This is a genomic window from Exiguobacterium sp. GL_137, from assembly GCF_057834585.1.
This window is the reverse complement of sequence record NZ_CM174406.1, coordinates 956,970-1,014,640: the sequence shown is the minus strand read 5'-3', so window position 1 is coordinate 1,014,640 and position 57,671 is coordinate 956,970. Positions and strand designations below refer to the sequence as shown.

Genomic DNA, 57,671 nt, shown 5'->3' with positions numbered 1-57,671 from the left:
GTGGAAGAATCGCTTCTTTCTGCCGATAACTAGTCAGAAGTGCAGTGCAGGATGGAAAGGGGCTCAATTACGTGTACAATCAACACGATATTTTATTAGAAGCTGGAACAAATGAATTGGAAATCGTTATTTTTCATTGCGGACCGTATACGTTCGGCATCAATGTCATGAAAGTCCGGGAAATCATCGTTCCGTTACCGATGACACCATTACCCGGAACACCGGACGCCGTCAAAGGGTTGATCGAGCTTCGGGGTGAAGTCATGACGGTCATCGATTTACCGACTGTCATTGGTGTGGCCCACGAAGAAACAACGGATGATCGCTTGATCATCTGTGAGTTTAACGGCGAGAAGAGTGTCCTCCGTGTCGATTCCGTAACGGAAATCCGTCGTATTTCATGGGAACAGATTGATACACCAAACGAACTTGCCCGCGGCATCGAAGGATTGACGAATGGTGTCGTCAAGACGGGAGACAAGATGATTATCTTGCTTGATTATGAGAAAATTGCGCTGGAACTTTCCCGCAAAGACATCTTTGCCCGCGAAGAAGGCCGCCGTGTTTCACCCCGCAACCGGTCGAACAAAACGATTTGGATTGCGGAAGATTCGGAAATGCTCCGGACTCTCATTATTGAAACGCTGGAGGAAGCCGGTTATCATGGCTTGAAATGGTTCATCAATGGTAAAGATGCATTGGACGCGTTTGAGGCAGGCAGCGACTGCGATCTCTTGATTACCGACATCGAGATGCCGAAGATGGATGGACTGCATTTGACGAAACGATTGCGCGAAGATGATCGTTATGCGGAGTTACCAATCGTCGTCTTCTCATCCTTGATTTCGGATGACCTCCGTCATAAAGGCGAATCTGTCGGTGTGAACGCACAGATTACAAAACCAGAAATCGGTCGACTGATTGAAACCGTCGATACATACGTGCTCTGACTAATAGTTTCCTAAACAAATAACCGTCTCCTGACTAATCAGGAAACGGTTATTTGTTTAGACGTATTTTATTAAACGAAATCACTGTTTTTTCCGAGAAATACATTCAGCCAAATTTTTCTGAAATCTACCATGCAGTCTTCAATCCGGGTCAAAACACCGGCCGCATTCTCGACTGAGCCTGTCTCCGCCTCTTTTTCCAGCAATTCAAAGTCATCCGCTAAGTCATCCGCCGCAACGGAATAGGAGGCACCCTTAAGTAAATGAGCTAATTTTTCCGTCTGTTCGGCATCGTTTGCTTCGACCGCATCCTTCAATTCCGGAAACTTCCGATCAAACTGGGCAATATACGTCTCACCGATTTTTTGCAAGAATACATCATCACCGCCTGCAATCAGACGTAGTTCTTCTAACTTCTTTTCATTAAAAAAAGGCATCTTTTCCCCTCCTCTTTTCTATATTATCACTATTCGTTTTAAAAAAAAATCTGAGAATCATTTACACGGTCGATATAGTATTCCTATAATAAAAAAGTGAAGAGCAGGAGGGATAGACAATGTTGACGATTTATCGAAGTGATGTGACGGGGGCAGTCAACGAAATTCAGGAGTTTACGAAAGGTTCCTGGATTCATCTTGTCAATCCGACAAAAGACGAAGCCGATCAAGTCATCGCTGCTACGAAAATTCCTGAGGATTTTATTTATGACCCACTTGATGTCGAGGAAAAACCTCGTTTCGAGAAAGATGATGAAGGTTTGTTGATGATTGTCGACGTTCCTTACATTGAAGAAGAATCATCCGGACGCCGTTACAATACGATTCCACTCGGTATCATCGTGACGTCAAGACACTTCATCACCGTCTGTTCGCAACAGTTGGATGTCCTGACGTTATTCTCAAGCGGAAAACTCCGCGCGTTCCGGACGAATTACCGTTCCCGATTCGTCTTTCAAATCTTATATAAAGTCAGTTCTTCGTATCTCCGGTTCCTGCGGCAAATCGACCGCCGGATGGATGAGCTCGAGGAAGAATTACAACGTTCGATGCGAAATCAAGAAATTTTCCAATTAATGAATTTACAAAAATCACTTGTGTATTTCATGACTTCTTTGAAGTCAAACGACGGAGTACTCGACCGGATCATCAAAACACCGAGTCTTGAAAAACACGAAGACGATGAAGACCTGCTCGAAGATGTGTTCGTTGAACACCGCCAGGCCATGGAAATGGCCCAAATCTATAAAGATATTATCAGCTCAACGATGGATACGTTTGGTTCCGTCATCTCAAACAATGTCAACTTCGTCATGAAGTTTCTCGCGTCGATCACGATTGTCATCTCGATCCCGACCATGATTTCCGGAATGTTCGGGATGAACGTTCATGTGCCGTGGGAAGGCGAAGTCATGGGCTTTTGGATTGTCTTCGGCATGATGATTTTCTTCTCTGGCTTAGCCGCCTTTATTTTATGGCGCCGCCGTTTCTTTTAGTGCGTATGAATGGATGGACAAAAAACCACTTACTTTTTGAATGCCTTAGCCTAGAAACGCGTGTTGAGACGACTGTCTCTTCGGCCCTCTACCTAAGTCCATCAAAAGGAAAGTGGTTTTTTTGCAGATTAGTTGATTTCGATGGTCACGAGACATAAATCGTCCGCATCATCACTTTGATCCGGTTGAATCAATTGATGAATCGCCGGTCCCTGTTCCTGAATCAATTCACGAATCGCACTGATTCCTTCATCGATTCCCTTACTGTACAATTCCATGAAGCCATCTGTATACAAGTAGACACAACCTGGCGAAACGAGGTCAATCGTCTGGCTCGTATACTCAGAATCTTCGAACATCCCGACTGGTAATCCCGTATTTTCAAGCGGAATGATTTGATTCCCCATCCGCAGCAAGCCCGGTGGATGCCCGGCATTTGCATAACTGAGTTTCATCTCATCCAGTTCGATGTACAAGTACACGGCCGTAAAGTAAATTTCTGTTTCATCACCCGGGAACAGGCGGCTCATCTGTTTGTTTAATTCCTCGAGAACTTTCGCCGGATCTCCGATGCGGTGCACGAGTTCAAATAAAATCGAACTCATTCCCATCGTAATCAACGCAGACGATACACCGTGTCCCATGACATCAAATAAAATGATTCCGTATTTTTTCGGCGAAATCCGGTACCAGGCATACATATCGCCTGCCAGCTTTTTCGACGGAATGTATGTCGCCATGATCCGGATGTCTTCGTCCTCGATGTTTGCACTTAACACGCTTTGCTGAAGCTTTTGTGCTAAATCAAAGTCTTCCTGCAAGACTTTTTCGTAGCGCTTTCGGGCGTCAATCGCCTGTTTGAGCGACATCGCATTTCGGACACGGGCGAGCAGTTCCGTTTTCCGAATTGGTTTCGTCGTGTAATCGGAAGCACCGGCATCAAGTCCGTCTGCAATATCTTCCTCATTCGATCGACCTGATACGATGACGATCGGTAACTCATCCAGGCCAAACCGTTTACGAATCAGACGTGTCGCATCAATGCCACTGATTCCAGGCATTTCGACGTCAAGTAATACAACGTCCAGTGTTTCAATGAACAACGGATCTTCCATCAGCTCTAGCGCTTCTTCCCCGCTCATCGCCTTGACCACATCGTATCCTTCATTTTCAAGCAATCGTTCTAAAATCATCAAATTCGTAAACTCATCATCTACGACCAGTATACTCATGTCGTCACCTCGCTCTATCCACATATTCATTGAAAATAGTTTAGCATACAATTTACATTTTCGTTTAGACGAAAGCTGCTTTTTCCGTCATACTATAGAAGAATGAAAGGGGGAATGGATCATGTGGCTTTATGTCGTCTCCATTCTAATCATTGTCTTCGTCTTAGTCGCTTCAATCCTCGTGATTTCAAAGGGTTACGGCTATAAAGGCAACAAGGATGACATCGAAATCGATTACGATGAAATCAACCGTAAATTAACTGAAAAGCACGATGACAAGCACCGGCCGTAACACCATCAAATCGTCTCAGACCATCATATCATTGGATGGTCTTTTTGTTGTATTACAAATGCATGTTTTTAGTTGTGAGATAAGGGTATATTCCTATCATGGTGTCAAATCATACTTTAAGGGAGTGTCAATCATGCAACCAAACTTACCAAACGATCCTCATGCTGTACATGCCGAAAATCCGAATCGCCAGTTCGATCAGGAAACTTCATCTGGTCGTCAAGTCAGTTTACTTACAGGAATGCTGCTAGGTGCAGTCGTCGGCGGTCTTCTGACGTTACTCAGCTCATCTAGCCGTCAAAATACGAAACAAAGCCTGCGCGGTGCTAAAGACTCTGTCTCAACGCTCGCTTCATCGATTAAAGAAGATCCGTCAGGCAAAGCATCACAAGTCATCAACCAAGTGAAAAGCGCTTCAAGCATCATCCAGGAAGTCGCATCCGACGTCCAAAACGTGTATGACAAAGTCAACACGGAGCTTGATACCGTCAAGACTGATGCGTCGTCCGTCAAAGATACGGTCACTGAAGCTAAAGGAGATCTCAACTCGATTAGCAGTAAAGTCGTTGAAGCGAAAGATGTGGCACTCGGAAAAGAGGAGGCGCCTCCTGAGCACCAACCGAACAACACGCAACACGATGATTCGAAACAAGATCAGTCACAGCAAAATAAATAATTTAATGAAACCTTTCCGGGACAATCCGGGAAGGTTTTTTTTTCATTGGAAGTATTTTACGACAATCGCAACACGTTCCCGCATTCCGTAACGCAAGACGCCAGACAGTGGTGTCTCAGCCGGAACAGCGTCGGTCTTTAAGTCCATCTGTTCCGCCTCTTTTCGGGCACGGTACAAATGGAAGTCCGACGTCACGATCGAGACACGGTTTTCCGATTCCGGTAACAGTCGTTTTGAAAACGTCAGATTTTCAGTCGTCGATGTCGATTGATCTTCCAGCAACAACCGTTCTTCACTGATTCCACCTTGAAGCATTCCCCGTCGCATCGCTTCCGCTTCCGAAATCGCTTCTCCGTCCCCTTGTCCTCCGCTTAAGATGAATGTTGTATCCGGAAATTGTTTTCCGTACCGGACAGCTGCCTCAATCCGGTTGCTTAAAATCAACGAGGGTTTCTCCCCTTTGACACCGGCTCCAAGCACGATGACGTAAGGATGTTTTCCGTTCGCAAGCGGTCGTTCCCCCTTTGCGACGAACCAACCGATACTGAACCAGAATACGGTGAGCAATAAGAGTAATCCAAGACCGGTTTTATAAAAACGGCGTATGATATGTTTAACTGTATTCTTCATAATTATGTCCCCTCAGTGGTAAGATCCTGCTGTCTTTTTATCACCTCTTTCTATACGCCTCACCACTCAAAAGGTTTCAACTCGTTTTCTCAGCAAAAAGAGCGACACTTCCGCAAAAAATCGGTGTGTCGCTCTTCCTTATCTGCCTGACATTAATTTCCCCAAATTGATGTCACGTATTCCGGGTGATCGATAAACGGATTCCGGTTTTTCTGCCACTTCTCAAAGATGATATCGTTTCGTCTGATTTCCGTCGCATCGACCGGATCAAGTTTGTTCCATGCTTTTAGCGTCGACAATTTGCCATGAAGTGGATTCGTGCCGTTGCTGACGTTTTCTGATGCTTCTAAATCAATTTCACCGCCGCCTTCATAGCGTACTGCCATGTAGAAGATCATGCGTGCGATATCGCCTTTGACACGTGTCGGTGGTTCCCATGAATCGCTGTCGCGGTAGCAGTCACACCCGGCATACTTCGTTCCGCCGTTATCAAAATCAAGATTCCCCCGTGCGCTGTTGACGACGACGTCTTCTGCCCGAAGATGATGCAAATCTGTTCCCGGTCCGTTGCTTGTTCCAAAATCACCGTGCGACTTTGCCCAGACATGCTCCCGGTTCCATTGACCGACGTTCCCACCATTACTGCTCTTGGCAATCGATTTACCCGTGTAAAGTTCGATGACATTATTTGCATTGTTCGGATCTTGATCCGTTTCCTTCAGAGCAGTCCAAACCGTATCGTATGATACTTGCGTATGGTTATCGATGATATCGTGCAGTGAGGCTTTTAATGCTGCTCCTGTCTTACTCGACGCTGGTAGGTAGTACGCGTCGATTGTCGATTGTGACGTGACCATCTGAGGTCCGGCAACGATTTTCGTTGGTTCTGTTTTAGCGATGACTGGTGTAAACGAAATTGACCCGAGTGCAAGTGCAGCGACAAGCGCCCCGCTGATTTTCGACTTCCAATTCATACTGTGTTTCCCCCTTGGTTACATATGTATGTGCTCGTCTTACCTCCTCATTTTTACACCTCCTTTCGCATCTGAGAAGCTGGACAAAAGACCTTAAAATCCCTCGAACTAAACTGAATCAAAATTCATTCAGTTATTCAAGAGTCCGATGGTCCTGTTTTTTTCTTGAGAACAGGTCAACCGGCTGATTATTCTTCTCCACAAAAAATATTCCAGGTTCAAAAGTCACGAAAACAAGATGTTCAGAAATAAACGCCACGGTTGATACAGCAACTTTCAAGACTTGATATACTATAAATGCAAACGCTTTCATAAAATTATAGGAGGTCTTTTCATGAAACAAAAACGCTTGATTGTCGCTACACTCGCGACCGCTACTTTTTTAGCGCCACTTGTGCAACCGATTGCAGTAGGGGCGACGGCAGATAACGGAACGATGATGCAATATTTTGAATGGTATGTTCCGAATGACGGCAACCACTGGAACCGCCTCGGCAGTGATTCAACAAAACTCGATCAACTCGGGATCACCTCCGTCTGGATACCCCCCGCTTACAAAGGAACGACCCAAAACGATGTCGGATACGGCGCTTATGATTTATACGATCTCGGGGAATTTAATCAAAAAGGAACCGTCCGGACGAAATATGGAACGAAAGCTCAACTGAAAACAGCAATCAGCCAACTACATACAGCCGGCATCGATGTATATGGCGATGTCGTCATGAATCATAAAGGCGGCGCCGATTTCACAGAAGCCGTGACAGCGGTCGAAGTGAGTGGCAGCAACCGCAATCAGGAAATCTCGGGGGATTACCAGATTCAAGCCTGGACCGGTTTTGATTTCGCGGCGCGAAACAATACGTATTCGAACTTTAAGTGGAAATGGTATCACTTTGACGGAACGGACTGGGATCAATCCCGTTCGAAAAGTGCCATCTACAAATTCCGCGGGACCGGAAAAGCATGGGATACTGACGTCTCGACCGAAAATGGAAACTATGACTACTTGATGTATGCGGATATCGATTTCGATCATCCGGAAGTTCAGCAGGAAATGAAGAACTGGGGCAAATGGTACGTCAATGAACTGGGTCTCGACGGATTCCGCCTTGATGCCGTCAAACACATCAAACACGGTTATCTCGCAGACTGGCTCGCGAACGTCCGTCAGACGACCGGAAAGCCGTTATTCACGGTTGCTGAATACTGGCAAAATGATCTCGGCACTTTGCAAAACTATTTGAGCCGAACGAACTATCAGCAATCGGTCTTTGATGCTCCGCTCCACTATAAGTTCGAGCAGGCGAGTAAAGGCGGCGGCTACTATGACATGCGGACAATTTTCGACGGCACACTCGTCAAGACGAATCCGGTTCAAGCCGTCACACTTGTTGAGAATCATGATTCCCAGCCGGGGCAATCACTTGAGTCGACCGTACAATCGTGGTTCAAACCGCTTGCTTACGCCATGATTTTGACGCGTGAACAAGGATATCCGTCGGTCTTCTACGGCGATTACTACGGAACAAAGGGCACGTCGAACCGTGAAATCCCGGCGCTTGCCTCAAAAATCGATCCGCTGTTAAAAGCGCGAAAAGACTTTGCCTTCGGAAAACAAAACGATTATCTCGATAACGCCGACGTCATCGGCTGGACCCGTGAAGGTGTGACGGATCGTACAAAATCAGGTCTTGCGACGATTTTGTCGGACGGTCCGGGCGGCAGTAAATGGATGTACGTCGGGACACAAAACAAAGGCGAAGTCTGGACGGACATCACCGGCAACAACACGGCTTCCGTCACGATCAATCAGGACGGTTACGGTCAATTCTTCGTGAACGGCGGCTCGGTTTCTGTCTACCGCCAGCAATAAGTTCAAAAAAAAACCGGTTGTTCACAGGACGTTTCCGTCCACTGAACAACCGGTTTCTTTTTATTCGGCGAGTCCGATGCTGCTGCGGACATGTTCGTCCTGTTCGATTGCTTCCAGTAAAAAGTGAGCGACATCTGCCCGGTTGATTTGTTTTGCCTGCTCCGGGACCCCGCTCTCTGTTTGGCGATACAAGCCGGTCAACGGACCGTTCATCAGACGAAGCGGCCGGGCGACCGTATAGGCGACGTCCGCCTGTTTCAACAGTTCAATCGCCTGCCGGTGATCCTTTAAAGGATTTTTTAGAATCTGTTGAGCAAGTAACCCCTGAGCACCGGGCAGTTCCTGGTCGACTCCCGCAGAAGCGACGTATCCGATCCGTTCGACCCCGTTCACCTTCATCGCATTCACGATTCGCAAGAGGCTCCGTTCTAAAAATCCACTGTATGCGAGACTCTCGGTCCCTAAGGCCGTCAATACTGCCTCTTGTCCCTGCATCGCTTGATTCACTGCGTCCTGGTTAAGTACGTCTCCTTCCATGACACGCAGTTTCTCGTCCGTCAACTCGAGTTTGTTTGCATTACGGACGAATGCCGTCACCGTATGTCCATGGGCAATCGCCTGTTTGACCAACTCCTGCCCGGTTTGTCCGGTTGCTCCGAAAATAATCAGTTTCATAAAAATGGCCTCCCTTTATCTGTTCTTTTACTCATGTACCCTTCCCTTTCAGTCAGTAATCGTCTGGCATTTTATAGTGAATCAGAAATAGTTTCTTCTTGTTTTCGATTTGTGCTAAAATTCAGTTAATATTATTGGGTATTTTTTCCTTAAGTTGCTTTATTTCTTAAATCCTTTTCAAAACGGCTGTTTGAAGTTCATTCCACTAGACGGAGGCGTACATATTGAAATTACAACAATTAAAAGACCAGCTCAATACGATCTATCTCGGAAAGTCTGATGTCATCGATTTGTGTTTAACGGCATTGATCGCCGAAGGTCATATCCTCCTTGAAGATGTACCGGGTACCGGAAAAACGATGCTCGCTAAAGCCCTGGCCAACAGTTTCGACAGTGCCTTCTCCCGGATTCAGTTCACGGCCGACCTGCTGCCGTCTGACGTCATCGGTTCCGACTTCTTCAACATGAAAACCCAGGAGTTTGAGAATAAGCGCGGTCCTCTGTTTGCGAACATCGTTTTGATTGACGAAATCAACCGGGCTGTTCCGCGGACCCAGTCTGCTTTGCTCGAAGCGATGGAAGAGCGTCAAGTCTCAATCGGCGGGACAACGTACCAGATGCCGGCTCCGTTTTTTGTCATCGCCACGCAAAATCCAATTGAATCCGCCGGAACCTTCCCGCTTCCGGATGCCCAGCTCGACCGCTTCATGGTGGCGATTGAAGTCGGATATCCTGATCTGGAACATGAACGCCAACTGTTGAACGAAGTATTGGCGAACGTCCGGAAACAAGCCATCGGTATCGCGACAGGCGGCGACTTGATTACATGGCAGGAAGAAGCACGGCGCGTTCATGCGTCTCAGGATGTACTCGATTATCTATTGTCGATCGTCCAGGCAACCCGTCACCATGCTCTCGTCGAAGTCGGCGTCAGTCCCCGTGGTGCGATTGCTTTACTTCGGGCATCACAAAGTTATGCCTTCCTCAACGGACGCGATTTTATCATTCCGGAAGACATCAAATACTTGGCGAAACATGTCTTGTCCCATCGTTTAATGTTAACGCTTGAAGGCGGCATCAAAACGACGAAAGCCGATTTATTACTGCATCTGCTTGATGACATTCCGGTCCCGGTTGAAATGGGGTGATGTCATGCACATCGAACGTTCGGTTCCATTTTGGCTGGAACGCCGGCTCTTTTCCGTTTATGTCATTTTAACGTTCGTTTTCTTATTCATCCCGGGATTGTCCTTACTCGGTTTTTTATTCGCAGCAATCGCCACCGTTCACTACGTTGTCGGGCAGACTGAAAAACAATTGAAGCGCGACATTGCCTTGGAATGGAAACATTACGAACCGCTGATGTTTAATCAGGAGTCGACTGCGTTGCGTTTGCAGCTGTTCGGTCTTGAAGCCCTTGAAAAATTAGGACTGAAGACCACCCTTCGGCTGCACACGGATAACGGTCTCATTTTCCCTGACATGGATCCGCTCCACCCGCATACGTATCATGCCGTCATCGGATCGGACGAACAAATTGAAATCCCGATTCAGGCGATGCGGCGGGGACCGGCGCATTTTGACGAACTCACCCTGACAATCCGGCTGCCGTGGCGGATGGGCGTGTATCTGTTTACCTTTGATGCATTTCCTCATTTCACGGTCTTACCTTCGCTGACGGCACAGGCGACACCACTCCTGTTGCATCGGCTTCGGATCGGGGATCGTGCCGACCGGTACTCTCCACTGAAAAATAAGCTCGTTCAACTGGGGGCAAAACCGTATACGGCTGAGCCGTCGAAAGAAATCGACTGGTATGCGACAGCCAAGACCGGCCGTCTGCAGACCAAGGTCTTTGAGACGAGCAATCAGGATACGTTCAGCCTCGCCTTGAATCTGTCCGGACCAAGCGGTTACGGACTGCATACGAACTTTGAGACGTTCATTGATCAGACAGCGTTTCTCGCAAGTGAGCTGATTAAAGAAGGCTGTAAAGTTGAACTGTTTTTAAACCATCTCGACGCAAACAACCGGATGACCCATTTAAAGCTTCAGGAAGGGCAGCCTCAACTGAAACAAATCCTGTTGACGTTATCGACCCTGTCGACGCGGGACACCTATATTCCAACCGGTCAATTCGAACGGTACGTCACACGTCGAAAACACCGAAATAGCCAATTGATTCAAATTGGTAATGATCATATTCAAGCTATCGGTTAAACCGTACTTGCAGGAGGGACAATATGCCGTCATTTCTCATCCGTAAAACCACTCAACTCGTGTTCGCCTTCTTTGTTCTGGTCGTCATCAGTGCTTTACCGCATCTGATTGTTCAGATGCGACCGGATTTCCCGAAGTATTTCAACGCAGTGCAACAACAGCTCAGTCTGTTGACGTCTTCACATCCATTAACGTATTACAATGCAACGGCTGGAGAAAACAGACTGTTATTTCCGGATCTTCAGCCGTTCATTCAGGAGACGCTCGTCATCTTCAGCAGCGCTCTGCTTTGTTCATCGATTGCGGCTTTACTTTATGCGTTTTTATTTTACCGGGCCGGAGCAAAAATCCGTTCCGTCTTGACGCAAACTGCCCGACTCCTGGAAATGATTCCTGATTTATTTTGGATCATTTTTTCACAATTCATCATCGTCATTTTATTCAAGACGACCGGATTTGATCAAATCGAGGTTGCCGGCGGATTTAGCGATTCAATCCGGTTCCTGCCGATTTTGACATTATCCTTAACGACCGTTTTTTTCTTCATCAAATGGCTGACCGGTCGGATTCAGGAAGAACAGCATGCAAGCTACCTGGAGTTGGCCCGCGCAAAAGGTATCCAATCGTCCCGGCTGTTTTGGCAACATTTGATGCCAAATCTGTTTTATCGTTTTTATCTGTTTTTCCGGACGAACATCATTACGATTCTTTCGAGTCTGGTCGTCATCGAGTATACTTTTAACGTCCAGGGACTGTTTCGTTTTATCTTAATCAATCAGGATTTTTCGATACTGCTTGTTTTATTGCTTTTAATCTATCTGCCCTTTTTCATATTAGATACGGTGGCAGAACTTTGTATCCCCCGCTCGTGGAAAGGAGAGATTTCATGAGACGTGTTTTGAGATATGACTTCATCTTTTGGATGTGCCTGTTGTTCTTTGGAACATTGTTGTTACTCAGTTTCGGTAATGCCGTGTTTCGTGACGGACAGGTCGATCAAATTCAAAATCTCTATTCGAAAGACGGAACATTTATCGCCACCTCACCACTCGAACCCTCCACGGATCGTTGGTTTGGGACGGACCGTTCCGGAAACGATTTGTTTCAGGTGATGATTGAAGGGGCCAAGTGGACGATTGGTGTTTGTGTCAGCGTCGCCTTCGCCCGAATCGTTCTCGCCTTGCTGATCGGTGTCCCGCTCGCTTTCCGGGGAAAACGGCTGTATACGGCATTACGTCTCCTGCTGGACGGTTTCTTGATCATTCCGATTTCGTTGCTCGCCTTGTTTATTTTATTGCCGGCTTTCCTATTTATAGATCCCGCCTCGGTTCCGTCCGCGTTCTCGCGTGTCTTCCTCGAAGTCAGTGTCTTAACGGTACTCGGTTTACCGGCATTGGTGCTGTATTTAATCGGTGAGACCCGGCAACTGCTTGCACAAGAATTCATGCTTGTCGCCCGCACACTCGGCGGACGTCCTGGACATCAGTTTCGGGTACATATTTGGCCGCATCTGTTGCCGACGCTAACGATTGTCTTCATGCAACAGTTCGTTCAGACATTAATGGTCCTGATCCATCTCTCATTGTTCGGCTTGTTTTTTGGCGGAACACTCGTCTTATTCGAAGGTGGCGCGGCCCCGATCATTTTTGAATGGGCATCCCAGTTCGGCTACTATTTCCTGCAATTCTCAGCCGTTTCGTGGATCAACCATCTGTTTTTAGTTCCGGCGATTGCTTTAGCTTTGCTCGTGTTCTTTGCCAACTTACTGACCAGCCGCCTCGAGCGTGCTTACCTCTTGCGCCGCCAACAAATAAGTAGTTCAACTCAATCCCTTTCTGAAGCGGAAGCAGCGACAGCCCATTTGTCTCACCCGTTTGATCCGGTCGACATTTCAATCAAATCCTAGGAGGATGTATGAAGCGAATAATCATTGGTGCCGTCATTGTAATTTATGTGACGGTTTTTAGTTTTTCCATTTGGACTTATCAACACCCGGTCCTGAACAGTTCCGATCAGTCAAACTTACTCCCGACCCGTGTCAAACAGATTCGGTCGGCAACTTCGACGGATGACCTGAAGTCCTGGATTGAGCAAGCAAAACAACGCCAGGAGACGGTGTCGATTGCCGGTATGCAACACAGTCAAGGCGGGCAGACATACCTGCCGGACACGACAGTCCTTGATATGACCAAGTACGATCAGATTCTAGATTATACTCCCAGAACGAAACGGATTACCGTCCAAAGCGGCGCCACCTGGGGTGAAATTCAAGACCGGATTCAGCCGGACGGTCTAGCAATTCAAGTCATGCAGTCGCAGAATATCTTTACAGTAGGCGGCGCACTCAGCGTCAATGTCCACGGCCGGGATATCCGTTACGGTTCCCTGTTTGATACGGTCGATTCGTTTCGGCTGTTGCAAGCGGACGGTTCCGTCGTCAACGTCAGCCGGACGGAACATGCGGATTTATTCCGCCTGGTCCCCGGCGGATATGGTCTCTTCGGTATCATTTTGGACGTTACTTTGAAACTGACAAACGATGAATGGTACGCCGAGCAGACTGTCGCCTTGAATTATCAGGATTATCCGGCTTATTTCCGGCAACATGTCCTCGGTGACGATGACGTCCGTATGCACATCGGACGTATTTCTGTCGCGCCGGACGGATTTTTCAAAGACATGTATGTCACGAACTATCGTAAAACAGAGCGGACAACTCCGATTGAAGAGGAACCGCTCAAGCAAGAAACCATCATCGCTTTGCCGAAAGCATTACTCGGCATCTCCCGGTACAGCGACTTCGGAAAAAATCAGCTTTGGTCATTTCAGAAATCGTATTTCCTGAAGCAGAGTGGAACGTTCGAATCCCGTAACAATGTCATGCGTTCCGACAGTGCGTTTATGGAATATACGAGTCCCGGTCGAACCGAATTACTCCAGGAATACTTCGTGCCGGTTGATTCGTTTGTTTCCTACATCGATCAATTGCGGTCGATTTTGACAGCCGAGGAACTGAATGTCTTGAATATCACGATCCGGTATGTCGAGCAGGATGAAACAGCTGCCTTGTCCTATGCGAAACAGGATATGTTTGCCCTCGTCTGGCTGATCAATACGGAAACGGATCCGATATCAATCAACGAAACGAAACGGATTGTCCAAAAGTTGATTGATGCGACACTCGCACATCAGGGCAGTTACTACCTGCCGTACTATCCGTTCGCAACACGCAAGCAGTTCCATGACGCCTATCCGAATGCTGCTACTTTTAAAGAAGCCAAACAAAAGCAGGATCCCGATGGCCTTTTCATGAACCAATTTTATCTCGACTATTTTAAGTAAGGAGACGATGATGAACTATTCACTTTTTGTTCGTATTCAAAGCATGATTTTAATGAGCAGCAGTATCATTTTCCCGTTTTATTTATTGCTTGTCCGGCAAATTGGAGATTCCTATGCCCAGTTCGGTCTTGCCTACGGTCTTTTCACGCTGACTTCAGCGTTCGCTTACCTCGGAATCGGTCGTCTGAGTGACCGGTTCGGCGACCGCTCATTGCTTGTCACCCACACGTTTGGCATGGCACTGGTTTTATTGTACGTACCGATTGTGACGTCCATTAGCCACGTCTACCTGATTCAAATCATCATGGGGATACTTGGTGCGTTGCAAAAGAACACGGAAAAAACAATCCTTGCCCGGCAGGAACTTGCCTTAACGACGGTTGGCCGGACAATCGGCCGCTATCATTTCAATACGTCCTTATGGTCGGCACTTGGAATCATAGCTGCCGGTTATCTGATTGATTTTTTAACGATCGGCAGTCTGTTTTACATCATCTCTGCCGTCTATTTTTATGTAACGTTGCGTTTACTGTGGGACCGTCCACGTTCAGGAAAAAAACATACGGAAGATTCATCATCGGGTGTCGAAGCGGGTATAAAGAAGTAGAAGGGATGTGATCGTATGATTGACGTAACCCATTACTCCCAAACGTTCGGGAAACGCACGGTCTTGACCGATGTCCAGTTTTCAATTGGTCAAGGTGAAATTGTCGGTTTAATTGGTCCGAGCGGTTCCGGAAAAACGACTTTAATCAAGTCGTTGATTGGTCTGCAACAACCAACGACCGGGACGATCATGGTTCTCGGCACCAAACAACCCTCGCTCGCCCAAGCGGAGAACATCGGCTACATGGCACAGTCGGATGCGCTTTATGAAGACTTAACGGCGCGCGGAAATCTGCGATATTTCGGAAAACTATACGGTTTAAAAAAAGCACGTCTTCGAGCGCGTATCGAAACCGTCCTTGAATTCGTCGATTTGAAGAAAGATGCCGATCGTCCGATCCATCAATTTTCCGGTGGAATGAAACGACGACTCAGTCTGGCCATCGCCTTGATCCACGAACCGAGTCTTCTGTTGCTCGATGAACCGACGGTCGGGATTGATCCCGCGCTTAAGAAAACATTTTGGCATGAGTTTGAACAACTACGCCAGTCCGGTGTAACGGTACTCGTCACGACACATGTCATGGATGAAGCTGAGCGGTGCGACCGGTTATTGTTGATCCAACATGGTCGTCTAATCGAAGCCGGTACCCCCAATGATTTGATTCAACGTTTTGGTTCCATCGATGAAGCTTTCATTCAAAAGGAGCGAGTATAATGCAAATTCTGACGGTAGCGGAACGTGTCATTTCACAAATTTTTCGGGATAAACGGACGATTGCCATGATGTTTCTCGCTCCCTTATTTGTTCTGTTCTTACTGTCGACGATTCTCGGTTCGAGCTCGGACGATGTGACAATCGGTACGGTCGATTTACCGGTGACCTTTCAAGATACACTGAAAACCAAAACAGACATCCGCACCTTTTCAAGCAAAGCGGCTGGTATCACTGCCATGAAGGATCGACAGATTGATGCCTTGATCACCTTTCAAAAGAATCAGCCGAAAATTTTAATTGAAGGCGGCGACATTTCAAAAAACGCAGCAGCGCTCCAACTCATTCAAGAAACCTTGATCACGATTCAAGGAAAACAAGCACTCACAGCCAACACGAAACTCTCGGCAACCGTTCAACAGTTGCAACAACAATTGACGCAATTAACGAATCAAACATTCGATACGCCGCAGCATGCATCACCCACTCTTACCAAACCCGACATCCAATTTTTATACGGCAATCCGGATGCTGAATTATTTGATCAAATCGCTCCTGCCTTGATGGGCTTTTTCATCTTCCTATTTGTCTTCATCATTGCCGGTGTCAGCTTTTTACGGGAGCGGTCGAGCGGTACACTCGAACGGACGCTTGCGACGCCGCTCAAACGCTCGAGTATCGTCTTCGGTTATTTTGTCGGTTTCTTTTTATTCGTCACGATCCAGACGATTCTTATTCAGTTATTCATCGTCAACGTGCTTGACGTGACGCAACAGGGAAACTACTTCTTACTTTTGTTCGTCAATCTCCTGACGGCAAGTGTCGCCTTGTCGCTTGGTTTACTGCTGTCGAGTTTTTCCCGGACTGAATTTCAACTGATCCAGTTCATTCCGTTAGCAATCGTGCCCCAGATTTTCTTCAGCGGGTTGTTTGATTTGGGTGATGCGCCCGTATGGGTCGAAATCATTAACCGGTTGATGCCATTGACTTATGCCGCGCATGCTCTGCAAAATATCATGACTCGGGGCTACGGGCTTCAAGACATTTGGCTCGATCTTGTCGTATTGGCAGGTTTTGTCCTCCTGTTCGTCGCACTCAATATGCGGGCTCTCAAAAAACAACGCCCGGTCTAAGAACATCGACTTCATTTCCCGGACTCCATTGACAATCCATTTTTTTCCTTATACAATCAAAAAAAAGCGAAATGAGGCCGACCAATGTAAATCCATCTAGATTACCTACCCACTAACTAAATACGAACGATGTGGAGGTTTTATAGATGAACCGATTTACAACTTTACTGGTCAGCCAGTGGGTAGCAAATGCGGGAGACGCGCTCTACATCGTCGCTCTCATTGCTACCCTGTACGCTCAGACCGGACAAGCAAGTACTGCCGCCCTATTCCCGGTTGCCGTGACGGCAGGCATGACGCTCAGTGGATTTTTCTTTGCCGATGTCGCAAGACGGTTTCGTCATGCTTCGCTCTTGTTATACAGTCAGCTTTTAAAAACGATCAGCCTCGGTCTGATTGTGTTTCTTGATTTACCGTTCGGTTATCTGTTAGGATGCGTCGTCTGGATTGCCTTTCTCGACGGGTTTGCCCGGCCGCTTGAGAGTGCTTTCCTGCCGCGGATCACAGACAACCTTCAAAAAGCTAACAGTCTGGTCCAGGGAACAAATCAAGTCGTCCAACTCGTCATGTGGCCGCTTGGCGCGATTTTTGTCAGTCTCGGTTCTGCCGATCTGGTCCTGACGATTTCGTTTTTCCTGTTTGTCCTAGCGAGCATCTGGACTGCTCTGTTTCGTCATCAAGTCCGTGAACTCGCGGATCCTGTCCAAGAAACGCAGGAAACACCGTCGTTCCGCTCTAGCTTCCGCTATACGTGGACGACTGAGCCGGCCCGCTTGAATACAACGTTGCTCGGCATCGATGCCTTTGCCAGTACGGCTTGGATTTCAGCGTTGTTCCTCGTCTATATCGACACGCATCTTCATGTGTCTGACAGCTGGTGGGGCATCTTAAATGCGTTTTATCTGCTCAGCATGATCGGTGGTAGTTATTACATGCTCCGCCGGACCAAGTCCGCCTCCCTGTTAACGCTTAGTGTCGCATTATCGGTCGGAGCAACCGTCTTGTTTGCGTTCGCACCGCATGTGGTCTTTGCGATTGTCGCCTGTGTGTTGCAAGGGGCCTCGAGCCAACTACGGGCAATCGAGCTCAATACACGTTTACAGGAAGCGACGCCTTCCGCCCGTTTGCCGTATGTCTACAGCATGCAACAAACAGTATATACGCTCAGCTTTTGTCTCGGCAGTTTGTTATTCGGACTGCTTGCAGACCGGTTAAGCATCGAGACGGTCTACTGGATTGCGGCCGCGGTCGCCCTGCTGATGTTCTCTTCCGCCCGACGTTTGCGCCATACTGTTTCAGTGCAGGATAAACAGCATGTTTCATAAGACAAGACATAACCAAAAAGAAGTATTTCCGGACTTCATACCGGAAATACTTCTTTTTCCTTACACATTTCGACTTTTTCGATATCGTATCAAGAGTCCTGCCCCGATTGCTCCACAGACGAGTCCGAGATAGAAATAGGCTCCGTCGAGACCGGCGTCTTGACTAATTTGTCCGAAACCCAGTCCAACGCCGATTGTCACAAGGCTCTCAAGCATCGAGACCATCGAGCTCCCTGTCGCCCGCGAGTCATCTGTCAAATTGCCCTGCAACCACGTTGTCAGGACCGGTTCGGACCAGCCATAAATTAGAAACAAACCAAATAAGACAAGCACCGACCATGGACTATCGATCAGGGAAAGTAATATGAATCCGCCAGCATACACGAGCAAGAGAACGCTGAGAGGAACAAACGGACGGTTCGGTTTCGGCAAAAGATTACCGAGTGCTTGGGCAACCATCAGTCCAATCAAAATCGTGCCAAACCAGGAGACCGCAATTTCTCGATCCCGGACATACAATTGCCAAAACTCATCCAAGAAAGTGATCGTCGTACCAAATGAAATGCTGAGCAACGTAATCCGGGCAAAAGAAGGAAATACCTGCCACCGACACCGGTCGCGACGCGTAACAGGAACCACTGTTCGTCCGGACGTGTCCGGTTCAATCAACAGGCAACTGGCGAAGAAAGCCAGCATCAAACAGCCAAGAGAGAGTTCATAATGCACTGTCAGCTCATACGATGTCGCAAGCCAAGCTCCAATCAGCGCTGCAACACCGGCTGCTGCAAGACTTGTCGCATTCAGACGGCTAATCGTTTTCTCAAAACGTTCCTTTTGTAAAAGTTGCTTCATCGTTTCGTAAATCAAGGCCTCTTCCGCTCCGCTGACAGCAGCACTTCCGATTCCGGCCAGCACCATGGCAAGTAAAAAGGACGACAGTTCATATGCCTGAAGCAATATCCAAAACGATAATGTTTCAAACAGCACACCCGTTACGAAGCTGATTTTTCGTCCCAACCGGTCAGCGACCAGACCAAACGGTACTTCGAGAACAACCATCGTCAACGCAAATACGATTTCAGCATACACGACGTCCTCCACCGTCATTCCACGTTGTTCCCAAAACAAGCGCTCGATGACATACGCGGGCAGACAGGCTGTCAAAAAGCGAATCAGGTACAGCAGACGGATATTCCGGCGAAGTCGAACTTAACAAGGCGGCCGTATATTTTTCATGGTGAATTCCTCCTTTTTGAATGATATCATGCACCCTGTTTTTTACTTTTCCCGTTTCTCTTTCTTCCGAATCGGATTACACAAAAAAGCAGACGACGGATAGTCCGTTGTCTGCTTCTGTTTCAGTCTGCTTATCTTTTATGGTCTTTCGCATGTTCCATTCCAGTAATTGTTTCAAGTGAACTCACCTGCACGAACGGCAATTCGATCGTAAAGATCGAGCCGCGTCCTTCTGTTGATTCCACATGAATCAAACCCTCGTGGGCACGGACGATTTCCTGACAAATCGCGAGGCCGAGACCGGTACCGCCAATTTTCCGACTGTCTGAATTATCGACCCGGTAAAATTTACTAAACAGTTCAGGCAATGCGTGTTGCGGAATCCCGATTCCTTCATCGATAACCTGAATCCGTAACCGGTCATCCAATGCTTCGAGCTTAAGCTCAATCTCCCCGCCATCCGGTGAATACTTGATGGCATTATTAATTAAATTCCCAAACAACTGCCGCATTTTCGGTTCGTCCGCTTCAATCCAACGAAGCGGCTGATCCCCGGTTTCAAGCGTCAGTTGATGGTTGCTCGTTGAACCGGCATGAAATTCCGCGACTTCCTGAATCAAGTTTCCAAGATCGAGTTTTTCGAACTGATAGTGTTGCTGACTCGATTCCATCCGCTGAACATCCAGGAAGTCGTTGACGAGACTCGTCAGACGCTGTGTCTCCGAATGAATCGTCGTCAAATACCGCTGTTGACGATCGACCGGTAAGTCTTTCGCCAGCATCAGCTCGGTATACCCGAAGATTGACGCAAGCGGCGTCCGCAACTCATGAGACACCGTCGAGACGAACTCCGACTTCATCCGGTCGATACCGGTCTCAATCGTCACATCCCGCAGTACGAGCATCGTTCCGCGGAAACGGCCGCCGTACTGAATTCCTTCCGCGTACACTTGAACGAACCGTTCCTCTTTGTTTAAGGATAAGGACAAGCCTTCAGTCGGAATCTCATGACGACAGACCCGACTCATATATTCGAGGAACGCTTCATGTTGATCGACCTGGACGGCCAATTCTTCAATCTTGACATCGAGCGTCATCAATCCCTCATCAAATTGATCGTGAGACGGATGATGGAACAAAGCAAGCAATGGTTTATTGGCAAAAATCTTGTCGCCTTCGATATAAATGACAGCTTCACGGATCGAATGCAACAGTTTCGATGTTTTCTCGCGTTCCCGCTCAATCTCATCAAAGACCCGCATCCGAAGCAATGACAAGGCCAGTTGACGCGAGAACGACCAGATTTCTTCCGTTTGATCTTCATTGAACTGATCCCGATAACGGACTAGATAAATGCTGGCAATCATCGTGTTAGTTGACGGATCCATGACAGGAACCACCGTTTCATACATGCTGTACGGGTAAGGCAGCGGATGATCACTCGTCACTTGTTTCGTCGAACGAACGGCATGTTTGTGCATCCGTGCCCGTTCAAGTAACGAAATCGAAGAGTGTAACAACTGATGTTCCTGATCCGGTGTCATCCCATACGACACGATATCCGTATAACGGTCGTCGTCAAGGAAGACGATGGCACCAAGCTCGGCATCGGTGATCGTAATTAATTTTTCAATGATTGCGGGGTAAGCCGTCAATGTTTCACGGGAAGCGAGTGTTTCCGTCAATTCATTGCGGTATCGCAGATGGGTTTCGTTCCGCAATGTAATATCAAGTGCTTCCTCGAGTTCTTCTTGCTGCATCTGTAATTCTTCTTGCTGCGCGACGAGTTCTTCCTGCTGACTTTGCAACTCATCGTTACTTGAAACGAGTTGCATCTTTTGGGAAGAAATCGATGCTGCCATCTGATTGAAAGTTGTCGTTAATTCACCGACTTCATCCTGTGGATTCACAACTTTGATTGGTGTCGCATCCTCGCCTTGTGCGAGACGGCTGCTTTCCCGATTCAACTGACGCAATTGTCCGGTCAAACGCGAGACAAATGGACGGACAAGCAACGCAATGATCAGCAGGAGAACAGCCAAATTAATGAACCCCAGCACCTGTGAAGCGTTAACCTGTTTTCCCAGCTTTTCTTGCGCCGCGAGCTCTTGTTTGTTTAATGAGTTGCGGTACTTCGTGAATACTGTTTCCATATCGACGATGCTTGAACTCATATCCGCTGCACTTTTCGTTTTGATATTGAACTTCCGTTTTGGATCGAGTGTCGGTGCTTTCGTGACTTTTCCGAGCGTTGCCATCTGCAAGAACGGTTCGGTTACGTCCCCGTCTTTTTTAGCAGCGACGTAGTTCGTCAGACTCGGCATGACGCGTTGCGTATACGCCGTATAAAGCGATCGGGCATCTTTTGCATACTGTTTTTCTTCTTTAAAACGGGCATTTTTCTCAAACCACGTTGTTTGTTGATTGATGTTCGTTTTTTTACGTTCAATTTCTTCCAGCATTGCTTCATCGCCTAATAAGACGAATCCGCGCATTTCATACTGAAGACTTTGCCATGATTCATATAAGTTCGTCGCGCGTGTCCGATGATCGTTTAATGTCAGCAGTTCCTGACGTGATGTCTGAACCTGACTTTTCGTATAAAAATAAACGCCGGCTGAGGTCAGCACGAGTGTCAATATAATCATATAGAAGGCAGACATAATTTGGCGTCCAATCGTTCGATTAAGCCATGACTTCATCTATTCATCCCCCTCTACTGTAAAAACTTAAATTAATCGTTTCTAAACCTCATTCTAAAGCTTTTTTAAGCAAAACCACTAAATATGCTCAAAAAAGACCACTTTTCATCTAACTTTAATCTAAACGGTTGTATGTTACAAACAGATGTCACAAAACAGGAGAAAATTTCGTTCATTTGGAGATTTTTACAAAAAAAGCCCGCTCCGATAGACGGAACGGACAGCCATTTAAAAATTAGAATGGTTCGTAATCTCTGTATTTTGTTGATTGACATGCATCTGATGATGATCATGATGATGATGCGTACTCGAATGACGCCGGACAGGTTCTTCATCTGCAAGTGGATCCCCGTCCAAAATGCCAAGCCGCGCATATTGGACCGAAACAGCCTGTTTCGTCGTCGCCTGCACTTGATCCGTCTGATGAATCAACGATGCAATTCCTTTCGCCAATCGAAACGGTTCGAGATTCGTCTTTTCGACCGGAAACGTTGGCAACGAACGGAGATAGTCGAGATACTGTCGTGCTCCGTCTTCCGACGGTGTTACGAGTTCCGAAGCGTGGTGACGAAGCGATTGTGTCAAGTTATTCGTCGAGACCCCTTGCGTAATCATCGTAAACAATCCAATCACGAAAACACATACGATGATTCCAAAAAAAATCATCATGAAAACCGGCATCCCGGAAAAAAAGCCATCGCCTTCGATATACAGCAACAGTCGGTTGCCGTTAAGCAATGAAGCGATTCCTGATAACGACATACAAACCCTCCTCGTTTCGTGTGATAGTTACTCTTACGCAACACGAACAAGGAGGGTTTCCGTTTTTTATTAAGTTTCTAAGGAAACTTCCGCATTAAACCAATCTTCGACGAATAAAAAGCCATCCGGGCGGTCAATCCGGTAAGAATACAGGACAGCAAAGTCACCGTCCGCCATCATCGGTAAGGTGATTTCCCGCAAGATTGCCTTCACTTCTTCCGTCATGACCGTTTCATAGCGGACGAAATCGTCTTCCCGGGTTTCCCGCTCCGTTAGATACGGTAACAATAATGATTTCCCAAACGATTGGGGATCATCGATGACTTCTGCCGTCACTCCGAATAATTCCTCCGCTTCCTCGATCAAGGCATCCGCTTGTCCAATCGTCACTTCGTTCGGAAACCAGACCGTCAGTTTGGTCCCTTCTTTCAAAAATTGTTCGAACATCGGTATAAAGGTCTTATTTTCCATCAAATCGTAATGCATCAAGCTTCTCCCTTCACAAACTCGAATTTCAATTGGTGTTGTTCCAAATACAGCATCGCCTGGAAGGTCCGACCGTTTTTTTTCATCTCAAGCGGCTTTGTTTTTCCGTTCGCGAGCATTTTTTTCAGTTCGGTTTGTGTCAGACGTGCCCCGAGAATCGTCTTCGGCAGGGTAAACCCGCAATTGTTCTTCTGATAGGCACTACACCCGTAAAACTTGCCCCGATCGAGCAACTCTGCCTGACAGACCGGACAGATGCCAACCGGCCGGTTCGTTGCGCCCCGCGCCCGTTTTGCCGGTACCTGGGTCGGATCGACTTCCAATTGTTCAACCCGTGTTTTCGCATCCTGGACTAAATGTTGCGACAGCTTCTTCGCTTGATCAACGAACTGGGCCGCTGAAGCCTCACCCTTCCCGATTTGGTCGAGCCGGCTTTCCCATTTCGCCGTCATCTCCGGCGAGGCGAGAATACTTCCGCTGACAGCTTCAATCAGAATCCGGCCTTTCGCTGTCGGATGCAGTTCTTTTTTCTTCACTTGAATGTATTCACGTCGTTTCAACCCGTCAATGATACCGGCTCGGGTCGCCTCCGTTCCCAGTCCCTCAATTTCCTTCATGATGGCTTGAAGTTCATTTTCAAGCACTTTTCCGGCCGTTTTCATCCCGAGAATCAAAGTTCCTTCCGTGTAGCGTTTTGGCGGTTCCGTTTGTTTCTCGAGTAACTTCGCGCTTTTAATCGGCATCTTTTGTCCGATTTCAAGTGCCGGCAGTTCCTGCTCTTTCGCTTCAACCTTCAAGACTTTCTTGAATCCTAACTCAAGCGACCGGCTGCCTTTTGTGATGAAGCGGTCCTGTTCCCGTTCCGTGATGATTTCCGTTTTTTCCGACCGGGCATCCGGGGCAAACGCCGCCAGGAAACGACGGACGATCAAATCGTAGACTTGTGCATCACGTCCTGTCAGTTTCGCAACAGCTCCCGCTTCTTCCGTCGGGATGATCGCATAATGATCGCTGACCTTCGCTGAATTGACGTACCGTTTATTGTTCGTAATGTTGTTCGTCACGATATCCGTCAGTTCGGTATACTCCGGCTGTTTCAGAAGTCGTTTTAAAATCGTCGGGAACTGACCGGCTTCATCTTTTGAGACAAAGGATGAATCCGTCCGCGGATAACTGATCCAGCCCCGGATATACAGTTTTTGCGCAATATCGAGCGTTTCCTTTGCGCCGAGTCCGAAACGCCGGCTCGCTTCCGTTTGCAACAATGACAAACTGAACCAAAACGGCGGTTTTTCGACTTGTTCCGTCTTTTCGACCGCTGCTACGGTACCGTTTCCTGTTGTTCGGGCGACAATTGCTTCTGCGAGGCTCCGTTCTGTAAGCTTCGTTTGTTTTTTAGCATTGATGTACTTCCCTTTATACCGGGTAAAGTCCGCCTCGACTTCAAAAAACGTTTCCGGACGGAAATTCTCAATCTGCTTTTCCCGTTCGACGATCAAGGATAATGTCGGCGTCTGGACCCGCCCCAGTGAAAAGACGTCAACGATGCCTTTTTTCTTGAGCAGCGTCGTATAGGCACGGGAAGCATTCATCCCGATCAACCAATCGGCACAGGCACGGCTCATCGCTTCATGAAACAGATTTTCGGTTTCCTTACCATCCAGTAGATGAGCAAAACCGTGATCGACGGCCTGCGGTGTCAGACTGGAAATCCAAAGACGTTGAATCGGTTTCGCATTGTTCGCCAGCCGGAGAATCAATCGGACGATTGCCTCTCCCTCTCGCTCGGCATCCGATGCTATAATGATGGAAGTCGTCGTCCGTTCGTTCAGTAATTTCTTGATGACTTGGAACGCTTTGCTTTTTCCGCGGGATAACCGGTAGTCAAACCGTTCCGGAATAATCGGGAGATGATCATAGTTCCATCGTTTCCATTTGGCGTCATAATGCGCCGGTTCCTGCAGCTCACATAAATGTCCGACGGCATACGCCAGTTTCGCTCCTGCCGGAAACCGGTCACATGGTTTGATTTCAATATATCCGTCCCGTTTGACCGATGGATACGGTGCTGCCAGTTTTTCAGCTTGTTTCGGTTTTTCCGCAATGATTAATTGCATTGATTCACCCTCTTTTCCTTACTTCAGACACGCGGAGGTTAACATGCCCTATTTCACTTTATTCATGGCTCTCTTTTTTATCTCGACATCTGCAATTTTTGTTAAATGGGCCGAAACCCCGATCGAAGCCGTCGCTTTTTTCCGGATGTTGTTTTCGACGCTCTTGCTGTTACCGTTGATTCATCTGAAAGAATTACTTAGTCTCAGTTCAACGACAATCCGACATATGATTTTAAGCGGAATTCTCTTAGCCGGTCATTTTTGGCTGTGGTTCCTGTCCCTTGATTATACGACAGTTGCCAGCTCGACGCTCTTCGTAACCGCGAGTCCGATTTTCGTTTTGATCGGGAACGCTGTCTTCTTTAAACAACACCCGTCACGAAAAGCCCTCTTTTTCGTCGGTGTCGCGTTGCTCGGCGGCGGACTTGTCGCTTATGGTGATATCGCGGTCGGTCCAAGAGCGCTGATCGGAGACGGACTGGCCCTGCTCGCGACGATCCTTGTCGCCGGTTACTGGCTGCTCGGTCAGCACGTCCGGACGAGTGTCTCGACGAATACGTATTCGTTCGGTGTCTATGCCGTGTCTTCCGTCGTCTTGTTACTGTTCTCGCTCATTCAGTCCGTCAATCTGGTCGCTTCTTTCCAAATCGATTGGCGCATCTATATTTTACTCGCTGTCTTCCCGACGCTGCTTGGTCACAACCTGTTTAACTGGGCCCTGTCGCGTGTCAGTGCCAGTATCGTCAGCATTACGATTCTCGGTGAAGCTGTCTGGGGCATGATTTTCGGTTATTTCCTGTTCCAGGAATCGTTGACTTGGATTCAAATTACCGGTGCCGCCTTACTTCTCGTCGGAATCGGTCTGTTCCTCCGGCGGAATGAACGGGATATCCGGGAACAATTCGCCAAACAAAATGCCGCGACGACGGCGGAATAAAAAATAAATACCAGTCAGCAGTCTTCTGTTAGAAGATTGTCTGACTGGTATTTTTTAATTCGTCGGATCTTCCGGACGGACTTTCGGCAGACGGAATGTCATGAAAAAGGCGAGAATGGCGCAGATAAGTCCGCCAATGAAGACGAGATGCAACCCATTTGCCAGTGCCTGCTCCGCTGCTGTCTGAACATCCGTTCCATAACGCGATGCGGTACCGGATTGAAAAAACGGATCAATCGAATAGCCGTTCAATAGTTTTGAGTCGGAAAAGGCCTGGATGATCGAGACGTTAAATAACGTCCCGAAGATCGCCACACCAAGCGTTTGACCGGTCGTACTCAAAAATGAGTTGACGGCAGTCGCCGATCCACGGAGTGACCAGTCGACCGATGTCTGCAAGACAACCATGAAGACCGGTTGCGCCAGTCCAAAACCGATTCCAATCAACGAAACAGCCAAATAAATGAAAACGTCACTTGATTCCCGTCCGATTCCGATTAAAATTGCCATTCCGATGACGAGTAATCCCATTCCGGTCATCGTCCGGTAGCGTGGTGAGGCGATGCCAATCGTACGTCCGCCAACGATTGCCGTCAGTGTCCAAAACAACGATAACGGCATCAGCATGAAGCCGGCTTCGGTCGGACTTTTCCCGAGAACACCTTGCGCAAAAATCGGGATATATGCCGACATCGAGACAAGTACCCAGGCAGAAAAGAAGACGGCCAGATTGATGACGAGAATGACGGGGTGACGGATGACCGCAGGTGGCAATAATGGGTCAGCTGCTTTTTTCTCGACCCGGTAAAACCAAAACAACAGGACCAGACTGACCGCAAAACTGATTAAAATCAGCGGTTCGGCAAAGGTTTCAGCTTCACTTCCCGAAAGTAACCCGTACAGTAAGGCACTCATCCCGGTCGCAAATAAAATCGCTCCCCGGTAATCAATCTTACGTGACGTTTCGGTAACATTTTCTTTATAAAACAGGACGATCATAATAAAGGAAATCAAAGCAAACGGAACATTCAACAAAAAGATATAGCGCCATGATAACGTCTCGACTAAAAACCCGCCGACCAGCGGACCGGCAACACCGGAGATTCCCCAAACTGCACTTAAAACGCCTTGGATTTTCCCGCGTTCCTCGTATGTATACAAATCCCCGATAATCGTCATCGCAATCGGCAGGACGGCTCCGGCCCCAATTCCTTGCGCGGCACGGAACAGAATCAGCGTTTCCATCGTTTGCGCCAGTCCACACGCAAGCGATGCGACCGTGAAAACTCCGATTCCAAACAACAGGACTCGTTTTCTTCCGTACAAATCTGCCATCTTTCCGTAAATCGGTGTCGATACCGCCATGAACAGTAAGAATCCGGCAAAAATCCAACTGACGAGTTTAGCACCGTTTAACTCACTCGCCATGACGGGCGTTGCCGTCGCAACAATCGTTCCTTCAATCGCTGCCAAAAATGTAGCTAATAATAAGGCAATCGTGACATTTTTCCTCAAGACACTCAGCTCGCTTTCTGTGTTTGTACCATTCTCTTATCATACAGTGAATGACCGGACTTCTAAAAGGAGATGCTTATCAAGCAGGAATCAAGGGAACAATAGGGAATGATAAAGATTAGAGAATGAGTCATCAATTGAATGGAGGAGTATGACATGTTACGAAAAACTGCTTTGATTACAGGTGCTTCCGGTGGGATCGGTCTTGATTTGGCCGTATTGGCGGCACGCGACGGGTTTGATTGTGTGTTGATTGCCCGCAACGAAAAGAAACTGACCGAGCTGAAACATGTTCTTGAAAAACGTTACCAAATCAAGGCGTACACATTCGCTGTCGATCTCTCACAAGCAGACAGCGTCTCCCGTGTGCTCAGTTTCCTCGAGGAACATGAACTGACGGTTGATTTATTGTTCAACAATGCCGGCTTTGCGACATCAGGCCGTTTCGCGGAAATCGATCCGTCAGAAGATTTAAATTCGATTCACGTCAACGTCGTCGCCTTGACGGAACTGACAAAACGTTTAGTACCGGGCATGCTTGATCGCGGATTCGGCCGTATCCTGAACGTTGCCTCTGTTGCCGCCTTCATGCCGGGACCGTATATGAGCGTCTACTATGCCACTAAAGCGTATGTCTTATCGTTGTCCGAAGCACTCGCTTCCGAGCTCGACGGTTCAGGTGTCACGGTCACCTGCCTTTGCCCGGGACCAACGGATACGAACTTCTTTGATCGTGCCCAAATCACATTACCTTTTAAAAGCATGCCGTCTCACCTCGTCGCCTTTGCCGGATACCGGGGAACGTTAAAAGGAAAACGTGTCGTCGTACCGGGAGCAAGTAACCGCGCCATGGTGACGTTCGCTAAACTGTTGCCCCGCCGTCTCCTAACGGAAGTGACTGGACGAATTCAAAATCCGGATCAGCAACAACAAGAGACACCGGTCGAAGAATTCGCTGTTTCCAACTAATCCGAACACAGAAAAGACGTCCATCCTTTCCTTTCCGGAAAGCGATGGACGTCTTGTTTCGTTTAATTTGGTTTCGGACGATGAAAATGGTCCGTCATCCATTTTTGAACGTTTTTCGGAATAGAGGTATAACGGTACACGTACCGAAGCGTGACAGCGCCCGTCACCATGACGAGGTAACCACTCGACAGGACTAACAACCAGGCGACAATCGACAGGAACAATTCTTTCTCAAAAAAGAGATGTCCGACCAGTCCGCCTTCGACGGAAGTAATCAGCATCGCTCCGGGGAAAATGGCTGCTGCCAGTAAATAAAATCCTGCATAACGCCCCCGAACCGTTCCCTTCAACAATAAGATACTTCCAAATGCCAGACCCAAACCCGCAATAAGTAACAACCCGACGAGATACGTTATGGACAGCGGCGAACTAAGCATCACGCTTCACTCCAATCGAATGGGATTACTTATCATGTACCCTCATTTCCAACAAACGAGTGCAAAATCCGCAAAAAAATCGGATACAACAACCAGATGAATACGGCATTTGAAACGCCGTGTACTAAATCAAACAGACCTCCCGTCAAGAGCAGTGTCCAAAACGCTTCTCGCGAAAAATCGGTAAAAATCAGAAAACCTAAATTGCTGATCCAGCCATAAAAAAAACCTGCCGCCAGTCCATAGATGGTTAAGACCCATCTCGTTCGCATACCCGGTAAGACACAGAGAAGACTGACGACCATGTACGCCACGATTTGGAATAACACAAAGGGACCGCTTCCTAAAAATAAACTCGTCAAGACGACAACGAGCATCCCGACGATTGTACCGGAAATCGGTCCTATACAGGCTGCAACCAAGAGAATCAGTGCAGTCGCCGGCTGGACATTCGGAATACTTGCAAAAATCAGCCTTCCGACAATCGCCGCTGCCGTGACCAGTGCGATGAACCGAAGCATCGACTCTGAAATCGGACGTTTCTCGAAACAAAGTACAATTAAACTGATGAGGAGGACTGCTGCGCCGATCAGTTCCATTCGTACAACCTGCTTTGCTCGATGAACAGCGACGCCGGACCATCAAAGGCAATCTCGCCCTGGACAAGATACACGACACGGGTCGCACAAAAAATCAGATCGGGATCGTGTGTAGCAAGAATAATCAACTTGTCCGGATGATTTAGCATGGTTTGAATAAAATCAGAGCGTTGCTGATTGGTTAAACCCGCCGTCGGTTCATCAAAATAACAGGCTTCTTCCGTCCAGGCAAGCCGTTCCATCAATTGTTGTTTTTGCTCGGAAAAAGTAGCGGCCGGCTTGTCGAGGACAGGTGCCAAGGCCGGATGTGCCGGAACATAACATTTTTCCCCGGTTCGCTTGACCTTGCCGTAAAGCGGCCGGTCAACACCGAGTAACAGACGTAACAAAGTTGATTTCCCACTTCCGTTGGCCCCAATCAAGGCTACCCGTTCTCCTAACCGAAACGACATCTGTTCGACCAGCAAAGCGTATTTTGACTGCAACGGATAGCGGTGCCGGATGCGTGACATCTCGTCGATGACCCTTCCTTTGACCGGTCCCGTTCCGCTCTGCTGTTTTAGTCGTGGCTGGTGTACCATGGAATAAGTGATGTGACAGGAAAAACGGCGCTCGATTTCCTCAAACAACAGCATCAAGCGGTTTTTACGGACTTGATCTAAAAATAAAAATGGTTCCGCCAAGAAAATCCGTTCCGGTAAACCAGACAATGTATAGCCGAGCGAAACGAGTTGCTGTTCTCCCGATGACAGTTCACTTGTCTCCCGGTCAAAAAAAGCTTCTAAGCCAAGTAATGTCGCCAGTTCACCTGCGACAAATAAACTGGTTGTCGCTAACATATCGCGGACACGCCCATGCAACAGACGGTCCGGATGAATCACTTCGGCTCCAACTGCCTGAGCCAGTTGTTCCAACCGTTCAAGTGAACTTTCTTCGTCGGTAATGATGGTAGGCATCCCGTATTCCTCCTTTTGAGAACATCACTAATCCGGGTAAAACTAACGCTGACACGACCGCAACAGGAGACCATAATGCGATGTACATGCCTGTAATCACAAGTCCGATCAACAGATCAGAACGCGTCAAGCGACGTAACGGACTTGGGACTGCTTCAACAGGTAACAGATGATACAACGCAACCCGTTCCATCTTTTCTGCCACTGGTTGTTTGGCGTGGCTCATCTTCACTTCCGGCCACGTACGGAGCAACGAGGGGATGATAGCCAGGACCATCCCCGTTAAGCGCGTCAGTCGCGGTAAAATTCGGAATAACGGACCCATTTGCTCGAGCCGGACCAAGGTAAAAGTCAGTTGACTCGATGTCACGAATAGGGCAACCGTCAGACCGGTCAGCCAAATCCCGTATGGATCAACGGACGCACCGACGAGCAGAGGGGCATACATCATTCCGATATAAATCAGAGGTAACGTCAGGTAACGCAGGACGCTCCATTGCCGAATCCATGCAAAAAACAATAATTGTCCGGTCAAAACAATCAGCATGCTGACATGTGTCTGTAAAAAGAACGGGACCGATAACATCGCCACTAAAAAAAGAGCGACATTCAGTGGATGAAGTCGCTCCCGTTCCGCCTTACTGAAAATAAGCCATTGCATCTTTTTCAAATCGCCATTCCAGACGGTCGCCGTCTTTTAGTTCGTACGCCCCTGCCCCGACTTGTGCCGGTTTGTCATTGACGCCAAATACCCAGCCACTGCTTGCTCCGGCTGATTTTTCACGGATACCGTCAACGGCCGTTACGTATGCCATTTCACCCTTACCGGTTTTGACGACCGGAAGATCCGTTTCTTCTAGCGCATCAAGCGCCGTCTCAGATGCTTTGAGACACATGTCTTTTTCATATAATGTCTTATCATTCGCATGATTGACGACCGATACTTCGACCGAACGTTCACATGCCTTAGTTTCAGCAGCTTGGTCTGTCGGTTGTTCCGCACATCCTGCAAGCAGGAAAATGCCACTCATCAATATCCATTTTTTCATCGTACGACTCCTTTGCGTCTTGAGGTCTCAAAACTGTAATTGTATAAAAGTATTTTTTTCTCCCGTAACGATTGTCCATCGGAGCGAAGATATGTCAACCGAATCGCGTTGGCTAACACATCTTCTCCGGTATTGACATACGGGATCAATTCGCCTTGATCGTTAATCAACAGGACCGTAGCATCCTGTAAGCTGAACGTTTCGTACAGACCATCCAAATCCATCTCGGCATACGGTGTCTTCGATTCATGGAGAATCTGCTTGATGGATAAAGTCTTCAACATTTGAAACGAGGTCGAGGCATCGATCAATTTTTGATAGTAGGACTCGAGCGAACGGGTCAATACTTCTTCCCGGGGACGGTACGTCAATGTACCGGTCACTTCCTGATAGGTCACTTCGTACCGGATGAAACGCTTCGGACTTTTCGCGATCAACTCAAATGTTGCATTCCGCAGGTTGCCACCCTGGTCAAACAACAATTGACTTTGTTCCAGTCGCAGCGAGTCGTCTCCGATCCGACGGTCGATGTGCGTCATCAGCGTATCAAAAGATTCGTCCGTAATCGTGACCTGACCCATTTGTTGCGTCTCTTCCCGGAGCGTAAACGTATCGAACGGTCCCAGGATGAGCTGAAGCAGGAAAAAAAGAAAACCGAATAAGGCCATATAGCGTTTGTACCGGGAATTTTTTTTCGGATGCAGAACAATTAGAAATAAGATAATTCCCAGCGGCAACTGAATATCATAGACAGGGAACGATACCGCTCCTAAACATGCATAAAAAACGAATTTCAAATAAAGATATTGTTCCTTTTCCGTCCGTTTTTCTAAAAAGAAACCAAGAATGATACTTGCTAACAGAAACAGTGACCATTGGATGAGAAAGTCCATGTTGTTTACCCCTTAATCACGACAGATTGATGATCCGTCATGAGGTATGACTCTTCAAATACTTCCCGCGCCTCCGCTTCCAACCGTTGTTCTTGATCGACATACCGTGCAGAAATATGCGTCAACAACAGTTTTTTAGCCTGTGCTTTCAAGGCAATCTCAGCAGCTTGCCTTGCTGTCGAATGACCGAAGCGTCCGGCATGGTCTTGTTCCGAGTCAGCAAATGTCGCCTCATGCACAAGGACATCTACTTCTTGTGCCAAACGGATACTCCCATCGCACGGCACCGTATCTCCTAACACCGCCAACTTGATGCCCGGCTTCGGGTCTCCAAGAAAATCAGTCGACCGGTGTTCGATCCCCTCAAATACAAACGTTTCCTGCTGTTTGATTTGCCGATAGAGTGGTCCAGAAGGAATGCCTAGTTGTTGTAACGCTTCGACGCGTAAGGCCCCCTTTTCTTCCTGACCTTCAATCCGGTAACCGTACGCCAAAAAGCGATGTTCCAACGCTTCGACGTGAATTTGAAATCCTTCCTGCTCATATGTCTGACCGGCTTCGACTTCAATGATATCGAGCGGATAACGCAGATACGTCCCGGTGACCCGTAATGTCGCCTCCAACCACTCCTTTAATCCTTTTGGTCCATAGATCGTCAACAACGTCGTACCTTCGAGTGCAGCCCGGGTACTGATAAAACCCGGTAGTCCAAAGATATGATCACCGTGCAGATGTGTGATGAAAATCGTACTGACCTTACGCGGTTTGATCGGACTGTGCAACATCTGATGTTGCGTTGCTTCACCGCAATCAAATAACCAGGTCATCTTCGGATGTAACAGTGCGATGGATGAGACATTCCGTTGTTTGGACGGCATCCCGGCACCTGTTCCTAAAAAATAAAATTCCATCTTTTTCCCCTTTTCGTAAAATTAGCAATTTTTATACACAAAATACACCTTTCTCGAGTGGAAGCATGATAAACTGTACCCATACTGATTCGAAAGGTGGTTTTTCCATGACCAAAATCGAACGGACTTATGCACGAATCGTACAAAGTGCCCAGATGTTAAACGAGAACTATCGGCAACAGTATGGGAAATCAATCCAAATTCAAGATATTGCAACAACCTTACTATGTACGGAAGAACTTGTTCTTGAGTCGATGGAATATTTCGAACGTCCACAATTAACTTAATCGTACAACGACAAAGAGTGTACCGCAACGTTGCGGTACACTCTTTTTAGTCTGTCATCATTTATTTGTGATGTAATCGACTAACGTTACGCATAATTCTGCCGTTTTAACAAGTTCTTCAATCGGCATTTTTTCATTTGTCGTATGAATATCTTCGTAACCAACAGCCAAATTGACGGTTGGAATCCCGAAACCGGCAATCACGTTTGCATCTGATCCCCCACCAGAATGCAAGAGACGTGGTGTCCGACCGAGTTGTGTAATCGCGGCTTTTGCCACTTCGACGACTTGATCGCCGTCTTCGAATTTGAAACCAGGATACATGACTTTGACTTCGACTTCCGCACGCCCTCCGAATTCAGCAGCAACGTCTTCGAACGCCGCTTTCATCTTCGCCGTTTGGGCTTCCATTTTAGGTGCAACGAGTGAGCGTGCTTCCGCAAAGATTTCGACGTAGTCACAGACGATATTGGTCGATGGACCACCACCGCTGAAGCGTCCGATATTCGCCGTTGTCTCTTCATCGATCCGGCCGAGCGGCATTTTAGCGATTGCTTTTGCTGCAATCGTGATGGCAGAGATTCCTTTTTCAGGTGCAACACCAGCATGAGCTGTTTTGCCGTAAATTTTTGCATTTACTTTCGCTTGAGTTGGTGCAGCCGTAATGATATCGCCGACTTTACCGTCTGAATCCAAAGCAAAACCGTAGTCTGCATCAATCTTCGATGGATCCAAAACCATCGCACCCACTAAACCGGACTCTTCGCCGACCGTGATGACGAATTGAATTTTCCCATGCGGTTGATTCGTTTCGTTCAAGACATGGACCAGTTCGATTAATGAAGCGAGTCCCGCTTTATCATCTGCCCCAAGAATCGTTGTTCCATCGGTTTTAACATATCCGTCTTCGATGATTGGTTTGATTCCCTGTCCTGGAAAAACCGTATCCATATGGGAAGTGAAATAAATCTTATCGACTCCGTCTTTTGTTGCCGGAAGCGTGATGATCAAGTTGTTTCCTTTATGTTCGGTTTTGGATGAAGCGTCATCTTCGAATACGTCACAGCCGAGTGTCGTAAACGTTTCTTTTAAGTGGGCACAGATTTGTGCTTCCTCTTTTGATTCCGAGTCAATCTGGACCAGTTCTAAAAAGGTATCAAGTACACGTTGCTCATTCACCATGTTGCATTCCTCCTCATTTTTTCAGTTCGACTAGCGCTTTTTTAGTATACCATCTATAGGCAGATTTGCACTTCGCAAGCGTTGTTTGTACAATGGCTATAATCAATCGTTCTATGAAAGGAGTCGTTTTATTATGGCAAAACCATCAAAACAACAACGGATCATCAAATGGACCACGATTACGATTTTAGCAATTTTCTTACTCGGTACTTTTGCGTCGACGATGTTCTACCTCTTCTGATCGACGAATCGTTGCTTCAGTTTCAAATACTGTTCCGCTTCCTGCAACATGTGCAACAGAGCGGACCGGACTTCGAACTCATCGCGTGTCTTCGGTAACGGTGACTCGCGAAATTCTTCGAGTAGACGTTTGAGTTCCATCAAAAATAGTGTCGCGTCGGCATCGGGGCGGACATTGTCTCCAATCGTCCGGAACAGGTCGGCGACTTTTTTTCCTTCTTCTACGACAAGGACTAAATCATCGACGTTGCGGACGATTCCACTTAACAATTCAAACTGTTGTTCGCGCATTCGGAAATACAGATAGTCTTCATCATCATTTCGCCGACCGATGGCATTCCCCATCCGTTTCAAGGAAGCATCCTTCCCCTCTTTCAACAGCCGTTCCGTCTCATGTAGCGTCAGCGAATGTTGGTTGATCCGCCCCGTCTCGATCGCTGCGGCCACTTCGAAGAACAAGGCGGCAATCCGTTGATCGATTTGCAGTCGCCGCTCGGCAATCGTCCGGTCGAGACTCGGCATGTACATATTAACGAGTAATCCGACCCCGACACCAATCAGCAACAAATACAATTCGTTTAAAAAGATGCTGAGGTTTAATTGGCGTGCGACATACAGATGGGTAAGGATGACGACACTTGTGATAAAACCGTCCTGTAGGCGGAGGCGTTGTGTCAGTGGAAGAAATAAAATGAAATAGAGTGCAATGGAAATCGGACGGTATCCGATGACTTCGAAGATCACAAAACCAAGTCCGATCGCGAGAACCGAAGCCATAATCCGTTCATAAGACGAACGGAATGATTTTTTTCTTGTCGCCTGAATGCTCAAAATAGCGATGATGGCTGCAAAAACATAGTAATCCAGTTGCATCGTTTCCGCAATCCACATCGCCAGTGCCGCTGCGACAGCGGTCTTTAACGTTCGATATCCGATAAACACAGACTTCCCCCCATTCTTTGTTAGGTTACCTATTCTTTACCCAGGTTGTCGATTGATTTTTTTGAAGGACGTGATTTTTTGACTAAACGTACGATTCGCCCTACTCGCCCGGTCCGTCGAACGGGCTCCTTCAAGGGGCTTGTCTTTTTTTTCTTACTCGGTTGCGGATTGTTCCTGTTGTTACGGGATAAACCTCAAACCATTCTTCCTCCGGCTTCCCCATACGTCGCGGAACTCTACCGGGACGGAAAAGTCATCCAGGAAGAAGAATTCGATTCCGTCACCGAAGCGAAAGCATTTATCAACGGACGCCGTGGCGCCATCAAACGGACGTCCGATGAACGGTATCTCTATTTGACCGGAAGCGGGATTGGAATCGTCAATTCAAATCAGACCTTAAGTATTTATTCGGACCGGGCGTTGAAAAAACGACATACGTATGTCGCGCCCGGCAGCCGACTCGCTTTACTTGCCTATACGGATTCGGTCAGTCGGGTCGAGATTGCCGGTCTGACCGGTTATGTCGCTTCGGACCGGTTGACTCTTTATCCGCTCGAACAATCCAGTAATCGGTCCTATTATGAAAAACAAGGCGCGCGTCTCTTGCATTATATCGTCGCCGATGCCGGTCTCGGTGGTTTAATTACGGCCGGTGAAGCACCGGTATCGTTAGACGACCGAACGATGCAGTATGTCGAATCCAAAACGTTGACGCAGGATTTACGGAAACCGACCGCCCTGACAGCAAAGCAACTGGATGCCTACATTAAAAAAAATGCTCCCGACAGTCCTTTGATCGGTACGGGCAAGACGTTTAAGCAAGTCGAACGTACCTATCAAATCAATGCGGCCTATTTGCTCGCCCATGCGATTCATGAATCGGATTACGGACGGTCCGACATCGCAAAAGATAAGTTTAATCTCTTTGGAGTCAATGCAACGGATATCGCTCCCGGTCAAAATGCGACGGCTTATACTTCCTTTGAAGACTCGATCCGTCAAACAGGTCGCTTCATCGCCCGTGACTACCTTGCTAAAGACGGGAAATATTACCGCGGTCCGTTTCTTGGAAACAAGGCACGCGGAATGAACGTTTTTTATGCCTCCGATCCGTACTGGAGCGAAAAAATCGCCGGAATCCTCTTGAAAATGAACGCCGTCTAAAACTGACTTATGGTACACTAATGGGCGAGACATCAATCATTTAGGAGTGAATACACATGGAAAAAGTTTTAGTATTTGGTCATAAAAATCCGGACACGGATACGATTGCATCGGCCATCGCCTATGCCGAATTAAAAAAAGAGCTCGGTGTTCATGCTGAAGCCGTTCGTCTTGGTGAAATTAACGGAGAAACACAATTTGCGCTCGATTACTTCAAAGTCGCTCGTCCCCGCCTCGTGACAGAAGTATCAAAAGAAGCACAACACGTCATTCTCGTTGACCACAATGAACGTCAACAAAGTGCCGATGATATCGATGCCGTCAAAGTGATGGAAGTCATCGATCATCACCGGATTGCCAACTTCGAGACGTCTGATCCGCTTTATTACCGGGCAGAACCGGTTGGTTGTACGACGACGATCCTAAACAAAATGTACAAAGAACACGGTGTTGCGATTAAACCGGAAATCGCCGGTCTGATGTTGTCAGCCATCGTTTCCGACTCGTTACTGTTCAAGTCGCCGACATGTACGGAGCAAGACGTCATCGCAGCACGTGAACTCGCGACGATTGCCGGCGTCGATGCCAACGTCTATGGTCTCGATATGTTAAAAGCCGGTGCTGATTTATCAATGAAAACGGTTGATGAGTTGATCGCACTTGATGCAAAAGAGTTTTCGATGGGACCATTCAAAGTCGAAATCGCACAAGCAAACACAGTTGATACGGCAGAAGTTTTGCTTCGTCAAGCAGAACTCGAAACACGGATCGAATCCTTGATTGCTGAAAAAGAATTGGACTTGTACATGTTGCTCGTCACCGATATCTTGACGAACAACTCGGTCGCGCTTGTTCTCGGACCTGAAGCATCACTGGTCGAACGGGCCTTCGGACTTGATGCAACAAATCATCTCCTCTATCTTGAAGGTGTCGTTTCACGGAAAAAACAAGTTGTTCCGGTCTTGACGAATACAGCAGCAGCAGTCGAATAATTTCCGTTTAAAAGAAGGAGTTTACTCCTTCTTTTTTGAATACTTATATTGAATGGTTATTCATTCAGTTTATAAGGGGGTTTTATACATGACAAAAACAGTACTTGTCACCGGCGGCACGAGCGGTATGGGGAAAGCGATGGCCATCGCTTTAAAAGAAGCCGGCTGGAATGTCGTCGTGACCGGACGGAATGCCGAACGGTTGCAACAAACCGATCAGGACTTACAGGCGATTGACGGAAAACACAGTGTCATTCAAATGGACGTTCGGGATCCGGACGCTTGCCTCGCTGCTGTCAATCAAACCCGGCAACAATACGGACAACTTGAAGCACTGATCAATAACGCTGCCGGCAATTTCATCTGTCCGACTGATGAACTTTCGCCAAATGGATGGAAAACAGTCATTGATATCGTCTTGAACGGGACATTCAACTGTTCGCATGCCCTCGTCAAAGGCTGGCAGGAGGACAATGTATCAGGCGGACAAATCTTGAATATCGTCGCCTCATATGCTTGGCAGGCAGGTCCAAGTGTCGCACCGAGTGCCGCTGCAAAAGCCGGCGTCCTGAACCTGACGCGGACACTTGCTGTCGAATGGGGTTACAAATACGGGGCCCGGATCAATGCCATCAGTCCCGGACCGATTGAACGGACCGGTGGAGCCGATAAACTCGCCATGTCTCCGGAACATGCGGAACGGATTCGGCGGAACGTCCCGCTCGGACGATTCGGGACACCGGAAGAAATCGCCGGTCTTGCGACTTGGATGCTGTCCGATCAGGCGAGCTACTTAAATGGGGAATGTATCGCCCTCGACGGTGGACATTGGTTAAATAAACAACCGTTTTGATGCTTTTCTCAGTCTTCCGTCTCCACGAAGGGAGACTTTTTAAATTATTTTCTGTCCGCCCCTTCTTATTTTTCCATTTAGCTATGTTTATCAATCATTTTTTTAGGAAAATAGTAATACAGATAGTTATGAGTAAGGAGGATATAGAAATGGGAATCGCTTTTATGTGGGGGGCAATCGCAGGAGGGGCTGTCGTCATCGGGGCATTAATCGGTTTGTTCATCCCTCTTAAACAACGGTTGATCGGGTATGTGATGTCGTTTGGAACGGGCATTTTAATCGGGGCGGCGACGTTTGAATTATTGGATGAAGCCTTAAACAAATCCACGACGATGGTTGTCGGTGTGTCCTTTATCGTCGGTTCACTCGTGTTCACCGGTTTTGACATGTTCGTTTCCTCCCGTGGTGCCAGTAAACGAAAACGATCGTCCGGCGGTAACGAAGGTACAGGAACGGCAATCTTCTTCGGGACGATTCTGGATGCGATTCCGGAATCGATCATGATCGGTGCCAGTTTGTTATCCGGAAATGTCAGCGCCGCTCTTGTCGCAGCGATTTTTGTCAGTAACATCCCGGAAGGTCTGTCGAGTACAACCGGCTTACAAAAAGACGGCTTCTCGAAGAAGAAAATTCTTGTCATGTGGGGAATCGTCTGGTTGATTTCCGCACTTGCCTCCCTTGCCGGTTATTCCATTTTAGCGGAATTACCGGATATGCAGTTTGCGATGATCGGTGCCTTTGCAAGCGGCGGTATCATTGCCATGCTCGCTTCGACGATGATGCCGGAAGCCCATGAAGAGGGCGGTGCGATTGTAGGTCTGTTCGCTTCACTTGGTCTGATTACAGCTGTCATCTTAAGTTAACGAACAGGGATCCGTTCCATTTGGAGCGGATCCCTGTTTCGTTCTAGTTACCGACCTTCCCATTCCTGTTTGAACCGTTCGACGAATTCCAGCATATACTGGTGACGATCTTCAGCGATGATTTTCGCCGTCTTCGTGTTCATCAACTCTTTTAAGCGGAATAATTTTTCATCGAAATGGTGTAAGGCACTCGTCTTTCCCGTCCGGTCACCCGGCTCGCGCGGAACGAGTCCCGGCACATACATCGGTTCCTTGAATTGACCGGCAAATTGAAATGTCCGGGCGATACCGATGGCGCCAATCGCATCCAATCGGTCTGCATCCTGGACAATCTTCCCTTCAATCGTCTTCATCGGCGGACGGTCACCCCTTTTAAATGACAAGCTGTTGATGATGTCGAGAATATACAGGCGGTCCTGTTCCGATACGAGTGGCCGTAGATGCTGATCGACGCTGTCACTCGTTCCGCCGAGCTTACTGTCGGCTACATCGTGCAGTAGGGCGGCGAGTTCAATAATCTGAACATCGCCTCCTTCGATTTCGGCAATCCGTAACGCCATCATCCGGACCCGTTCGATGTGGGCAAAGTCATGACCGGAAAAATCATTTGCATGGAATCTCTCGACAAATTTTTTGGTTTCTTCATACAACGTAACATCACCCTTTCAAAAAACGCCGACTCGTTTAATCGAGTCGACGCTTTTCATCATAATACTTTTTCGAGGAATTTTTTTGCCCGATCCGTTTTCGGATGGTCAAACAGTTCCACCGGACTGCCCTCTTCCATCAAAATACCCTCATCCAGGAACAGGACACGATCTGCGACTTCTTTTGCGAAGCCCATTTCGTGCGTAACGATGACCATCGTCATTCCGCTTTCGGCGAGCTGTTTCATGACATCCAGTACTTCGTTGACCATTTCCGGATCAAGGGCCGATGTCGGCTCGTCAAACAGCATGACATTTGGTTCCATCGCCAGCGCCCGGGCAATGGCGACCCGTTGTTTTTGACCGCCTGACAGCTGGTTCGGGAAGTTGTCCCGTTTTTCGGCCAAACCGACCCGATCAAGCAACACTTCCGCCCGCTTGACAGCCGCGTCTTTTGAAAGACCTAACACGTTGATTGGTGCGTAAATCAGGTTATCGAGCACAGACTTATGCGGGAAAAGATTAAACTGTTGGAAGACCATACCGATGTTTTGACGCGCTTTCGCGATATTCGCTTTTGGTTTCGTCAGTTCAAATCCATCGACATTAATCGTCCCGCTTGTAGGCTGTTCCAACAGATTGATACAACGTAAAAACGTTGATTTACCGGATCCCGACGGACCGATGACGGCAACCACTTCTCCGCGTCCGACCGTCGTCGTGATCCCTTTTAAGACTTCTAATTTTCCGAACTGCTTATACAGATCAGTCACTTGAATCATAGGTTCCATCTGATTAACCACTCTTTCTCATAGCTTTTTCGACTTGTTGACCAATCAAGGACAATCCCATGACAAGTACGAAATAGACGAACCCCGCAAACAATAACGGTTCAAAATACAAGGCTTTTTCTCCACCGACGACCTGTGCCCGGCGCATGACATCGAGTACACCAACCGTCGAAATCAAAGCGGATTCTTTTGTTAAGGTGATCAATTCATTCATGATGGCCGGTAAGATGTTTTTAAATGCTTGCGGCAAGATGATCGACCGTAACTGTTTCATGTAAGGAATCCCGAGGGCATCCGCAGCTTCCCATTGTCCCCGGTCGACCGCTTGAATTCCGGCCCGGATAATCTCCGAGATATAGGCACCGGAGTTTAGGGAAAAGGCGATGATGGCGGATTGATAGCCTGTTGTTACATACCCTGTCAACTGCGGCAATCCAAAATGAATGATCGCCAGTTGCAAGATCAATGGTGTTCCGCGGAAGACTGCCGTATAGGCATGACCTAGGAATCGAAGAAACATACTTTTTGTAATCTTCAGCGCTGCGACTACGATTCCGATCAGCATCCCGGCAATTGCTGCGACGATGACGACTTGAAACAGAACCGGAATTCCTTGCAGAATATATGGGATTGAATCTTGAATCTTTGTAAAGTCTATCATAACCAATCTCCTAACGTCGCACAAAAGGGATGAGGTTACCCCCACCCCTATGCACTACTCTTATTTTGCTTCTTTTTGGAACCATTCTTCTGCGAGTTTGTCGATGTCTCCGTTGTCGATCATCTTCTTCAACTCTTTGTTGAAGTCGTCACGCATCTTGTCTCCTTTTTTGAAGGCGACAGCAGAACCGGTTGGTCCGTCTTCCTTGATTTCGTATGTCTTCAATGACTCGTCTTGATCCATATATTTGACGGCGACGGCGTCTTCAATGATCAGCGCGTCGATCCGGCCTGTGTTCAATTCTTGAATGATTTCTGGAATCTTGTTTAACGAGACCGCTTCACTGTCTTTGTACCGGTCTTTCGCTAATGCTTCCTGGATTGATCCGAGCTGGACACCTACTTTCTTGCCTTTTAATTCATCATCTGCCGCGATCGCTTTATCCTTCGTCATGACAAGGTTTTTTGACTGGAAGTAGATATCCGTAAAATCGGCATTTTTCTTCCGCTCGTCTGTCGGCGTCATACCTGCCATGACGAAATCAACACGTCCTGCACTGAGTGCTCCGAGCAGGCTTCCGAACTCCATGTCTTCGATTTTCAACTCGTAACCGAGATTTTTTGTGACTTCTTTGGCGATTGCTACATCAAACCCGACGATGTCATCACCTTTCGCTGTATCGATATACTCGAACGGGAAGTAATCCGCTGATGTTCCCATCGTCAATACTTTATCGTTCTTCTTCGTCGTGTCGCCTTTTGATTCCTCCGAGGCCCCACATGCTGCCATCGTGACTGCGAGAATTCCTGCCATTGCCGTTGCTACTAGTTTCTTCATCAATAAATTCCCCTTCCAACGCTCAATTGTCAGAACTTTAACAATAGTATGACTTATGTTTTTTTCTAATTCAATACTAAAAAGTTCGACCTGATTTATTGCTTTTAGAATATACGAATATTTATTCATTGTAAAGCATAAAAATATGAAAATAGTGCATAAAACCTGAATTTATTCGCTTTCTTTGATCAATACTTTTTTGTTATCGCTTACATTTATTTTTGTTTTATTTCTGTTCAAACAAAAAAAGACCAACGTTTTCACGTTAGCCTCTTTTTCACTGTTACGCGTAGATTTCAATCAATGACTCTAACTTTTCGACGACTTCTTCTGCAGTAAACGATTCGATGTCAAACCGTTCGACCATCGACAGGATGTTTCCATCTTGCATCAATGCGAATGATGGCGATGATGGCGGATATCCTTCGAAGTATTCACGCGCCCGATCTGTTGCTTCCCGGTCTTGCCCTGCAAATACCGTCACGAAATGATCCGGTTTTACACCTTCCATCCGGTTGATGTAAGCGGCAGCCGGACGAGCAATCCCACCGGCACATCCGCACACCGAATTGACGAGGACAAGCGTCAAACCGTCACGCTTCATCGCTTCATCGACGCTCTCGACCGTCGTTAATTCTTCAAAACCAGCAGCTGCTGCTTCTTTACGTGCCGTTTGAACGACATCTTCAAAATACATTTGGAAATCCATTGTATTTGTTTCCCCCTTTAAATCGTTGTCTTCTTTATTGTACGAGTTTCGGTGAAATCTGTCCAAGTCTGCCGCTCAATTCACGTTCTAAATACGGTTTAGCGTGTAACAGGTCTCGGAAAGCGATATACCGGTCAATTTTTTCTTCCGTTGGCTGCTTCGGATTTTTATAAGCCCGAATCAAGATATTTTTCGGCGTGTTTTCTAAATCAATGAACTCAAGCAGTTGCGTATCGTAGCCGACCAATGTCAACAACTCTGCCCGGATGGAATCCGTTGCGAGCGAAGCAAACTTTTCTTGAATCAATCCATGTTGCAGCATGACGTCAAGCGGTGAACAGTCCAGCTGACGGTTCAACTCCTTCTGACAACACGGGACACTGAGAATGACCGATGCATTCCAGTCGACTGCCCGGGCAAGCGCGACATCCGTCGCAACGTCACAAGCATGTAGCGTCACCATTAAATCAACTTCCGTATCCTGGTCGTAATCATGGACATCACCGACACGGAACGATAAATCATCATACCCTAAATCAGCAGCGATGGCTGTACAATCCTCGATGACTTCTTTTTTGAGATCAAGACCGGTGACGTTTAAATCAAATCCCTTGACGATTTTCAAGTAATGATAGAGAGCAAACGTCAGATACGATTTACCGCATCCAAAATCCAAAATCCGTAACGTACGCCCTTGCGGCAATATTGCGATACTGTCTTCGACGAATTCAAGAAAACGATTGATTTGTTTAAACTTATCATATTTTTGACGCTTGACCTGTCCTTCTTCCGTCATTACACCAAGACGAATCAAAAACGGTACCGGCACGCCGTCTTCTAACAAATGGCTTTTCTTTCGATTGTGAGACAGTTCGGCCTTTACCGGTTCCTTGCCTGTCGTCTTCAGTGAAACTTTCATTTTCTTCGAGAGTTGGAACTGGACTTCTTCCGTCTCGAAACGGAATAAAAATTGACGAAATTCGTTAAAATAGTCGTCCATTCGCAAAATAAATTCTTCTATACTTAAATTCTCATGCTTAATGATCCGTTCATGTTGAAACTCTAACTGGATTGCATACGTATCTCTAAGTAGAATCGGTTTTAACTTGATTCGACGCAGATCGTTTGATTTTTGGCGCGGACCACTAATCGTCGCGTGTATGAGTGAAGTTGCCTGCAGTTTTTCAGTGAGCAGGTCTTTTAATTGGTCTAGTTCCACGTATCGTCCCGTCCTTTTTTTGTTTGGTCTTTCGAAACTGTAGCAAATTCACCCGCGTTCGACAAGCAAGCAAGCTTTATTTTTAGTCGTCATACTTAATTTAAAGGAGGAACACAACATGTTCAAAAAAATTCTTTCACAAATCGGCATTGGTGCCGCAACGGTCGATACACGACTCGAACAAGATCACTGTGAACCCGGTGGAACGATTCAAGGAGTCGTTCATATTAAGGGCGGTAACGTCGATCAGGAAATCGCCCGGATTTATCTCGCCTTCAATACCCAGTACAAACAAGAAGTCGGGGACAGCACGGCATTCACGACGTTCACACTGGACCGGTTTGCATTAAATGAAGCCCCGTTTACGATTGAAGCAGACGTCGAACGGGAAATACCGTTTACGCTTCAAGTCCCTTTTAATACACCACTTTCCGTCAGCCAATCGAAGTCGTGGATCGAGACGGGTCTTGATATCGCGCAGGCGGTTGACCCTTCTGACCACGATGCTGTCGTCGTCAAAGCGAATGACTACCAATCGGTCATCCTTGAAGCGATGGAAAACCTCGGATTCCGCCTCAAGAAAGCTGATACAGAGAAATTGCCGGGCCGCTTCCGGAAAGATTTGCCGATCGCGCAGGAACTTGAGTATTCTGCCCGCGGTACTCATTATGCTCACAAGCTGGACGAAATCGAAGTCATCCTGTTGCAAGACCGGTTCGGCATCGACATCGTCGTCCAAATCGACCGCCGTGCCCACAGTCTCGGTTCGCTGTTCAGTGAAATGGCAGGAACCGATGAGACGATGACGAAACTTTCATTATCGAACCAGGACTTAACGAATCCGTCACTCGTGAAACAACGTCTCGCCGATTTGATTGAACACCACAGTTGATTGATGTTTTCTATAGAACAAACACCGGATCCGCTTATCGTCGGATCCGGTGTTTGTATTTCCTTCCTTACTTGGATGATGTCATTTCCATCGTCTGTTCGTACTGCCGTTCAAACGTTTCTTCCGCCCAGCCCATCTGCCAAAACATCAATTCGTAATAACAGCTTCTGACGAAATGTTGTTTCATCCGGACGCGTTCTTGTTCACTCGCCTTCTCTGCCAACTCATTTAACCGGTCAATCTGTTCAAAGACCACCCGCTCGAACCATTCGGAACTGTATGTCGCAATCCATTGCTGATAAATCGGTGAAGCCGGTGTCGCTGCCTGTAACTGTTGTCCAATCTCATAGTAAAGCCAGTAACACGGTAAAATCGCAGCGATGGTCTCCCCAAGCGTCCCTTCACTTGCATGGTGCATATGCGAAATATACGCATATGCGGTCGGTGCTGGTTCAAACTCTGCCAGTGTCTTGTCCGAAATCCCAAGCGGTTCAAAAAACGATTGATGCAGACTGAGTTCTGCAGCATAGGTCGACGTCGCATGTTCCGCGAGTTCGGCAATCGTCGCGAAGTCCTGTGCCTTCGATGCGGCCCGCGCCTGAATTTTCGCGAAATGTTTTAAGTAATAGGCATCCTGTAGGACGTAATGGCGAAATTTTGCTTCTGGTAGTGTTCCATCCGCAATCCCTGTCACGAATGGATGGGTAAAGCTGCTGTCCCAATACCGTTTTGCCGCTTGCCGGATTTCTTCACTGAATGTCATGTTGGTTCCCCCTTTTGTAATCAAAAAACGCCACACCTGATGTCAGGCATGACGTGAAAAGACCATAAAAAGAGGATCGTCCACGCCACTTCCCTCCGTAAGTCCAAACTTAATCAGGTTCAAAGGGTCCGAACGTCTCCGTCGTCTCAGTCAGCCTACTGACTCCCCTAGTGGTCGCTATTTGATTTGTTTTGAGTTTATCATGATTTGATGTGGAATTGACCCATTCTCGTCATTTCACTCCATTTTTTTGTACAATGGAACATGACGGAAGGTGGATGACGGCTCGTCCTTGAGACCGATTCTCTTCTGCCGCCGGTCGATTAGACTAAATTTAGTACCTGATACTTAACTTATGGAGGAACTTTTATGAATAAAACCATGACATGGACCGCTTCGGCATTACTTGCTACTACCTTACTGCTACCGACGGCCGCATCTGCTGAACAAGTGGTCGACAAAACAATCGTCACCCTTGGCGAATCACTTGGGGCAAAGGATAAATCGTGGGTCTTGTCCCGTCTGAATGCACCGGAAGGCATTACTCCGATTATTGCAACATCTGCGGATGAAGAAAAATATCTCGGGAAAAACATTCCCCAATCACAACGGGGTGGCGGCATGTACTCTTCCGCTAAAATTGAGTTGGCTGAAAAAGGTGATGGATTATCTGTCGCGACCGAAAACATCACCTGGGTCACAAAAGACATGTACCTCAACGCCCTCGTCACAGCGGGTGTAACGGATGCGGACATTACGATCACGTCCCCGTACAAGGTAACCGGAACTTCGGCTTTGACCGGGATCATGAAAGCGTATGATCAAACATCTGCCGAGACCGGCATCAAACTGACGGATGAACGAAAAGACCTTGCCCAGCAAGAACTCTCTGTGACATCCGATGTCGGGAAAACGGTCGGGACGGATAAAGTCGCCGACTTGATGAATGAAATCAAAGCGGAAATCGCGAAACAACAGCCGGAAACGAAGGTCGAGATTGAAAACGTCATCGTCCAAGTCATCCAAAACAATAACATCAATTTATCCGATGCTCAGATGGACCGGTTGACCGGACTGTTTAATCAAATGGAACAAGCGGACCTGAACTGGGGTCAAATCGAGAGTGGTCTAAAAGATGCCGGACAAGATATCCAGGCCTTCGCGACCTCAGAAGAGACAAAAGGATTTTTTGCGAAGTTGTTTGATGGTCTCAGTGCATTCTTCAACTCGATTGCCGGCTTATTTAAATAAAGATTAACGTTTTCTTTTCTGTCAGGCATGGTAAAATAGATGTATTGAATCGGAAAAGGTGGTGTGGAGACATGGGTTTTGCTGCGTGTAAGCATTGGTTGATGGAACAACTGTATCTGTTGCGCGCGATTTTTCATGGAATGGCGTTCTAAGGGACTAGTCTGCCCTTTTTTAACGAACCTCATACCTGAAAAATAAAGCAAAGCGCATCTTCCACGAGTCAAGGAGAGTGCTGTTTGCGCTCTCCTTTTTTTGATGCGCCAGAGAGGACATTTCATATGATGATCTGCGACATCCAACACCTGACAAAACAATTCGGAGGCGACGATATCTTAACGGACGTCTCCCTCTTTATCGAGCACCAAGACCGCATCGGCTTGATCGGCCGAAACGGAAGCGGTAAAACGACGCTCTTACGTTTGATTGCCCGTCTTGATTCCGAAGACAGCGGAACGATTTATCAAAAAAGCGGGCTCTCCATCGGTTATTTGGCACAACTTCCCGTGTTCGACAACGTAATGACGGGGCGTGATGTCCTGTGGACTGCCTTCGCCACGCTTGTCGATTTACAACGCTCCCTGCAACAAATCGAACGGGACATGGCGACAAAAACGGATCAAATCGATCAGTTGCTCGAACGCTACACGCAAGAGACCGAAGCTTTTGAGCGCCAAGGCGGGTATTTGCTGGATTCCAAAATCGACCGGATGATTAACGGCTTGCAGTTGCATGCCCTTTTGGACCGTCCGTTTGAGCAGCTCAGCGGCGGCGAACAGACCAAAATCTGCCTCGGAAGGATGTTGTTGACCGAGCCGGAGTTGTTGATCCTCGACGAACCGACGAACCATCTGGATTTAGACGCCGTCGAGTGGCTGGAATCCTTTTTAGCCGATTATGCCGGGGCTGTCCTGATCGTCTCCCACGATCGTGTGTTTCTTGATGCGGTCGTGACGCGCATCGCTGAACTGGAGGAGGGGCAGATTCAGCTGTACCAGGGAAATTACACGTTTTACGTGAAGGAAAAGGAACGCCTTCTACTTGAGCAATTCCATGCTTACCAGGAACAACAGAAGAAGATCAAGCAGATGAAGGAAGCGATCCGCCGTCTGCGGCAATGGGCAAACGAAGCGTCACCACCAAGCGAAAAACTATTCCGAAAAGCAAAATCGATGGAACGGGCACTCGCACGGATCGAACGGATCAAACGCCCAAGGCTTGACGCCGAGACCCCCGATCTTGCGTTTGCAGCACATGGAAAAACGAGCCGGATGGTTTACCGCGTCGAGGATGTCAGTATTGCCTTCTCTAAACAACCGTTGTTTCATTCATTAAACTTTGAGATTTCGGCAAAAGATCGAATCGCCATCGTCGGCGCAAACGGAAGCGGAAAATCCACACTATTGCATCTCCTGTTAGGCCATCTCGAACCGACAAGCGGTCTGATTACGCGTGGACCGTCAGTGAAAATCGGCTACCTGTCGCAACGAGTTGACTTCCCGCCCGGTGAACGTTTGATTGACGTTTTTCGCACGACCGTTGATCTCGATGAAGGAACGGCGCGGCAGCGTCTCGCCCAGTTCTTGTTTTTTGGCCCCCGGGTCTTCTTACCGGTCGAGGCGTTAAGTGGTGGCGAACGCATGCGGCTGATGCTCGCGGTTCTGGTCCACTCCGATTTGAACGTACTGATTTTGGATGAGCCGACCAATCATCTCGACATCGAATCACGTGATGCGCTTGAAGAGGCACTCGAATCGTTTGACGGAACGTTGATCGCCGTTTCGCACGACCGCTATTTCTTGAACCGGCTGTTTACGAAGACCCTTTGGCTTGATCAGACGATGGAGCTGTTTCCCGGTCCGTATGTCTATGCGTCAACCAAACGGCAAACACAGCCGCCTGACGCCAAAATACCGAAGAACGTCGTCTCTGCTAAAAAACGACCATCTCCTTCTATTCCAGTACAGACAACACGTCAAGTAGAAGAGACGATCGAACGATTGGAACAGGAACTGAAGATGCTTGATCGGCAACTTTCTGAAACGACGGATTATGAAGAGACGGTGAAACTTTTTTCTATCCGTGAAGAACTTGTCCAACAGCTCGATGCGCAATACGAACAATTTTTAGCTTCGGAATGAGTCATTCCTCCTAAATTATGTGATTTTATGACCTGTCGATTTAGTCGACAGGTCTCTTTTATTTTTCAAAAACAGTTCAAATTCTCTACTTTCTAAATAGTTAACCGTGTTAATTTATGAAAAAAAGTTTTAAAATTCACCTTGCATATTATCTGAAAATTCGTATAATTTAGCGAATAGCCATTTTACTACAACACATTAGGAGGAATTTTTCAGATGGATGCCTTTCAGCAAGCAGTACAATCAGGAGTCGATTTTGCCAACAACTTATTATGGTCTTATGTTTTAATCGCGGCACTGATCGGAGTCGGCATCTACTTTACGATTCGGACAAAATTCATTCAGTTCCGGTACTTAAAAGAAATGTTCCGTGTCACACTCGATAAAAACGAGAAAACAACGGACGATGAAGGACAAAGCATTACCTCTTTACAGTCCTTCTTCATCGGTGCCGCTACACGAATCGGAACTGGTAACCTCGCCGGTGTTACGATTGCCATTACGCTCGGCGGACCCGGTGCCGTCTTCTGGATGTGGATGGTTGCATTACTCGGAGGCGCAACTGCTTTAATTGAAAGTACGCTTGCTCAAGTCTATAAAGTCCGCGACAGTAAAACGAATGCCTACCGCGGCGGTCCCGCCTACTACATCGAAAAGGGTTTAAAAAACCGTGCGCTCGGTGTTGTCTTCGCCATCTTAATCGCCGTCACGTTCGGCTTAATCTTCAATTCCGTTCAATCGAACACGATTGCGGCCGCATTTGATAATGCCTTTGGTATCAATAAAGCTGTCGTCGGCGGTGTACTCGTTGTCTTGACAGGACTGGTCATCTTCGGTGGTGTTCACCGGGTGGCGAAGTTCTCAGCCATCGTCGTCCCTGTCATGGCCGGTCTTTACCTGATTGCTGCTCTGTTCGTCGTCGTTACGAACCTGACGGAACTTCCCGGCGTCTTCGCCATGATCTTCAAGAGCGCTTTCGGCATCGAGCAAGCTTTCGGCGGATCGGTCGGAGCTGCGATTTCGCTTGGTGTCAAACGGGGTCTGTTCTCAAACGAAGCCGGTATGCGCAGCAGCAGCTGCGGAAGTCTCCCATCCTGCGAAACAAGGTTTCCTGCAAACACTTGGTGTTTTCCTTGATACGTTGATAGTCTGTACGGCAACAGCTGCCATCGTTCTTCTCAGTGACAGTTATGCGACAGGTAACGGGGAAGGAATCGCGATGTTACAGAACGCATTAGGTGAACAACTGGGTGCCGTCGCTCCTGCCTTCATCGCAATCTGTGTCTTCTTGTTCGCTTTCAGTTCAATCGTCGGCAGTTACTACTACGGTGAAACGAATATCGAATTCATTAAAAACAGTCCGGCTGCTGTCTTCGGATTCCGGATTGCGACAATGGCCTTTGTTTTCATCGGTTCTGTCCTCAGTCTGGGAATGGTTTGGAGCTTCGCTGACCTCTTCATGGCAGGTATGACGTTGATCAACTTGACGGCCATCTCACTCTTAGGCGGTATCGCCCTAAAAGTCATCAACGATTACCAGGAACAACGGAAAAAAGGACTCGATCCTGTCTTCTCGGCGAAAGCACTCGGTATCGAAAATACAGAGTGTTGGGACGAAGAAGAAACCGTTCGTCCGGCAGCAGGAGAAGCATCCCCTCCTCCAATCGTCCGCCGCTAATTTCATCGTTGCCTTGGACATGACGAATCTTCGTGATGTCCAAGGTTTTTTTCTGCCCAGGATTATGTTTATGGAATCTTGGGAAAATAGGAACAGGTAGAATCAAAGGAGGAATCATTTGTGTCAAAAGTCATGCTCATCATCAATCCGTCATCCGGTAAAGAACTTGGAAAGAAACACGCTGAATTTGCGGAAGGAACATTGGCGCAACGGTTTACGGAAGTCGATGTCCGTTTTACGGAAAAAGAACGCGATGCAACCGAATTTGCCAAACAAGCTGCAGTCGGGCATTATGATGCCGTCGTCGCTATGGGTGGGGATGGAACGGTTAATGAAGTCATCACCGGCATCGCGGAACAAGAACATCGACCGACGCTTGGCATCGTGCCGCTCGGAACGGTCAATGACTTAGCGCGTGCATTAAACATTCCGACAGATCCGCAGGAAGCTATCAGCGTTTTAGAGGATGCCCCTTCCCGCCCCCTCGACATCGGTAAGTATGATGATCATTATTTCATGAACGTCATCGCTGTCGGTTTGATTGCAGAAGCGGTCGAAGAAGTAAGTGTCGAACAAAAAACATCACTTGGTTCCGTCGCCTACTTTATTGAAGGACTAAAAGCCTTTAAAGACCACAGTCCCTACCCGATCCAACTGACGGCGAAAGAAAAATCGTTTGATGGTGAAACGCCTCTCCTGATCATTTCCTTGACCAATTCCGTCGGCGGTTTCGAATCGTTTGCGAAAGAAGCCCGTGTCGACGATGGCCTGTTACATGTCTTCATCGTCAAACAGCTCGGTTTCTTTGATGCCTTACAGGCCTTACCGAAACTTTTGACCGGAAAAATTTCTGACGCTGATCAAGTAGAATATTTTACGACAAAAGAAGTTCATATCGATTCAAAGGAACGTCTCCCAATTAATGCCGACGGCGACACAGCGGGCCATCTTCCCGTTACGGTTCAGGTCTTAAGCAAGCATTTAACTGTTTTCGCACCCGTTTCCAACTAATTCTTTTTACCTATACCCCGTGATGATGTGTCTCTCGAATCGTCACGGGTTTTTAAATTTTTTCATAAAAAGAGCTATATATTCTATTTTAGTAAAAACAAATTCAGATAATAAATGAAAAATATTCCATTACAATATATGTTATACAACTATAATCTTGCAATGAAACTGAAATATTTTTGTGTTATTTGCGATGCTATAATCATTCTATCAAGAAAATATTTATACATATTAAATACATATGCTTTGCATCTTACAACTTTGAAAGGGTCTTGTTCCCTTACATAATCGTCCGTCGTCTTTCACACTTTAGGAGGAACTTCTACATGAAACGCATGATTACAACTATGACAATGACAGCACTGATGGTTTCTGGTTTCGCTACAACGGGTATAGAAAAAGTTGAAGCAGCAACAACGTACAAAGTAAAAGTAACCGCAGACGGGTTGCGGGTTCGAACGGGTCCTTCGACTGCTTACAAAGTCGTCGGTAGTGTCAATTCTGGTCAAACTTTCAATTATTTAGGCGTGTCTGGATCTTGGACAAAAATTTCTTACGGCGGCACATCCCGTTACATCTCTTCTACATATGCTAAAAAATACAGTGTTACGACATCTACAAAAGCGTCTAGCGGATTTTCACGACCAGCCAGCGGACGGATTGCCCAAGGGTATGGTGCCGCTAGCGGTACTTACGGTTACACGTTCCATAACGGGATTGATATCGCTGCCCCAACGGGTACACCAGTTTATGCTTCTGCTGCCGGTACAGTCATCACTTCCCGGTATTACGGCGCTTACGGTAACCACATCATGATGAAGCATACCGTCAATGGAATTTCCTATACGACGGTATATGCACACTTAAGTAGTCGAGCTGTTTCTGTTGGACAAACTGTTGCCAAGGGTTCACGCATCGGTAATATCGGCAACACCGGCAACTCATTCGGCTCACACCTTCATTTCGAAATGCACCGTGGAAACTATGTTTACAGCGCTTCTTCTGCAGCAAACAGCGTCAACCCGCTGAACTATTTTAATTAAGACCTGATCTCCTCTCACGCGAATGTTTGTCTTCGCGTGAGTTTTTTTGTCGTTCGTTCGAGATGAAATCCTTTGCAAAGAATGATACGGTTATAGGACAAACTTTCCGTAAAGGAGGATTTCCCTTGAAGAAGACGCTCCCGCTTCTGCTTTCGACAAGCTTCGTACTGACCATCCTTGCCGGTTGCCAAGATCAACCGACAGCTGAAGAACGATTAGATGCCTATATCAAATTATGGGAAAAACAAGATTACGATAAAATGTATGCTGATTATGCCAGCAAGGAAACTCAAAAAACATACGGTAAAAAAGAGTTTGTCGATCGGACAAAAAAATTAGCTGATTCTCTTGCCATTGAAAAGATCTCTGTCGAACGCCTGAAAACCACAGAAAACGAAGAGAAGGAACAGACAAGTTTACCGGTGAAAATTTCTTTTGAGACACTGGCCGGACCGGTTTCCTATAAAAAGGACATCCCGTTAACGTTCGAGAAACAACAAGATACGGAAAACTGGTACATTGACTGGGATTCTTCGTTTGTTTTAAAGGATTTCAAGAAAGAGGATCAAGTCCAGTTGACGACGCTCGATGCCAAACGTGGTGATTTACTTGATGTCAAAAATCAGCCTCTCGCCACGACAGGCACCGGTTACCAAGTCGGTGCCGTTGCAGGTAAAGTCAAAGATCTTACTGCGCTTGCCAAACTGCTCGACCGTCCTGTCTCTGCAATCGAAGATGCACTCGGCGCCAGTTGGGTCAAGGACGGACAATTCGTTCCGCTGAAGACGTATACAGCAAACGACAAATCAAAAATCGACCGCCTCAAGCAACTCGACGGTATCAGCGTCAAGGAAACGGAAGTCCGGACATATCCGTTCGGGAAAGCGACTTCCCATTTGATCGGCTATACCGGTTCCGCAACAGCGGATGACATCAAACAATCAAAACAAACGATCCAAGCAGGCGAACAAGTCGGAAAACGCGGTCTCGAGCAGGTACTCGACGAAACATTACGCGGGAAGTCCGGTGCCCAAATCAACATCGTTAAGCCGGATAAAACAACGGTTACCGTCGCCGAGACGGAAGCAAAGGATGGACAGGATATCGAGCTGACGATCGACGGGAAGTTACAACAAACGACCTATGCGACGATGAACGATGATCCGGGGACTGCGACCGCGATTGATCCCCGGACCGGTGAGACCCGTGTCCTGCTAAGTTCTCCCGGATTCGATCCGTCGGAATTTACAACGGGTATTTCACAGGCCCGTCTCGATACGTTGACGAACGATCCCGATCAACCGCTGTTAAACCGGTTTACGAGTGCCTTTGCTCCCGGCTCGACCCAAAAACCGTTGACGGCAGCGGTCGGCTTAAAAAGTCAAACGCTCGATCCGGAAAAAGCGTATACGATTGACGGGTTAAAGACAAAAGTCGACGGGTTCAACGTCACACGGATTCACGAGACACCGGATCCGGTCAATCTCCATAATGCCTTGGTCTACTCGGATAATATCTACTTCGCCAAATCAACACTCGAACAAATCGGAACCAAAACGTTTACTTCCGGTCTTGAAGCACTCGGGTACGGAGAAAAAATTCCCTTCACTTATCCGATGCGGGCATCACAAATTTCAAACGACGGTTCGATTGCTTCCGACGGTCAGCTGATGGATACATCTTACGGACAAGGACAGATGCTGACAAACATCCTGCACCTTGCTTCGATGTACGAAATCTTCCTGACAGACGGGACAATTTATCGACCGACGTTGCTGGCCGAAGAAAAAACGAAGCAGGTTTGGAAAAAAGACGTGCTCGACGCAAAAGATGCTGCAATGATCCGCGACGATCTGTATGATGTCGTTCATGCGGGCTACTCCTTACCGGCTGATATTCCTGAAATTAAAGTTGCCGGCAAAACCGGCACAGCTGAACTAAAGAAGTCCGGTGAAGAAAACGGTCAGGAAAACGGCTTTTTCGTCGGCTATGATAATGACAAGAAAGATTTGCTCGTTGCGATCATGATTGAATCGGTCGAGAAGGAAGACCGGGGCAGCCCGTATGTATCGGGTCTTGTTGCAGACGTTTTAAAAAGTCATGCCAACAAATGAAAAGTGATACTACAGCAAACGAGGGTGCCGGAATGAAATCCGGTACCCTCGTTTTGTCATGCTCCTATTTTTACACCGTCACGTCCGGCAGGCGGGCTGCCATCAATTGTTCAATTGCCGTTTCATCCCCTTGCTGCAACAATTCGACGATTTTACTGCCAACGATGACACCAGCGACACTTGTACTGAGCTGACGGACGTGTTCCGGTGTACTGATCCCGAAGCCAGCCATGACCGGAACCGGACTCAGTTGCGCCACTTTCGCCAAATGCTGTTCAAGTGAATCCCCGAAGTTGGTTTGTCCCCCTGTCGTCCCGTTAACGGTCACGGCGTAAAGGAACCCTTCGCTGCGCGTCGCAAGTTTTTCAATTCGTTCAATCGGACTTGTCAGCGAGACCAGTTGAACGAGTGCGATGTCTGTTTTATTGCGTCCGGCAAAAAACTGATCGCTTTGTTCGAGTGGCAGATCGGGAATGATCAACCCGTCGACACCGACTTCACGGCACGTCGATAAAAAGGAATCAATACCGAAGCGGAAGATTGGATTCAAGTACGTCATGACGACGATTGGCACGCTAGTTGACTGACGCGCAATCCGGATCGCCTCAAGGACATCCTTCAAACTGATTTTCTCTGCCAGTGCCCGTAGTCCTGCTTCCTGAATGACCGGACCATCGGCAACCGGATCGGAAAACGGCACCCCGACTTCAATCACCGTCGCACCGGATCGTTCAAGAAACGCTAAAATATCCGGCAGACGATCGATGCCTCCGTCTCCTCCCATGACATACGGGATAAACGCTTTTTCACCACGTGCATTAACTGTTCGGATTGCTTCTTCTAATCGCATCATGCTTCCCCCTTCAAGGCATTTCTGACGGTCATGACATCTTTATCGCCGCGTCCTGAAAGACAGATGACGACAACTTCTTCCGGTTGCATCCCTTTTGCGAGTTCCGTCGCCTGTGCGACGGCATGAGCCGACTCCAGTGCCGGAATGATGCCTTCTTTTTGACAGAGCAGTTGCAAGGCATCGAGTGCCTGTTGATCCGTTACTGCTTCGTACTGAACACGGCCGATGTCTTTTAGCAGGCTGTGTTCCGGTCCGACTCCCGGATAGTCCAGTCCGGCTGAAATCGAGTGTGCTTCCGTGACTTGACCATGCTCATCCTGTAAGAGATACATCATTGAACCGTGCAGGACACCGACCTCACCTTTAGACATCGTGGCGGCATGTTTCTCCGTCTCGAGTCCGTTTCCGGCTGCTTCGATGCCGTACAATGCGACTTCTTTATCGTCGATAAACGGATGGAACATGCCAATTGCGTTGCTTCCGCCTCCGACACAGGCAACGATGGCTTCCGGTAACTTGCCTTCTTTTTCAAGAATCTGCGCCCGTGTTTCCTTACCGATGATCGCTTGGAAATCACGGACGATTTCCGGGAACGGGTGGGGGCCGAGGACCGATCCCATCAAGTAATGCGTATCGTCGACGTGTTTGACCCAGTAACGTAACGCTTCATTGACAGCATCTTTTAACGTCCGGCTTCCTTGCGTTACCGAAACGACTTTCGCGCCGAGCAACTCCATCCGGAAGACGTTTAATTCCTGGCGCCGGATGTCTTCTTCTCCCATAAAGATGACGCATTCGAGATCAAGTAGCGCACAGACGGTCGCCGTCGCGACA

Annotated in this window: 56 protein-coding genes, 1 pseudogene and 1 riboswitch (1 of these 58 only partly in view); of the genes and pseudogenes, 28 read left to right on the top strand and 29 right to left on the bottom strand. The window is 47.6% G+C overall.

Features of this window, described 5'->3' with window-relative positions:
* The first annotated feature begins 71 nt into the window (after positions 1–71).
* Complete coding sequence (locus AC3IRK_RS05235; RefSeq protein WP_131503052.1) at positions 72–950, top strand: chemotaxis protein CheV; 879 nt, start codon at positions 72–74, stop codon at positions 948–950.
* Positions 951–1,021: 71 nt separating this feature from the next.
* On the opposite strand, the gene AC3IRK_RS05230 is transcribed toward AC3IRK_RS05235, so the two are convergent.
* Entirely contained in the window at positions 1,022–1,387 is a 366-nt protein-coding gene (locus AC3IRK_RS05230) for an Hpt domain-containing protein (RefSeq protein WP_188005281.1), read from the bottom strand.
* A 119-nt stretch (positions 1,388–1,506) separates the two neighbouring features.
* Here AC3IRK_RS05230 and AC3IRK_RS05225 point away from each other — a divergent pair, with 119 nt between their 5' ends.
* Positions 1,507–2,442: a magnesium transporter CorA family protein gene (locus AC3IRK_RS05225; RefSeq protein ID WP_131503054.1), complete on the top strand. Its 936-nt coding sequence runs from the start codon at positions 1,507–1,509 to the stop codon at positions 2,440–2,442.
* Between the two features lie 128 nt (positions 2,443–2,570).
* Here AC3IRK_RS05225 and AC3IRK_RS05220 read toward each other — a convergent pair whose 3' ends face one another.
* Complete coding sequence (locus AC3IRK_RS05220; protein ID WP_131973148.1) at positions 2,571–3,674, bottom strand: PP2C family protein-serine/threonine phosphatase; 1,104 nt, start codon at positions 3,672–3,674, stop codon at positions 2,571–2,573.
* A 121-nt stretch (positions 3,675–3,795) separates the two neighbouring features.
* Between AC3IRK_RS05220 and ytzI the strand changes: the two genes are divergently transcribed.
* Both ytzI and AC3IRK_RS05210 read left to right on the top strand, forming a co-directional pair.
* Positions 3,796–3,966: a YtzI protein gene (gene ytzI, locus AC3IRK_RS05215; RefSeq protein WP_131503056.1), complete on the top strand. Its 171-nt coding sequence runs from the start codon at positions 3,796–3,798 to the stop codon at positions 3,964–3,966.
* Positions 3,967–4,099: 133 nt separating this feature from the next.
* The gene (locus AC3IRK_RS05210) at positions 4,100–4,642 is read left to right on the top strand and encodes a hypothetical protein (RefSeq protein WP_131973149.1); all 543 of its coding nucleotides are present in this window, start codon (positions 4,100–4,102) and stop codon (positions 4,640–4,642) included.
* 42 nt (positions 4,643–4,684) lie between these two features.
* On the opposite strand, the gene AC3IRK_RS05205 is transcribed toward AC3IRK_RS05210, so the two are convergent.
* Together AC3IRK_RS05205 and AC3IRK_RS05200 are read right to left on the bottom strand one after the other, a co-directional pair.
* Positions 4,685–5,272, bottom strand: coding sequence for a YdcF family protein (locus tag AC3IRK_RS05205; RefSeq protein ID WP_131503059.1), 588 nt, complete (start codon positions 5,270–5,272; stop codon positions 4,685–4,687).
* Positions 5,273–5,424: 152 nt separating this feature from the next.
* Positions 5,425–6,246, bottom strand: a complete 822-nt coding sequence (locus AC3IRK_RS05200) for an endonuclease I family protein (RefSeq protein ID WP_426354954.1) — start codon at positions 6,244–6,246, stop codon at positions 5,425–5,427.
* Positions 6,247–6,580: 334 nt separating this feature from the next.
* Here AC3IRK_RS05200 and amyS point away from each other — a divergent pair, with 334 nt between their 5' ends.
* On the top strand, positions 6,581–8,122 hold the full coding sequence (amyS, locus tag AC3IRK_RS05195) for an alpha-amylase (RefSeq protein WP_131503062.1): 1,542 nt from the start codon (positions 6,581–6,583) through the stop codon (positions 8,120–8,122).
* A gap of 60 nt (positions 8,123–8,182) precedes the next feature.
* Here the strand turns inward: amyS and AC3IRK_RS05190 are convergent, their stop codons facing one another.
* A complete protein-coding gene (locus AC3IRK_RS05190) occupies positions 8,183–8,797 on the bottom strand; it encodes an NAD(P)-dependent oxidoreductase (protein WP_131503063.1) in 615 nt (204 codons plus the stop codon).
* A gap of 224 nt (positions 8,798–9,021) precedes the next feature.
* Here AC3IRK_RS05190 and AC3IRK_RS05185 point away from each other — a divergent pair, with 224 nt between their 5' ends.
* The 9 genes from AC3IRK_RS05185 (at position 9,022) to AC3IRK_RS05145 (ending at position 18,138) form a co-directional block, all read left to right on the top strand.
* Positions 9,022–9,945 carry an AAA family ATPase gene (locus AC3IRK_RS05185; RefSeq protein ID WP_131503065.1) on the top strand — a complete coding sequence of 308 codons (924 nt, stop codon included), beginning with the start codon at positions 9,022–9,024 and terminating at the stop codon, positions 9,943–9,945.
* Positions 9,946–9,949: 4 nt separating this feature from the next.
* Positions 9,950–11,017 carry a DUF58 domain-containing protein gene (locus tag AC3IRK_RS05180; protein WP_426354952.1) on the top strand — a complete coding sequence of 356 codons (1,068 nt, stop codon included), beginning with the start codon at positions 9,950–9,952 and terminating at the stop codon, positions 11,015–11,017.
* A 23-nt stretch (positions 11,018–11,040) separates the two neighbouring features.
* Complete coding sequence (locus AC3IRK_RS05175; protein ID WP_489170473.1) at positions 11,041–11,907, top strand: ABC transporter permease subunit; 867 nt, start codon at positions 11,041–11,043, stop codon at positions 11,905–11,907.
* Positions 11,904–12,923: an ABC transporter permease gene (locus tag AC3IRK_RS05170; protein ID WP_426354950.1), complete on the top strand. Its 1,020-nt coding sequence runs from the start codon at positions 11,904–11,906 to the stop codon at positions 12,921–12,923. Before AC3IRK_RS05175 ends, AC3IRK_RS05170 begins: the two co-directional genes overlap by 4 nt.
* A gap of 8 nt (positions 12,924–12,931) precedes the next feature.
* Positions 12,932–14,359 (top strand): FAD-binding oxidoreductase, encoded by a 1,428-nt coding sequence (locus tag AC3IRK_RS05165; RefSeq protein ID WP_426354948.1) that lies wholly within the window; start codon positions 12,932–12,934, stop codon positions 14,357–14,359.
* 10 nt (positions 14,360–14,369) lie between these two features.
* Entirely contained in the window at positions 14,370–14,966 is a 597-nt protein-coding gene (locus tag AC3IRK_RS05160; protein ID WP_426354946.1) for an MFS transporter, read from the top strand.
* A 15-nt stretch (positions 14,967–14,981) separates the two neighbouring features.
* On the top strand, positions 14,982–15,683 hold the full coding sequence (locus AC3IRK_RS05155) for an ABC transporter ATP-binding protein (protein WP_131503072.1): 702 nt from the start codon (positions 14,982–14,984) through the stop codon (positions 15,681–15,683).
* On the top strand, positions 15,683–16,813 hold the full coding sequence (locus AC3IRK_RS05150) for an ABC transporter permease (RefSeq protein WP_489170472.1): 1,131 nt from the start codon (positions 15,683–15,685) through the stop codon (positions 16,811–16,813). Before AC3IRK_RS05155 ends, AC3IRK_RS05150 begins: the two co-directional genes overlap by 1 nt.
* 146 nt (positions 16,814–16,959) lie before the next feature.
* Positions 16,960–18,138 (top strand): MFS transporter, encoded by a 1,179-nt coding sequence (locus AC3IRK_RS05145; protein WP_188005274.1) that lies wholly within the window; start codon positions 16,960–16,962, stop codon positions 18,136–18,138.
* 60 nt (positions 18,139–18,198) lie between these two features.
* Here the strand turns inward: AC3IRK_RS05145 and AC3IRK_RS05140 are convergent, their stop codons facing one another.
* The 5 genes from AC3IRK_RS05140 to AC3IRK_RS05120 form a co-directional block, all read right to left on the bottom strand.
* Complete coding sequence (locus tag AC3IRK_RS05140; protein ID WP_426354944.1) at positions 18,199–19,266, bottom strand: MFS transporter; 1,068 nt, start codon at positions 19,264–19,266, stop codon at positions 18,199–18,201.
* 239 nt (positions 19,267–19,505) lie between these two features.
* Positions 19,506–22,076, bottom strand: coding sequence for a HAMP domain-containing sensor histidine kinase (locus AC3IRK_RS05135; protein WP_131503077.1), 2,571 nt, complete (start codon positions 22,074–22,076; stop codon positions 19,506–19,508).
* Positions 22,077–22,304: 228 nt separating this feature from the next.
* Entirely contained in the window at positions 22,305–22,838 is a 534-nt protein-coding gene (locus tag AC3IRK_RS05130; RefSeq protein ID WP_489170471.1) for a hypothetical protein, read from the bottom strand.
* 69 nt (positions 22,839–22,907) lie between these two features.
* On the bottom strand, positions 22,908–23,324 hold the full coding sequence (locus tag AC3IRK_RS05125) for a hypothetical protein (protein WP_489170470.1): 417 nt from the start codon (positions 23,322–23,324) through the stop codon (positions 22,908–22,910).
* On the bottom strand, positions 23,324–25,441 hold the full coding sequence (locus AC3IRK_RS05120) for a DNA topoisomerase III (RefSeq protein ID WP_426354939.1): 2,118 nt from the start codon (positions 25,439–25,441) through the stop codon (positions 23,324–23,326). The genes AC3IRK_RS05125 and AC3IRK_RS05120 overlap by 1 nt, the downstream gene beginning before the upstream one ends.
* A gap of 43 nt (positions 25,442–25,484) precedes the next feature.
* Between AC3IRK_RS05120 and AC3IRK_RS05115 the strand changes: the two genes are divergently transcribed.
* Positions 25,485–26,378, top strand: coding sequence for a DMT family transporter (locus AC3IRK_RS05115; RefSeq protein ID WP_214853944.1), 894 nt, complete (start codon positions 25,485–25,487; stop codon positions 26,376–26,378).
* Positions 26,379–26,432: 54 nt separating this feature from the next.
* On the opposite strand, the gene AC3IRK_RS05110 is transcribed toward AC3IRK_RS05115, so the two are convergent.
* Positions 26,433–27,893: an MDR family MFS transporter gene (locus AC3IRK_RS05110; RefSeq protein WP_214853947.1), complete on the bottom strand. Its 1,461-nt coding sequence runs from the start codon at positions 27,891–27,893 to the stop codon at positions 26,433–26,435.
* Between the two features lie 156 nt (positions 27,894–28,049).
* Between AC3IRK_RS05110 and AC3IRK_RS05105 the strand changes: the two genes are divergently transcribed.
* Positions 28,050–28,862 carry an SDR family NAD(P)-dependent oxidoreductase gene (locus tag AC3IRK_RS05105; RefSeq protein ID WP_114596296.1) on the top strand — a complete coding sequence of 271 codons (813 nt, stop codon included), beginning with the start codon at positions 28,050–28,052 and terminating at the stop codon, positions 28,860–28,862.
* Positions 28,863–28,924: 62 nt separating this feature from the next.
* On the opposite strand, the gene AC3IRK_RS05100 is transcribed toward AC3IRK_RS05105, so the two are convergent.
* Genes AC3IRK_RS05100 through rnz form a run of 7 tightly spaced genes read right to left on the bottom strand, consistent with a single transcriptional unit; the run spans position 28,925 to position 33,707 of the window.
* Complete coding sequence (locus tag AC3IRK_RS05100; protein WP_131973156.1) at positions 28,925–29,299, bottom strand: hypothetical protein; 375 nt, start codon at positions 29,297–29,299, stop codon at positions 28,925–28,927.
* Between the two features lie 32 nt (positions 29,300–29,331).
* Entirely contained in the window at positions 29,332–29,898 is a 567-nt protein-coding gene (locus AC3IRK_RS05095; protein WP_131503084.1) for an ECF transporter S component, read from the bottom strand.
* Positions 29,889–30,854 carry an ATP-binding cassette domain-containing protein gene (locus tag AC3IRK_RS05090; protein WP_131973157.1) on the bottom strand — a complete coding sequence of 322 codons (966 nt, stop codon included), beginning with the start codon at positions 30,852–30,854 and terminating at the stop codon, positions 29,889–29,891. Before AC3IRK_RS05090 ends, AC3IRK_RS05095 begins: the two co-directional genes overlap by 10 nt.
* Positions 30,817–31,515 carry a hypothetical protein gene (locus tag AC3IRK_RS05085; RefSeq protein WP_489170469.1) on the bottom strand — a complete coding sequence of 233 codons (699 nt, stop codon included), beginning with the start codon at positions 31,513–31,515 and terminating at the stop codon, positions 30,817–30,819. The genes AC3IRK_RS05090 and AC3IRK_RS05085 overlap by 38 nt, the downstream gene beginning before the upstream one ends.
* Positions 31,493–31,903, bottom strand: coding sequence for a DUF4430 domain-containing protein (locus AC3IRK_RS05080; protein ID WP_489170468.1), 411 nt, complete (start codon positions 31,901–31,903; stop codon positions 31,493–31,495). Before AC3IRK_RS05080 ends, AC3IRK_RS05085 begins: the two co-directional genes overlap by 23 nt.
* Positions 31,900–32,796 (bottom strand): hypothetical protein, encoded by an 897-nt coding sequence (locus AC3IRK_RS05075; protein ID WP_131503088.1) that lies wholly within the window; start codon positions 32,794–32,796, stop codon positions 31,900–31,902. The genes AC3IRK_RS05080 and AC3IRK_RS05075 overlap by 4 nt, the downstream gene beginning before the upstream one ends.
* A 5-nt stretch (positions 32,797–32,801) precedes the next feature.
* On the bottom strand, positions 32,802–33,707 hold the full coding sequence (gene rnz, locus AC3IRK_RS05070) for a ribonuclease Z (protein ID WP_188005268.1): 906 nt from the start codon (positions 33,705–33,707) through the stop codon (positions 32,802–32,804).
* 107 nt (positions 33,708–33,814) lie between these two features.
* Here rnz and AC3IRK_RS05065 point away from each other — a divergent pair, with 107 nt between their 5' ends.
* Positions 33,815–33,994: a hypothetical protein gene (locus AC3IRK_RS05065; RefSeq protein ID WP_131503090.1), complete on the top strand. Its 180-nt coding sequence runs from the start codon at positions 33,815–33,817 to the stop codon at positions 33,992–33,994.
* A gap of 57 nt (positions 33,995–34,051) precedes the next feature.
* Here AC3IRK_RS05065 and AC3IRK_RS05060 read toward each other — a convergent pair whose 3' ends face one another.
* Positions 34,052–35,176, bottom strand: coding sequence for a M20/M25/M40 family metallo-hydrolase (locus AC3IRK_RS05060; protein ID WP_131503091.1), 1,125 nt, complete (start codon positions 35,174–35,176; stop codon positions 34,052–34,054).
* A gap of 228 nt (positions 35,177–35,404) precedes the next feature.
* Positions 35,405–36,358 carry an aromatic acid exporter family protein gene (locus AC3IRK_RS05055; RefSeq protein WP_131503092.1) on the bottom strand — a complete coding sequence of 318 codons (954 nt, stop codon included), beginning with the start codon at positions 36,356–36,358 and terminating at the stop codon, positions 35,405–35,407.
* 78 nt (positions 36,359–36,436) lie between these two features.
* On the opposite strand from AC3IRK_RS05055, the gene AC3IRK_RS05050 reads away from it, so the two are divergent.
* The 4 genes from AC3IRK_RS05050 (at position 36,437) to AC3IRK_RS05035 (ending at position 40,230) form a co-directional block, all read left to right on the top strand.
* On the top strand, positions 36,437–37,522 hold the full coding sequence (locus AC3IRK_RS05050; protein ID WP_489170467.1) for an N-acetylglucosaminidase: 1,086 nt from the start codon (positions 36,437–36,439) through the stop codon (positions 37,520–37,522).
* A 56-nt stretch (positions 37,523–37,578) separates the two neighbouring features.
* The gene (locus AC3IRK_RS05045; RefSeq protein ID WP_131503094.1) at positions 37,579–38,514 is read left to right on the top strand and encodes a manganese-dependent inorganic pyrophosphatase; all 936 of its coding nucleotides are present in this window, start codon (positions 37,579–37,581) and stop codon (positions 38,512–38,514) included.
* A gap of 88 nt (positions 38,515–38,602) precedes the next feature.
* Positions 38,603–39,367, top strand: coding sequence for a 2,4-dienoyl-CoA reductase (gene fadH, locus AC3IRK_RS05040; protein WP_214853966.1), 765 nt, complete (start codon positions 38,603–38,605; stop codon positions 39,365–39,367).
* Positions 39,368–39,516: 149 nt separating this feature from the next.
* The gene (locus tag AC3IRK_RS05035; protein WP_131503096.1) at positions 39,517–40,230 is read left to right on the top strand and encodes a ZIP family metal transporter; all 714 of its coding nucleotides are present in this window, start codon (positions 39,517–39,519) and stop codon (positions 40,228–40,230) included.
* A gap of 47 nt (positions 40,231–40,277) precedes the next feature.
* Here the strand turns inward: AC3IRK_RS05035 and AC3IRK_RS05030 are convergent, their stop codons facing one another.
* From AC3IRK_RS05030 to AC3IRK_RS05005, 6 genes are all read right to left on the bottom strand, one after another.
* The gene (locus tag AC3IRK_RS05030) at positions 40,278–40,880 is read right to left on the bottom strand and encodes an HD domain-containing protein (RefSeq protein ID WP_131503097.1); all 603 of its coding nucleotides are present in this window, start codon (positions 40,878–40,880) and stop codon (positions 40,278–40,280) included.
* Between the two features lie 56 nt (positions 40,881–40,936).
* The gene (locus AC3IRK_RS05025; protein ID WP_131503185.1) at positions 40,937–41,659 is read right to left on the bottom strand and encodes an amino acid ABC transporter ATP-binding protein; all 723 of its coding nucleotides are present in this window, start codon (positions 41,657–41,659) and stop codon (positions 40,937–40,939) included.
* 13 nt (positions 41,660–41,672) lie between these two features.
* Entirely contained in the window at positions 41,673–42,329 is a 657-nt protein-coding gene (locus AC3IRK_RS05020) for an amino acid ABC transporter permease (protein WP_131503098.1), read from the bottom strand.
* 60 nt (positions 42,330–42,389) lie between these two features.
* Entirely contained in the window at positions 42,390–43,166 is a 777-nt protein-coding gene (locus tag AC3IRK_RS05015) for a transporter substrate-binding domain-containing protein (protein ID WP_131503099.1), read from the bottom strand.
* Between the two features lie 283 nt (positions 43,167–43,449).
* Positions 43,450–43,875 carry a BrxA/BrxB family bacilliredoxin gene (locus AC3IRK_RS05010; RefSeq protein WP_026828877.1) on the bottom strand — a complete coding sequence of 142 codons (426 nt, stop codon included), beginning with the start codon at positions 43,873–43,875 and terminating at the stop codon, positions 43,450–43,452.
* A gap of 34 nt (positions 43,876–43,909) precedes the next feature.
* Positions 43,910–45,094, bottom strand: coding sequence for a class I SAM-dependent methyltransferase (locus AC3IRK_RS05005; RefSeq protein WP_131973162.1), 1,185 nt, complete (start codon positions 45,092–45,094; stop codon positions 43,910–43,912).
* A 118-nt stretch (positions 45,095–45,212) separates the two neighbouring features.
* On the opposite strand from AC3IRK_RS05005, the gene AC3IRK_RS05000 reads away from it, so the two are divergent.
* The gene (locus tag AC3IRK_RS05000) at positions 45,213–45,986 is read left to right on the top strand and encodes a sporulation protein (RefSeq protein WP_131973163.1); all 774 of its coding nucleotides are present in this window, start codon (positions 45,213–45,215) and stop codon (positions 45,984–45,986) included.
* A 67-nt stretch (positions 45,987–46,053) separates the two neighbouring features.
* Here the strand turns inward: AC3IRK_RS05000 and tenA are convergent, their stop codons facing one another.
* The gene (gene tenA / locus AC3IRK_RS04995; RefSeq protein WP_131973164.1) at positions 46,054–46,749 is read right to left on the bottom strand and encodes a thiaminase II; all 696 of its coding nucleotides are present in this window, start codon (positions 46,747–46,749) and stop codon (positions 46,054–46,056) included.
* A 73-nt stretch (positions 46,750–46,822) separates the two neighbouring features.
* Positions 46,823–46,928, bottom strand: a riboswitch (TPP riboswitch).
* A gap of 190 nt (positions 46,929–47,118) precedes the next feature.
* Between tenA and AC3IRK_RS04990 the strand changes: the two genes are divergently transcribed.
* From AC3IRK_RS04990 to AC3IRK_RS04965, 6 genes and pseudogenes are all read left to right on the top strand, one after another.
* Positions 47,119–48,000, top strand: a complete 882-nt coding sequence (locus AC3IRK_RS04990; protein ID WP_489170466.1) for a DUF1002 domain-containing protein — start codon at positions 47,119–47,121, stop codon at positions 47,998–48,000.
* A 278-nt stretch (positions 48,001–48,278) separates the two neighbouring features.
* Positions 48,279–50,138, top strand: coding sequence for a ribosomal protection-like ABC-F family protein (gene abc-f, locus AC3IRK_RS04985; RefSeq protein WP_489170465.1), 1,860 nt, complete (start codon positions 48,279–48,281; stop codon positions 50,136–50,138).
* A gap of 216 nt (positions 50,139–50,354) precedes the next feature.
* Positions 50,355–51,816: pseudogene (locus tag AC3IRK_RS04980) on the top strand (alanine/glycine:cation symporter family protein).
* 120 nt (positions 51,817–51,936) lie between these two features.
* Complete coding sequence (locus AC3IRK_RS04975; protein WP_489170464.1) at positions 51,937–52,827, top strand: diacylglycerol/lipid kinase family protein; 891 nt, start codon at positions 51,937–51,939, stop codon at positions 52,825–52,827.
* 326 nt (positions 52,828–53,153) lie between these two features.
* Positions 53,154–53,870: a peptidoglycan DD-metalloendopeptidase family protein gene (locus AC3IRK_RS04970; protein WP_131503109.1), complete on the top strand. Its 717-nt coding sequence runs from the start codon at positions 53,154–53,156 to the stop codon at positions 53,868–53,870.
* A 125-nt stretch (positions 53,871–53,995) separates the two neighbouring features.
* Positions 53,996–55,984, top strand: a complete 1,989-nt coding sequence (locus AC3IRK_RS04965; protein WP_489170463.1) for a penicillin-binding transpeptidase domain-containing protein — start codon at positions 53,996–53,998, stop codon at positions 55,982–55,984.
* Between the two features lie 70 nt (positions 55,985–56,054).
* Here AC3IRK_RS04965 and trpA read toward each other — a convergent pair whose 3' ends face one another.
* The gene (trpA, locus tag AC3IRK_RS04960) at positions 56,055–56,834 is read right to left on the bottom strand and encodes a tryptophan synthase subunit alpha (protein WP_489170724.1); all 780 of its coding nucleotides are present in this window, start codon (positions 56,832–56,834) and stop codon (positions 56,055–56,057) included.
* Positions 56,834–57,671, bottom strand: partial view of a tryptophan synthase subunit beta gene (gene trpB, locus AC3IRK_RS04955; protein WP_489170462.1) — the 3' portion only. Its footprint extends 362 nt past the window's final position; only the last 838 of its 1,200 coding nucleotides appear in the window; its start codon lies off the right edge, out of view — the gene reads right to left on this strand; the stop codon is at positions 56,834–56,836. Before trpB ends, trpA begins: the two co-directional genes overlap by 1 nt.

What these genes read in the sequence shown, in the direction of transcription:
- AC3IRK_RS05095 (WP_131503084.1), bottom strand. Translation starts at nt 29,898, where the DNA reads ATGGAACTGATCGGCGCAGCAGTCCTCCTCATCAGTTTAATTGTACTT.
- abc-f (WP_489170465.1), top strand. Translation starts at nt 48,279, where the DNA reads ATGATGATCTGCGACATCCAACACCTGACAAAACAATTCGGAGGCGAC.
- AC3IRK_RS05135 (WP_131503077.1), bottom strand. Translation starts at nt 22,076, where the DNA reads ATGAAGTCATGGCTTAATCGAACGATTGGACGCCAAATTATGTCTGCC.
- AC3IRK_RS05160 (WP_426354946.1), top strand. Translation starts at nt 14,370, where the DNA reads ATGAACTATTCACTTTTTGTTCGTATTCAAAGCATGATTTTAATGAGC.
- AC3IRK_RS05130 (WP_489170471.1), bottom strand. Translation starts at nt 22,838, where the DNA reads ATGTCGTTATCAGGAATCGCTTCATTGCTTAACGGCAACCGACTGTTG.
- AC3IRK_RS05225 (WP_131503054.1), top strand. Translation starts at nt 1,507, where the DNA reads ATGTTGACGATTTATCGAAGTGATGTGACGGGGGCAGTCAACGAAATT.
- AC3IRK_RS05165 (WP_426354948.1), top strand. Translation starts at nt 12,932, where the DNA reads ATGAAGCGAATAATCATTGGTGCCGTCATTGTAATTTATGTGACGGTT.
- AC3IRK_RS05230 (WP_188005281.1), bottom strand. Translation starts at nt 1,387, where the DNA reads ATGCCTTTTTTTAATGAAAAGAAGTTAGAAGAACTACGTCTGATTGCA.
- AC3IRK_RS05060 (WP_131503091.1), bottom strand. Translation starts at nt 35,176, where the DNA reads ATGGTGAATGAGCAACGTGTACTTGATACCTTTTTAGAACTGGTCCAG.
- AC3IRK_RS05065 (WP_131503090.1), top strand. Translation starts at nt 33,815, where the DNA reads ATGACCAAAATCGAACGGACTTATGCACGAATCGTACAAAGTGCCCAG.
- AC3IRK_RS05045 (WP_131503094.1), top strand. Translation starts at nt 37,579, where the DNA reads ATGGAAAAAGTTTTAGTATTTGGTCATAAAAATCCGGACACGGATACG.
- AC3IRK_RS05075 (WP_131503088.1), bottom strand. Translation starts at nt 32,796, where the DNA reads ATGGACTTTCTCATCCAATGGTCACTGTTTCTGTTAGCAAGTATCATT.
- AC3IRK_RS05025 (WP_131503185.1), bottom strand. Translation starts at nt 41,659, where the DNA reads ATGATTCAAGTGACTGATCTGTATAAGCAGTTCGGAAAATTAGAAGTC.
- AC3IRK_RS05180 (WP_426354952.1), top strand. Translation starts at nt 9,950, where the DNA reads ATGCACATCGAACGTTCGGTTCCATTTTGGCTGGAACGCCGGCTCTTT.
- AC3IRK_RS05205 (WP_131503059.1), bottom strand. Translation starts at nt 5,272, where the DNA reads ATGAAGAATACAGTTAAACATATCATACGCCGTTTTTATAAAACCGGT.
- fadH (WP_214853966.1), top strand. Translation starts at nt 38,603, where the DNA reads ATGACAAAAACAGTACTTGTCACCGGCGGCACGAGCGGTATGGGGAAA.
- AC3IRK_RS05220 (WP_131973148.1), bottom strand. Translation starts at nt 3,674, where the DNA reads ATGAGTATACTGGTCGTAGATGATGAGTTTACGAATTTGATGATTTTA.
- AC3IRK_RS05035 (WP_131503096.1), top strand. Translation starts at nt 39,517, where the DNA reads ATGGGAATCGCTTTTATGTGGGGGGCAATCGCAGGAGGGGCTGTCGTC.
- AC3IRK_RS05010 (WP_026828877.1), bottom strand. Translation starts at nt 43,875, where the DNA reads ATGGATTTCCAAATGTATTTTGAAGATGTCGTTCAAACGGCACGTAAA.
- tenA (WP_131973164.1), bottom strand. Translation starts at nt 46,749, where the DNA reads ATGACATTCAGTGAAGAAATCCGGCAAGCGGCAAAACGGTATTGGGAC.
- AC3IRK_RS05125 (WP_489170470.1), bottom strand. Translation starts at nt 23,324, where the DNA reads ATGCATTACGATTTGATGGAAAATAAGACCTTTATACCGATGTTCGAA.
- AC3IRK_RS05015 (WP_131503099.1), bottom strand. Translation starts at nt 43,166, where the DNA reads ATGAAGAAACTAGTAGCAACGGCAATGGCAGGAATTCTCGCAGTCACG.
- AC3IRK_RS05020 (WP_131503098.1), bottom strand. Translation starts at nt 42,329, where the DNA reads ATGATAGACTTTACAAAGATTCAAGATTCAATCCCATATATTCTGCAA.
- AC3IRK_RS05155 (WP_131503072.1), top strand. Translation starts at nt 14,982, where the DNA reads ATGATTGACGTAACCCATTACTCCCAAACGTTCGGGAAACGCACGGTC.
- AC3IRK_RS05175 (WP_489170473.1), top strand. Translation starts at nt 11,041, where the DNA reads ATGCCGTCATTTCTCATCCGTAAAACCACTCAACTCGTGTTCGCCTTC.
- AC3IRK_RS05210 (WP_131973149.1), top strand. Translation starts at nt 4,100, where the DNA reads ATGCAACCAAACTTACCAAACGATCCTCATGCTGTACATGCCGAAAAT.
- AC3IRK_RS05150 (WP_489170472.1), top strand. Translation starts at nt 15,683, where the DNA reads ATGCAAATTCTGACGGTAGCGGAACGTGTCATTTCACAAATTTTTCGG.
- AC3IRK_RS04970 (WP_131503109.1), top strand. Translation starts at nt 53,154, where the DNA reads ATGAAACGCATGATTACAACTATGACAATGACAGCACTGATGGTTTCT.
- AC3IRK_RS05200 (WP_426354954.1), bottom strand. Translation starts at nt 6,246, where the DNA reads ATGAATTGGAAGTCGAAAATCAGCGGGGCGCTTGTCGCTGCACTTGCA.
- AC3IRK_RS05080 (WP_489170468.1), bottom strand. Translation starts at nt 31,903, where the DNA reads ATGAAAAAATGGATATTGATGAGTGGCATTTTCCTGCTTGCAGGATGT.
- AC3IRK_RS05105 (WP_114596296.1), top strand. Translation starts at nt 28,050, where the DNA reads ATGTTACGAAAAACTGCTTTGATTACAGGTGCTTCCGGTGGGATCGGT.
- rnz (WP_188005268.1), bottom strand. Translation starts at nt 33,707, where the DNA reads ATGGAATTTTATTTTTTAGGAACAGGTGCCGGGATGCCGTCCAAACAA.
- trpA (WP_489170724.1), bottom strand. Translation starts at nt 56,834, where the DNA reads ATGCGATTAGAAGAAGCAATCCGAACAGTTAATGCACGTGGTGAAAAA.
- AC3IRK_RS05120 (WP_426354939.1), bottom strand. Translation starts at nt 25,441, where the DNA reads ATGCAATTAATCATTGCGGAAAAACCGAAACAAGCTGAAAAACTGGCA.
- amyS (WP_131503062.1), top strand. Translation starts at nt 6,581, where the DNA reads ATGAAACAAAAACGCTTGATTGTCGCTACACTCGCGACCGCTACTTTT.
- AC3IRK_RS05085 (WP_489170469.1), bottom strand. Translation starts at nt 31,515, where the DNA reads ATGCAATGGCTTATTTTCAGTAAGGCGGAACGGGAGCGACTTCATCCA.
- AC3IRK_RS05000 (WP_131973163.1), top strand. Translation starts at nt 45,213, where the DNA reads ATGTTCAAAAAAATTCTTTCACAAATCGGCATTGGTGCCGCAACGGTC.
- AC3IRK_RS05100 (WP_131973156.1), bottom strand. Translation starts at nt 29,299, where the DNA reads ATGCTTAGTTCGCCGCTGTCCATAACGTATCTCGTCGGGTTGTTACTT.
- AC3IRK_RS05170 (WP_426354950.1), top strand. Translation starts at nt 11,904, where the DNA reads ATGAGACGTGTTTTGAGATATGACTTCATCTTTTGGATGTGCCTGTTG.
- AC3IRK_RS04990 (WP_489170466.1), top strand. Translation starts at nt 47,119, where the DNA reads ATGAATAAAACCATGACATGGACCGCTTCGGCATTACTTGCTACTACC.
- AC3IRK_RS05115 (WP_214853944.1), top strand. Translation starts at nt 25,485, where the DNA reads ATGCCCTATTTCACTTTATTCATGGCTCTCTTTTTTATCTCGACATCT.
- AC3IRK_RS05090 (WP_131973157.1), bottom strand. Translation starts at nt 30,854, where the DNA reads ATGCCTACCATCATTACCGACGAAGAAAGTTCACTTGAACGGTTGGAA.
- AC3IRK_RS05190 (WP_131503063.1), bottom strand. Translation starts at nt 8,797, where the DNA reads ATGAAACTGATTATTTTCGGAGCAACCGGACAAACCGGGCAGGAGTTG.
- AC3IRK_RS05145 (WP_188005274.1), top strand. Translation starts at nt 16,960, where the DNA reads ATGAACCGATTTACAACTTTACTGGTCAGCCAGTGGGTAGCAAATGCG.
- ytzI (WP_131503056.1), top strand. Translation starts at nt 3,796, where the DNA reads ATGTGGCTTTATGTCGTCTCCATTCTAATCATTGTCTTCGTCTTAGTC.